Annotated in this window: 48 protein-coding genes (1 of these 48 cut by a window edge); 24 read left to right on the top strand and 24 right to left on the bottom strand. The window is 65.6% G+C overall.

Translation table 11 applies throughout. The features are described 5' to 3' along the window. Positions 1-1,198: the 3' portion of a ribosome biogenesis GTPase Der gene (gene der, locus ACM9LZ_RS16935; RefSeq protein WP_416620680.1), read on the top strand. It extends 227 nt beyond the left edge of the window; the window shows 1,198 of its 1,425 coding nt (coding positions 228-1,425); its start codon lies off the left edge, out of view; its stop codon occupies positions 1,196-1,198. Positions 1,199-1,283: 85 nt separating this feature from the next. After that, the gene (locus ACM9LZ_RS16930) at positions 1,284-2,489 is read left to right on the top strand and encodes a hypothetical protein (RefSeq protein ID WP_416620679.1); all 1,206 of its coding nucleotides are present in this window, start codon (positions 1,284-1,286) and stop codon (positions 2,487-2,489) included. A gap of 92 nt (positions 2,490-2,581) precedes the next feature. Here ACM9LZ_RS16930 and sciP read toward each other — a convergent pair whose 3' ends face one another. The 6 genes from sciP to ACM9LZ_RS16900 all read right to left on the bottom strand — a co-directional run bounded on the left by sciP (position 2,582) and on the right by ACM9LZ_RS16900 (position 8,008). Beyond that, positions 2,582-2,896 carry a CtrA inhibitor SciP gene (sciP, locus tag ACM9LZ_RS16925; RefSeq protein ID WP_416620678.1) on the bottom strand — a complete coding sequence of 105 codons (315 nt, stop codon included), beginning with the start codon at positions 2,894-2,896 and terminating at the stop codon, positions 2,582-2,584. A gap of 107 nt (positions 2,897-3,003) precedes the next feature. Next, entirely contained in the window at positions 3,004-3,669 is a 666-nt protein-coding gene (locus tag ACM9LZ_RS16920) for a flagellar hook assembly protein FlgD (protein ID WP_416620677.1), read from the bottom strand. Between the two features lie 28 nt (positions 3,670-3,697). Continuing rightward, positions 3,698-5,800, bottom strand: coding sequence for a flagellar hook-length control protein FliK (locus tag ACM9LZ_RS16915; protein ID WP_416620676.1), 2,103 nt, complete (start codon positions 5,798-5,800; stop codon positions 3,698-3,700). A 275-nt stretch (positions 5,801-6,075) separates the two neighbouring features. Further along, positions 6,076-6,519, bottom strand: coding sequence for a hypothetical protein (locus ACM9LZ_RS16910; protein WP_416620675.1), 444 nt, complete (start codon positions 6,517-6,519; stop codon positions 6,076-6,078). Beyond that, on the bottom strand, positions 6,516-6,866 hold the full coding sequence (locus ACM9LZ_RS16905; protein ID WP_416620674.1) for a rod-binding protein: 351 nt from the start codon (positions 6,864-6,866) through the stop codon (positions 6,516-6,518). Before ACM9LZ_RS16905 ends, ACM9LZ_RS16910 begins: the two co-directional genes overlap by 4 nt. Then, complete coding sequence (locus ACM9LZ_RS16900) at positions 6,866-8,008, bottom strand: flagellar basal body P-ring protein FlgI (RefSeq protein WP_416620673.1); 1,143 nt, start codon at positions 8,006-8,008, stop codon at positions 6,866-6,868. Before ACM9LZ_RS16900 ends, ACM9LZ_RS16905 begins: the two co-directional genes overlap by 1 nt. A gap of 287 nt (positions 8,009-8,295) precedes the next feature. Here ACM9LZ_RS16900 and ACM9LZ_RS16895 point away from each other — a divergent pair, with 287 nt between their 5' ends. Next, positions 8,296-8,715 (top strand): flagellar assembly protein FliX, encoded by a 420-nt coding sequence (locus tag ACM9LZ_RS16895; RefSeq protein ID WP_416620672.1) that lies wholly within the window; start codon positions 8,296-8,298, stop codon positions 8,713-8,715. A 211-nt stretch (positions 8,716-8,926) separates the two neighbouring features. Further along, positions 8,927-9,358: an RNA polymerase-binding protein DksA gene (gene dksA / locus ACM9LZ_RS16890; RefSeq protein WP_416620671.1), complete on the top strand. Its 432-nt coding sequence runs from the start codon at positions 8,927-8,929 to the stop codon at positions 9,356-9,358. Positions 9,359-9,476: 118 nt separating this feature from the next. On the opposite strand, the gene ACM9LZ_RS16885 is transcribed toward dksA, so the two are convergent. Beyond that, positions 9,477-10,928 carry a mannitol dehydrogenase family protein gene (locus ACM9LZ_RS16885; protein WP_416620670.1) on the bottom strand — a complete coding sequence of 484 codons (1,452 nt, stop codon included), beginning with the start codon at positions 10,926-10,928 and terminating at the stop codon, positions 9,477-9,479. Next, a complete protein-coding gene (locus tag ACM9LZ_RS16880; protein ID WP_416620669.1) occupies positions 10,929-12,461 on the bottom strand; it encodes a UxaA family hydrolase in 1,533 nt (510 codons plus the stop codon). Positions 12,462-12,656: 195 nt separating this feature from the next. On the opposite strand from ACM9LZ_RS16880, the gene ACM9LZ_RS16875 reads away from it, so the two are divergent. The 6 genes from ACM9LZ_RS16875 to ACM9LZ_RS16850 all read left to right on the top strand — a co-directional run bounded on the left by ACM9LZ_RS16875 (position 12,657) and on the right by ACM9LZ_RS16850 (position 18,755). Continuing rightward, positions 12,657-13,802, top strand: a complete 1,146-nt coding sequence (locus ACM9LZ_RS16875; RefSeq protein ID WP_416620668.1) for an ABC transporter ATP-binding protein — start codon at positions 12,657-12,659, stop codon at positions 13,800-13,802. Between the two features lie 78 nt (positions 13,803-13,880). Next, the gene (locus ACM9LZ_RS16870; RefSeq protein ID WP_416620667.1) at positions 13,881-14,774 is read left to right on the top strand and encodes a carbohydrate ABC transporter permease; all 894 of its coding nucleotides are present in this window, start codon (positions 13,881-13,883) and stop codon (positions 14,772-14,774) included. Continuing rightward, complete coding sequence (locus ACM9LZ_RS16865; RefSeq protein ID WP_416620666.1) at positions 14,771-15,655, top strand: carbohydrate ABC transporter permease; 885 nt, start codon at positions 14,771-14,773, stop codon at positions 15,653-15,655. The genes ACM9LZ_RS16870 and ACM9LZ_RS16865 overlap by 4 nt, the downstream gene beginning before the upstream one ends. Continuing rightward, positions 15,652-16,944, top strand: a complete 1,293-nt coding sequence (locus ACM9LZ_RS16860; protein WP_416620665.1) for an ABC transporter substrate-binding protein — start codon at positions 15,652-15,654, stop codon at positions 16,942-16,944. The genes ACM9LZ_RS16865 and ACM9LZ_RS16860 overlap by 4 nt, the downstream gene beginning before the upstream one ends. A gap of 87 nt (positions 16,945-17,031) precedes the next feature. Then, the gene (locus tag ACM9LZ_RS16855) at positions 17,032-18,123 is read left to right on the top strand and encodes a glycoside hydrolase family 88/105 protein (RefSeq protein ID WP_416620664.1); all 1,092 of its coding nucleotides are present in this window, start codon (positions 17,032-17,034) and stop codon (positions 18,121-18,123) included. Then, positions 18,120-18,755, top strand: coding sequence for a TetR/AcrR family transcriptional regulator (locus ACM9LZ_RS16850; protein ID WP_416620663.1), 636 nt, complete (start codon positions 18,120-18,122; stop codon positions 18,753-18,755). Before ACM9LZ_RS16855 ends, ACM9LZ_RS16850 begins: the two co-directional genes overlap by 4 nt. Positions 18,756-18,960: 205 nt before the next feature. Here the strand turns inward: ACM9LZ_RS16850 and ACM9LZ_RS16845 are convergent, their stop codons facing one another. The 8 genes from ACM9LZ_RS16845 to ACM9LZ_RS16810 all read right to left on the bottom strand — a co-directional run bounded on the left by ACM9LZ_RS16845 (position 18,961) and on the right by ACM9LZ_RS16810 (position 27,261). Beyond that, entirely contained in the window at positions 18,961-19,743 is a 783-nt protein-coding gene (locus ACM9LZ_RS16845) for an enoyl-CoA hydratase-related protein (protein WP_416620662.1), read from the bottom strand. A gap of 36 nt (positions 19,744-19,779) precedes the next feature. Beyond that, positions 19,780-20,574: a GntR family transcriptional regulator gene (locus ACM9LZ_RS16840; protein ID WP_416620661.1), complete on the bottom strand. Its 795-nt coding sequence runs from the start codon at positions 20,572-20,574 to the stop codon at positions 19,780-19,782. Positions 20,575-20,662: 88 nt separating this feature from the next. Next, positions 20,663-21,586 (bottom strand): polysaccharide deacetylase family protein, encoded by a 924-nt coding sequence (locus ACM9LZ_RS16835; protein WP_416620660.1) that lies wholly within the window; start codon positions 21,584-21,586, stop codon positions 20,663-20,665. Continuing rightward, positions 21,583-22,545, bottom strand: a complete 963-nt coding sequence (locus ACM9LZ_RS16830) for a polysaccharide deacetylase family protein (protein WP_416620659.1) — start codon at positions 22,543-22,545, stop codon at positions 21,583-21,585. Before ACM9LZ_RS16830 ends, ACM9LZ_RS16835 begins: the two co-directional genes overlap by 4 nt. Positions 22,546-22,597: 52 nt before the next feature. Next, entirely contained in the window at positions 22,598-23,287 is a 690-nt protein-coding gene (locus tag ACM9LZ_RS16825) for an isochorismatase family protein (protein WP_416620658.1), read from the bottom strand. A gap of 100 nt (positions 23,288-23,387) precedes the next feature. Continuing rightward, positions 23,388-24,659 carry an MFS transporter gene (locus ACM9LZ_RS16820; protein ID WP_416620657.1) on the bottom strand — a complete coding sequence of 424 codons (1,272 nt, stop codon included), beginning with the start codon at positions 24,657-24,659 and terminating at the stop codon, positions 23,388-23,390. After that, positions 24,659-25,576, bottom strand: coding sequence for a VOC family protein (locus tag ACM9LZ_RS16815; protein ID WP_416620656.1), 918 nt, complete (start codon positions 25,574-25,576; stop codon positions 24,659-24,661). Before ACM9LZ_RS16815 ends, ACM9LZ_RS16820 begins: the two co-directional genes overlap by 1 nt. A gap of 5 nt (positions 25,577-25,581) precedes the next feature. After that, the gene (locus ACM9LZ_RS16810; RefSeq protein WP_416620655.1) at positions 25,582-27,261 is read right to left on the bottom strand and encodes an alpha/beta fold hydrolase; all 1,680 of its coding nucleotides are present in this window, start codon (positions 27,259-27,261) and stop codon (positions 25,582-25,584) included. A 148-nt stretch (positions 27,262-27,409) separates the two neighbouring features. On the opposite strand from ACM9LZ_RS16810, the gene ACM9LZ_RS16805 reads away from it, so the two are divergent. Continuing rightward, entirely contained in the window at positions 27,410-29,041 is a 1,632-nt protein-coding gene (locus ACM9LZ_RS16805; RefSeq protein ID WP_416620654.1) for an FAD-binding oxidoreductase, read from the top strand. Positions 29,042-29,126: 85 nt separating this feature from the next. Here the strand turns inward: ACM9LZ_RS16805 and ACM9LZ_RS16800 are convergent, their stop codons facing one another. The 4 genes from ACM9LZ_RS16800 to ACM9LZ_RS16785 form a co-directional block, all read right to left on the bottom strand. Next, positions 29,127-29,786, bottom strand: a complete 660-nt coding sequence (locus ACM9LZ_RS16800; RefSeq protein ID WP_416620653.1) for a hypothetical protein — start codon at positions 29,784-29,786, stop codon at positions 29,127-29,129. An 89-nt stretch (positions 29,787-29,875) separates the two neighbouring features. Beyond that, positions 29,876-30,598, bottom strand: a complete 723-nt coding sequence (locus ACM9LZ_RS16795) for a DUF3108 domain-containing protein (protein ID WP_416620652.1) — start codon at positions 30,596-30,598, stop codon at positions 29,876-29,878. Positions 30,599-30,627: 29 nt separating this feature from the next. Next, a complete protein-coding gene (locus ACM9LZ_RS16790; protein ID WP_416620651.1) occupies positions 30,628-31,284 on the bottom strand; it encodes a hypothetical protein in 657 nt (218 codons plus the stop codon). 76 nt (positions 31,285-31,360) lie between these two features. After that, entirely contained in the window at positions 31,361-32,926 is a 1,566-nt protein-coding gene (locus tag ACM9LZ_RS16785) for an alpha/beta hydrolase (protein WP_416620650.1), read from the bottom strand. Positions 32,927-33,175: 249 nt separating this feature from the next. Here ACM9LZ_RS16785 and ACM9LZ_RS16780 point away from each other — a divergent pair, with 249 nt between their 5' ends. From ACM9LZ_RS16780 to ACM9LZ_RS16770, 3 genes are all read left to right on the top strand, one after another. Continuing rightward, positions 33,176-33,661: a VOC family protein gene (locus tag ACM9LZ_RS16780; protein WP_416620649.1), complete on the top strand. Its 486-nt coding sequence runs from the start codon at positions 33,176-33,178 to the stop codon at positions 33,659-33,661. Further along, positions 33,661-34,476: a cupin domain-containing protein gene (locus tag ACM9LZ_RS16775; protein WP_416620648.1), complete on the top strand. Its 816-nt coding sequence runs from the start codon at positions 33,661-33,663 to the stop codon at positions 34,474-34,476. The genes ACM9LZ_RS16780 and ACM9LZ_RS16775 overlap by 1 nt, the downstream gene beginning before the upstream one ends. 107 nt (positions 34,477-34,583) lie before the next feature. After that, a complete protein-coding gene (locus ACM9LZ_RS16770) occupies positions 34,584-36,920 on the top strand; it encodes a TonB-dependent receptor (protein WP_416620647.1) in 2,337 nt (778 codons plus the stop codon). A 290-nt stretch (positions 36,921-37,210) separates the two neighbouring features. On the opposite strand, the gene ACM9LZ_RS16765 is transcribed toward ACM9LZ_RS16770, so the two are convergent. Beyond that, positions 37,211-38,305, bottom strand: coding sequence for a DUF3089 domain-containing protein (locus ACM9LZ_RS16765; RefSeq protein WP_416620646.1), 1,095 nt, complete (start codon positions 38,303-38,305; stop codon positions 37,211-37,213). A 427-nt stretch (positions 38,306-38,732) separates the two neighbouring features. Between ACM9LZ_RS16765 and ACM9LZ_RS16760 the strand changes: the two genes are divergently transcribed. The 6 genes from ACM9LZ_RS16760 to ACM9LZ_RS16735 all read left to right on the top strand — a co-directional run bounded on the left by ACM9LZ_RS16760 (position 38,733) and on the right by ACM9LZ_RS16735 (position 49,309). Beyond that, complete coding sequence (locus ACM9LZ_RS16760) at positions 38,733-41,177, top strand: TonB-dependent receptor (RefSeq protein ID WP_416620645.1); 2,445 nt, start codon at positions 38,733-38,735, stop codon at positions 41,175-41,177. Positions 41,178-41,269: 92 nt separating this feature from the next. Continuing rightward, on the top strand, positions 41,270-42,739 hold the full coding sequence (locus ACM9LZ_RS16755) for a flavin monoamine oxidase family protein (protein ID WP_416620644.1): 1,470 nt from the start codon (positions 41,270-41,272) through the stop codon (positions 42,737-42,739). A gap of 49 nt (positions 42,740-42,788) precedes the next feature. Beyond that, the gene (locus ACM9LZ_RS16750; protein ID WP_416620643.1) at positions 42,789-44,087 is read left to right on the top strand and encodes a c-type cytochrome; all 1,299 of its coding nucleotides are present in this window, start codon (positions 42,789-42,791) and stop codon (positions 44,085-44,087) included. Between the two features lie 239 nt (positions 44,088-44,326). Then, positions 44,327-46,375 carry a hydantoinase/oxoprolinase family protein gene (locus tag ACM9LZ_RS16745; RefSeq protein WP_416620642.1) on the top strand — a complete coding sequence of 683 codons (2,049 nt, stop codon included), beginning with the start codon at positions 44,327-44,329 and terminating at the stop codon, positions 46,373-46,375. Positions 46,376-46,390: 15 nt separating this feature from the next. Further along, positions 46,391-48,262, top strand: coding sequence for a hydantoinase B/oxoprolinase family protein (locus tag ACM9LZ_RS16740; protein WP_416620641.1), 1,872 nt, complete (start codon positions 46,391-46,393; stop codon positions 48,260-48,262). 168 nt (positions 48,263-48,430) lie between these two features. Next, complete coding sequence (locus ACM9LZ_RS16735; protein ID WP_416620640.1) at positions 48,431-49,309, top strand: alpha/beta hydrolase family protein; 879 nt, start codon at positions 48,431-48,433, stop codon at positions 49,307-49,309. Here ACM9LZ_RS16735 and ACM9LZ_RS16730 read toward each other — a convergent pair. The 3 genes from ACM9LZ_RS16730 to ACM9LZ_RS16720 form a co-directional block, all read right to left on the bottom strand. Continuing rightward, positions 49,295-49,576 carry a GntR family transcriptional regulator gene (locus ACM9LZ_RS16730; protein WP_416620639.1) on the bottom strand — a complete coding sequence of 94 codons (282 nt, stop codon included), beginning with the start codon at positions 49,574-49,576 and terminating at the stop codon, positions 49,295-49,297. The genes ACM9LZ_RS16735 and ACM9LZ_RS16730 overlap by 15 nt on opposite strands. Before the next feature lie 149 nt (positions 49,577-49,725). Continuing rightward, on the bottom strand, positions 49,726-50,088 hold the full coding sequence (locus ACM9LZ_RS16725; protein ID WP_416620638.1) for a hypothetical protein: 363 nt from the start codon (positions 50,086-50,088) through the stop codon (positions 49,726-49,728). Then, positions 50,088-51,326, bottom strand: a complete 1,239-nt coding sequence (locus tag ACM9LZ_RS16720) for a class I SAM-dependent methyltransferase (RefSeq protein ID WP_416620637.1) — start codon at positions 51,324-51,326, stop codon at positions 50,088-50,090. Before ACM9LZ_RS16720 ends, ACM9LZ_RS16725 begins: the two co-directional genes overlap by 1 nt. Before the next feature lie 220 nt (positions 51,327-51,546). On the opposite strand from ACM9LZ_RS16720, the gene ACM9LZ_RS16715 reads away from it, so the two are divergent. From ACM9LZ_RS16715 to ACM9LZ_RS16700, 4 genes are all read left to right on the top strand, one after another. Beyond that, positions 51,547-52,569 (top strand): DUF1838 family protein, encoded by a 1,023-nt coding sequence (locus ACM9LZ_RS16715; protein ID WP_416620636.1) that lies wholly within the window; start codon positions 51,547-51,549, stop codon positions 52,567-52,569. A 96-nt stretch (positions 52,570-52,665) separates the two neighbouring features. Then, the gene (locus tag ACM9LZ_RS16710) at positions 52,666-54,018 is read left to right on the top strand and encodes an MFS transporter (protein ID WP_416620635.1); all 1,353 of its coding nucleotides are present in this window, start codon (positions 52,666-52,668) and stop codon (positions 54,016-54,018) included. 15 nt (positions 54,019-54,033) lie between these two features. Further along, entirely contained in the window at positions 54,034-55,257 is a 1,224-nt protein-coding gene (locus ACM9LZ_RS16705; RefSeq protein ID WP_416620634.1) for an MFS transporter, read from the top strand. 105 nt (positions 55,258-55,362) lie between these two features. Continuing rightward, positions 55,363-56,943 carry an FAD-binding oxidoreductase gene (locus tag ACM9LZ_RS16700; RefSeq protein ID WP_416620633.1) on the top strand — a complete coding sequence of 527 codons (1,581 nt, stop codon included), beginning with the start codon at positions 55,363-55,365 and terminating at the stop codon, positions 56,941-56,943. Positions 56,944-57,031 lie beyond the last annotated feature (88 nt).

Here is a 57,031-nt window from a genome sequence, read left to right as displayed (position 1 = left end):
GATGCGCCAGCAGACCGAACGCGCCATCGAAAGGGCCGACGTGGCCCTGTTCCTGGTCGATGCCCGCGCCGGCATCACGGCCATGGACCGGCATTTCGCGGCCTGGCTGCGCAAGGCCGGCAAGCCGACCATCCTGGTCGCCAACAAGTGCGAGGGTGTCGCCGGCCGCCCTGGCCTGCTCGAAGCCTTTGAACTTGGCCTGGGTGAGCCCGTTCCGCTTTCCGCCGAACATGGGGAAGGCATGGCCGATCTGGTCGAGGCGCTGGAACCCTTCATGCCGAAGGAGGACGAGGAGGAGCAGGACGCTGCCGATGCGGCCGAGGCCGACACCTTCTTCGCGGCCGATGACGAGGAGGCTGCGGAGGCCGCCGCCGCCGAGGAGGAGGCCAAGGCCCTCCAGCTTGCCATTGTCGGCCGCCCGAACGTGGGCAAGTCCACGCTGCTGAACGCGCTGGTGCGGGAGGAGCGGGTCCTGACCGGGCCCGAGGCCGGAATGACCCGTGACGCCATCGCGGTGGAATGGGAATGGAAGGGCCGTCCGATCCGTCTGGTCGACACGGCCGGCCTGCGCAAGCGTGCGAAGGTCGATGGCAAGCTGGAGAAGCTGGCCAACCAGGACACGCTGCGCGTCATCCGCATGGCCCATGTCGTGGTTCTGGTGCTGGATGCCGACGGCATCCTGGACAAGCAGGATCTGACCATCGCGCGCTTGGTGGTGGAAGAGGGGCGTGCCCTGGTCATCGCCCTGAACAAGTGGGACGCCGTGGCCGACAAGAATGCCGCGCTGCGCCGGCTTTCCGACCGGTTGCAGACCTCCCTGCCGCAGGTCAAGGGCATTCCCACGGTCACCATCTCCGCGCTGAAGGGACAGCGGCTGGAGGAGTTGCTGGACACGGTGGTGACGGCCTATGGCCTGTGGAACCGCCGCATCCCCACCTCTCAGCTGAACCGCTGGCTGATGGGCATGACGGAAAGCCATCCGCCGCCGCTGGTCGATGGCCGCCGTCTGAAGATCCGCTATATGACCCAGGTGAAAAGCCGGCCGCCGACGTTCGCCCTGTTCGTCAGCAAGCCGGTCGATCTGCCGGAGAATTACGCCCGTTATCTGGTCAACGGGCTGCGCGACAGCTTCGATCTGCCCGGTGTGCCGATCCGCATGCTGTTGCGCAAGGGCAGCAGCAGCAATCCCTTCGACTGAACATACCTTCGTGACCGTTGCGAGAAGTGTTGGCGAAAGGCCATTACCCCATTAGACTATGCCTGATTGGGTAGGGGTGTCGTCGATGCTTTTCGGGGTGAGCTTCTGGGACAGGAAGCGGACCTACGAGGTCTTCCTTCAGAAGGAAGGCCGGTGGCAGTTGCATGTCTTATGCGACGATGAAAAGGACGCCATCGACGAGGCGCGCCACCTGTTGATGACGGGCAAGACGCTGGGCGTGAAGGTGGTGCGCCATCGCACCCTGTCCAGCCTGGTCAGCTCGGAAACCGTGGTTTATGAGGCGACGGCCAATCCGCCGAAGGACAAGCCCCTGACCGTGCTGACCCCCTTCGGGGAGGTGGCGTTGTGCCGGACCGTGGATGATCTTTTCACGGCCGACGGGCGCCGCACCATCGGGCAGGTGCTGCGTGACTATCTGACACGGGTCAACCTGTCCCCGACGGAATTGCTGCATAGTTACAGCCATTTGCGCAAGTTGGGCGAGGTGCAGGGGCTGGTCAATGCCGGCCTGCACCGGGTGGCCGCGGCCCAGGCCGGCACCATGGGCGTACCCGCGAAGGAACGGCTGCAGGTGCTGGACGGGCTGGTCACGCAGGCCCAGCAGAAGGCCCGTGCCTTTGCCGCCGAACGCGCCGGCTATCCTGATTGCAAGGGTGGCGACCTGGGCCCGCTCAGCGGCTTCATCCTGGACAAGGTCGGGATGGACCATCACGATTATGTGCTGGCCGCCCTGATCAGCGTCTGGCTGTTCGAACAGCGGTCGCTGCTGGCAAAGGTGGAGGTGCTGGCCGCAGTGGCACAGCAGAATCTGGAAAACGGGCTGGTCCGGCAGGTGGATGCCATCCTGGCCGACATGCTGTCATTTGCCACTGTCGTGCAGGAATTGTTCGCACCAAACCCCAATCTGGGCACGGCCCTGATGCAGATGGGGGCCGTGATACTCTGCCGCAAGGCGGCGGTGGAGCGGCTGACGAACCCGTCCCTGCGAATGATCGCGGAATTGATCCGGCAGGGGCATCTGCCGCAAAGTCAGGGCGCGCTGGCGGAACGCCTGCTGCGCGAGATCGGCAGTGACCGCCCCCTGGACCAGCGGGCCCCGGATCAGGAAGGGGCATTGCTGGATCAACTCGTCGCGTCGCTGACGGGGGATGACGGAACCATCCTGGGCGGGGACAGCACCCATAAATCGGTCGAACGCCGCCGTCTGCGACAGCGCCAGGAACTGCTGCGCGCCCAGGGACTGCACAGCGTCGCCGATAATCTGCGCTGAACGCCCGCCGTATGGTGGGATGCCCCCGTCAACGGGGAGGGCGGCATCACGCGAACCAGAAAGAAGGTGCGCCGCGCCGCCCCGGAACCGCTTCAGAATGGCCGCCGGCGATAATCCTGCAGGCGGGTGACGCGCAGGGCCTGCACGCCATGCCGGTCGATGGTTTCCTGCCAGGAATTGAATTCCTCTTCCGACAGGCCGTAACGCTGGCAGGCGTCCGCGACGCTCAACAATCCCGCGCGCACGCCCGCGACCACCTCGGCCTTGCGCCGCATGACCCAGCGGCGGGTATCCGGGGGGGGCAGGTCGTCCAGGGTCAGGCGGTCGCTGCCCGCCTCAATCTTGGCCACCTCGCCGCCCGACTCTGCGCGCAGACGTGTCGTCGCGGCCTTGTTGAGGGGTTTCATGGTGGATCTTACCTCCGATCACTGGTGTTCAGTCATCGATAGGCCAACCACCTTTAAGAAACAGTGAAGGCAATGCGGAAAGCATACATTTGCGATCATTCTATCCATCAAGGGGCGACGGAAAGAACATTGTCAGTGGTGACATACATCTCACCCAGTGCCAGATAGGGCTTGCCCGCCGTCATATCGACACCCGTAACGCGACCGAAGGACATGACGACGGAATTGACGGCCTTGCCGTTGGCATCGGTGGCCTTCACCTCCACCTTGTAGGCACCATCCTTCATCTGCTCGCCACTTTCATTCTTGCCGTCCCAGACGACTTCCTGCGTGCCGGCTGTCTTGGTCAGGGTCAGGGTGCGAACCACCTTGCCGGTCTTGCCGTCGGAAATTTCCATGACGGAGGTGGCGGCCGGCACATCGGTGGAGACATTCATCTTCGCTGATCCATCCTGCAGAGGCACGCCGTTGGACTGCACCTCCACCATGCGCCCCATATAGCTCAATGACTGATTGATTTCGCTATTGTTGATGGCGCCCAGAATATTGTCCAGTTTCTGGTTGGACTGGATTTGCTGCTCGACCTGTGAATATTGGACAAGCTGCTTGGTGAATTCCGCCGTGTCGGTCGGCTGCAGCGGGTCCTGGTTCTTGAGCTGCGAGGTCAGCAGCGTCAGGAATGTTTCATAATTGGATGTGAGCGAACTGAATGCCGACTGTCCGGCATTGTTCGCCCCCGTATTGGTGTTGTTGTTGACGCCGGAGATCGACATGGCAGGGCCTTCCCGTCAAGGGTGCTGATCAAACCCTGACATCCAACCGCCCCAGTTCCAGAATCTGGGTCTGGGCGATTATTGCCGGGTCCTGTTCCTCTGCTTCAACAGAAGCAACTACCGTGCCAGCCGGACCGTCATTCTGGTCGCGCTGGCGTTCCTGGGCCTGTTCACCCTGATCGTGCAGGGAGAAGGACAGGCTGTCCTGGTCCGCCGTCAGGCCGGCTTCCTGCAGGGATTTCACAAGGTCTTTCACATCCTTTTGCAGCATTTCCAGGGTCTGCGGGCTTTCCGCGATCACCTTGGCCCGCAGGCGGCCTTCGGCGCCGATCTCAAGCTGGACATCGATGCGACCCAGATCGAGGGGGCGAAGCTGGATGGACAGCCGGTCTGTCCCGTCCTGGACGGCCCGCTGGACCTGGATGGCCATCTGCTGCGTGGGGGGCATATAGACGCCGGGGCGGTGCGGGGCGGTGGTGGCGCGCAGCGACTGGGCGAAGTCGGGGCCCTGCGCCTTGCCGGGGTCGGCAGCATGGAGGTTGGTGGGGGTGGCGTCTGCCGTATCGGCCATGCCCGAACCGCTATCCGGGTGGCCATCACTACCGGCAGTGCCGCTGTTTGCGCTGTCCGTCGCCGCACCCACCGCCCGGACCAGCAGATTGTCTGCCGTCCGGTCCGGGGCCGGGCCATTCTGGTCCGGTCGGGGCTGGACCTGATTTTGCCCGGCATTTTGTGCCGCGCCTGCCAGGCCGGCCTTGTCGGCCGCCTCCGCATCATCCTTGACATGCAGCGGGGCCAGCATGCGCTGGTTGGTCACCCCGTGGGTTTCAGCCTCATCGACGCTGGCCGCGGGCTCGATTTCCACCGTCGCGGGGGTCACATCCCCTTCGGCCTGGGCCGCTGCCGGTCTGGCGGTGACCGTCAGGGGCTGGCCCGCCTCATGGGAAGGGGCGTGCGCACCCTCCTTGCGAACGGGGGACGGGGCTTGCGTGCCTTCCGTCTCTCCCGCCATCACGGTGGTGCTGCCGGCCGGTTCGTCGGCCCTGTCATCGGAAGGCGTAGCGGTTGCGGGCGGGATCGCCATGCCGGCATCCGTGGTGCCCGGCACATGTTTGGCCGTGGCGGTGCCATGGCCAGCCGTGGCTGACAGGGCGGGGCCGGCCGATGTCGGCATATGGGTGCCGGGTGCCGGCGCACCGGTTTCCAGGGTCGTTCCGGCGATGGTTTGTGTGACCGGTACGCCGGGCGTCCCGTTCTCCGGCTGCATGGGGTCCCCAGTGGCCATGGTGGTGTCCGGACCCTCGCTGCCGGCGGCCATACCTTGCACACGGGGGATGACCGGTGCGGTGGTCTGGCCGTGGGGTGCGGGGGAAGATGGCGCCGCCCCGGCCTGAAGGCCCGGTGCGAGACCGGCGCCCTCGGCCGGCATGGGTGTGCCCAGCCGGCTTGGGATGCTGTCGGGCCGCAAGGTGGGGATCACCGGGGCCGGCCGGCCGTCAATGGCGGCAGGCGTGACATCCTTTCCGGGCCCAGGTTGCGTTGTCACATCCCCTTGCAGCAGGGCCAGCGCTGTGGCCGCGTCGCTTTGCGTCATCGCCCCGGTCATCACCAGCGCCGCCGCCGGGTCCGCCACGACCGGTGTCCCGGCCGATCCGTCACCCTCACCGTTGGCGGCGCCCGCGGCATCCGTGTCCTCGACCTCCTCGCCGGCTTCCGGTGTCTTGAAGGCCGTGGCCAGTTCATTGAGGAAGGCGGTGACCTCCTCGCTCATTTCCTGCCCGGCCAGCATGCCGCCATCCATCAGGAACAGGCCGGACTGGCCCCAGCGCTGCGATGCTTCGCCCAGGGGGCGGCCGTTCTGCAGGATGCCGCCGCCTGGAGAGCGCAAGGCTGTGCCGGCCATCAGCATCGGCGCGCCGCCGGCATTCTCCATCCCGTCGGTCCGTGCCGCGTCAAGAGACCCGCCGCCCGCGCTACCCGTCAGGTTCAGGAAATTGGCCAGCAACTGGTTGAAGCGGTCCGACGCCTCCTGCCCGTCCCCGCGCAGACCGTCAGCCGTCAGGCCGGCGCCGCCGATGGACAGGGCCGTGGGAGAGGCCGCCGACGATGCGGGAAGGGCAAAGATGTCCATGAATGGTGCTCCTGCGCTGGAAACCAAGGGGACCAAGCATCTATCGTGCCAACAGAAACCCCTTGGATTCTGCGGCATTCACGGGACCTTCCGGCAGTGTCGGCCGGCAGAAGCTGCCCGGTGGCGAGGGCAAGCCTTGCCGGGTCCGGCGGCCTTGTCGTTGATGGCGTTGCACGCACTCACCCCACCGCCCGTTGCGCGGGTAAGGGGGGACTGCACGGTCGGCCGATCCGGCCGCCGTCCGTTCAAGGAAATGACACCGCAGCGCGGGTAGATCAGAAGGAGCGGTTGTACGCCATCGACGGTGCGCCCTTGCGGGTATAGGCGGCCGGCATCACCGCACCGCCGCGGCGCGTATACATGCCATCGTCGGCACGGGCCTTGTTGATGGCGTTGACCAGGGTGTTGACGGTGGATTGCGTGACCTGCGTTGCCGCGCGGACCAGCCGGGCATGTTCCAGCGTGGCGTCCACGAACCGGTCGCTGGCCTCCTTCAGGGTGCGCTTGCACTCGTCGCTGAGCATGCGCAGGCTTTCCGCTTCGGCGCGGAAGGAACGGACGCAATCCTCATAGGTGCGCACGACCAGCGGCTTCCTGTCGGCCACGACGGTCAGGGCCGGGATGTCGCGGCGGCGGATGGCGTCATTCTCCTCCTGGAACAGCTCGGTCAGGCGGCTCATGGTCTGGACCAGGGTGGCCACGCGGGGATCGGTGGTCATGGCGTGTCCTTCTTGGTTGATTGTTCCTGCATGCGGATCATCTCCGCCATCACCTGATCGGCGAGGCCCAGGCCACCGGCCCGGGCGATCTGCTTGCCATATTCCTCGACCATCATGCCGCGCCAGGTGTTCTCTGCCTCGCCGCCGCCGAACGTGTCATCGGCTTCCACGCCCTGCCACATCTGCGACAGCATCTGCGACAGGAACACGGCCTCGAATTCCTGTGCCGCCTTGCCCACGTCCTGGACGCCGGGCTTGCCGCCCTGGCCGGTGGCCCTGTTCAGCCCTCCGCTTTGTGCCAGGGCCTGCATATCGAAACCGGGGGTGGACAGCTTCACTTCCGACATCACATCACCTCGATCTCAGCTTGCAGCGCACCGGCCGCCTTGATGGACTGAAGGATGGCGATCATATCACGCGGGCCGACGCCAAGCGCGTTCAGGTTATGCACCAGTTCCTGAAGCGACACCCCGGCCGGCATGACGGCCAGCTTGCGGTCGGCACCTTCGTCCACCTGGATGTCGGTGCGCGGCACGACCACGGTCTGTCCACCCTGGCTGAGGGGGGCCGGCTGGGACACCTGCGGCGTCTCGGTGATGCGGATGGTCAGGTTGCCCTGGGCGATGGCCACCGTGCTGATGCGCACATTCTCGCCCATCACGATCACACCCGATGCCTCGTCGATGACGACGCGGGCGATCTGGTCGGGCTGCACGCGCAACTGTTCGACATCGCGCAGGAAGCTGACAAGATCGGCCTTGCGTGGCATCGGCACGTCGATGAGGATGGAAGTCGGGTCGGTGGCGCGGGCCGTCTGTGGCCCGAAATTGGTGTTGATTGCCTCGGCGACGCGCACGGCGGTCGTGAAGTCCGGGTTGCGCAGGGACAGGCGCAGATAGGGCAGGTCGGTCAGCGCGAAGTCGATCTCGCGCTCCACGATGGCGCCGCCGGCGATACGGCCGCTGGTCGGCACCCCGCGGGTGATGGAGGCGCCGGCCCCCTGCGCCGCAAAGCCGGATATGGCGACGGCCCCCTGCGCCACGGCATAGACCTCGCCATCGGCGCCCAGCAGCGGCGTCACCAGCAGGGTGCCGCCCTGGAGGTTCTTGGCGTCCGCCATGGCGGCCACGCTGATATCGATGCGGGCCCCTTGCGAGGTGAAGGGGGGAAGGGTGGCTGTGACCATGACGGCCGCGACATTCTTGGTGCGGATCGTGTCGCCGCGGACATTGACACCCAACCGCTCCAGCATGCCGATCAGGCTCTGTTCGGTGAAGGGGGAATTGTTGATGGTGTCGCCCGTGCCGTTCAGGCCGACGACCAGGCCATAGCCGATCAGCATGTTGTCGCGCACGCCCTCGACATCGGCGATGTCCTTGATTCGGCTCTGCGCATGCGCCATGCCGGGGGTCATCAGGACCAGCGCCGTCAGCAGGGCGGCGGCCATCCGGCCGATACGGGTCCTGGCTTTGTTCGCGGGCGTCACCATGGTCGTCATTCCGATCTGTCGCTCGGGGCTTCGGTTCGGGGACAGTTCGTCCCTTCTCGGTCGGTCAAGCAGAATGCGAGAAACATGCCAATGGCGGCATTGCACGCCTTTCGGGCCGGTGGATCAATATCTGCCGGCCTGTACAAAGGGGCAGGCCATCCGTCGGGGCAAAAATTGCCCTAGGACGGGAAGGCGCTGGGGTGATACCTATATTCAACCGGCAGCCGCGTCCCCATATATGGGAATGGCGATGCCATCCGACCGCAGGAAAAGCCACCGTCCACGCCATGAAGATCGAGGGTCCCGCCTCCGCCCGTCCCGGCCAGGTCAAGAAAGCCACCCGTAGCGGCGGCGGCGATTTCCTGCGCCATATTCCGGGAGAGGACGGGGACGATGGCGTGTCCCGTTCATCGGGAACGCAATCGGCATCCGGCATCAACCCCCTTTTCGCCCTGCAGGAAGTGGACGATGCCCTGTCCGGCAAGAAGCGCCGGGCCCAGGCGCGGGGTGAGGATATCCTGGACCGGCTGGACGAGTTGCGCCTGGGCCTGTTGACCGGGCGCTTCCCCGTGGAAAAACTGCACGAGCTGGTGCGCATGGTCCAAAGCCGGCGTGAGGATCTGGATGATCCGCGCCTTGCGGAGATTCTGGACGAGATCGACCTCCGGGCTCAGGTGGAAATCGCCAAACTGACACAGCAGGCCTGACCACCCGCTGCGCCGTGGTCATGGAGGCCCGCAGGCCACTCCGCTTTCGCACCATGCTGCGGGCTGATATATGACCAGTGGGATAGGTGTTCCGGAAATTGTTTCGATTCAGCACATTAGAAGTTTGAGGCCATTATTCTCGGCTGTTGCGGGCCGCGCGCACTCTCCATATACTCCGCGCCGTTTCCAGGCCCAGGATCGGACCAGACAAATGTCGTCGACTACCTCGCCTTTGCTCCCCCCCGGTTACCGCCCGTCGGAAGACGAGGATTACATGAACCCCGTCATGCGGGAGTTCTTCCGGCAGAAGCTGCTGCAATGGCGTGCCGAGCTTTTGCGGGAATCATCAGAAACCCTGAATAGCCTGCACGAGGATGGCGGGTTGCAGGAACCGGACATCGCCGACCGTGCGACACTGGAAACGGACCGGGCGCTGGAACTGCGCACCCGTGATCGGGAGCGCAAGCTGATCTCCAAGATCGATGCGGCGCTTCAGCGAATCCATGATGGTGAGTACGGCTATTGCGAGGAGACGGGGGAGCCGATCGGCGTTCGCCGTCTGGAGGCGCGGCCCATCGCCACGCTGAGCCTGGAGGCGCAGGAGCGCCATGAACGCATGGAGCGCACCCATCGCGACGATTGAGCCGCCTGATGGCGCCCCGGTAATCGGGCAGATGTCCTCCCTCTGATGAAGCAAGGGCCGGCGGATCGCTCCGCCGGCCCTTCTTTTGTCCGATACCGGCGATAATGCGCCGGGCGGTTCAGATGCGGGTGATGGCCTCCTTCACCCCGCCATCCAGAAGCGCATAGGCGCGTTCCAGGGCGGCGCGAAAGGCGGTGTTGCCGGTCAGGGCCGGCGGAAACACCTGTTCCAGGGTGAAGAAGCAGGATATGTCCGCATGCGCGTTGCCGGTGCAGCCGCGTCCGATGGTCAACAGCATGTCGGCCAGCGGGTCGGTCAGCTTGTCCCCCGCGGCCGCCTTGGCCCGGATGAACCGCATCCAGGCGGCGACGGGCAGGGCCAGCTTGTCCACGGCCGCCCCGGCGGCCAGCCGGTCGGCGATGGTGCCGAACAGCCGGAAGGGCAGCTTGGCCGACCCGTCCCAGGCGATCTGGGACAGCAGATGGCGGATGCCGGGGTTGGCGAACCGTGACAGGATGGCATTGATATAGGCGTCGTAATCGATGCCGGCATCGGGCGACAGGGTGGGCTTGATATCTTCCAGCATCAGGCGGCGGACGAAGCCGGCGAGGTCCGGATCGGCCATGGCGTCGGCCACGCTTTCAAAACCCGCCAGGCTGCCCAGATAGGCCAGGGTGGAATGCGGGCCGTTCAGCAGGCGCAGCTTTGCCCGGTCATAGGCGCTGACATCACGGGTCAGCGTCACGCCGATGGCTTCGAAATCGGGCCGGATATTGCAGAAATGGTCTTCGATCACCCATTGGGTGAAGCGTTCCCGCTGGATGGGCCAGGCGTCCGACAGGCCCGTTTCGGCCGTCACGCGGGTGCGCAGCGCGTCGTCGGTCGCCGGGGTGATGCTGTCCACCATGGTGCGGGGAAAGGCCACCGCCGTCCGGATCCAGGCGGCCAGCGCTGCATCCTGGCGTTCGGCCAGGCCCGCCACGGCCCGGCCCAGCTTGTGTCCATTATCGACCAGGTTGTCGCAGGATACCACGGTGAAGGGGGCGGTGCCGGCCCCATGGCGGCGGCGCAGGCCTTCGACCAGATGGCCGACCAGGCTGGCGGGGTTGCGCGGGTCGGCCACATCATGGGCGATGTCGGGATGGTCGAAATCCAGCGAGCCGTCGCCCTTCAGGCAGTATCCCTTCTCTGTGACCGTCATGGTGACCATGACCGTGGCGGGATCGGCCAGCCGGTCCAGCAGGGCCGGCCGGTCGGCGGGGCCGGCCAGCGTCTCCTTGATGGCGCCGATGACGCGATAGCGCGTTTCGCGCTCCAGTTCCGCCAGGATATAGAGATTGTCCTGCGGGCGCAGCGCGTCGCGCACATCGGTGCTGCGCAGCGCGGCGGCGCAGATGGCCCAGTCGCCGCCCCGGCCCAGCGCCTCATCGAAATAAAAGGCCTGATGGGCGCGGAAGAAGGCGCCGGGGCCGAAATGCACGATGCCGATCCCGGCCTTGTCCCGGTCATAGGCGGGGCGGGCCACGTCGCTGCTCAGCAGGTCCAGGTTGGCGGCGGAAAGGGACGGCATTTACAGGGTCACTCCGTTCTTCCAGATGGCAATCTCGCGCTGGCCGTTCTTCTCGGCCCGTGTAGCCTGACCGGAAGCCGTGGCCAGGATCAAGGACCAAAGCGCATCGGCGGCATGGTCGGACCCGGTATCGGACAGGGCCGATCCCGCGTCGAAATCGATCCAGTTCGGCTTTTGCCGGGCAAGCGTGCCGTTGGAGGCGATCTTCAGCGTCGGGGCGGGAAAGCCCAGCGGCGTTCCGCGTCCCGTGGTGAACAGGATCACCGTCGCGCCCGCTGCCGTCAGGGCCGTGGCGGATACGCCGTCATTGCCCGGCGCCGCCAGCAGGGTCAGCCCCCGGTGGCGCAGGCGTCCGCCATAGGCGATCACGTCGGCCAGCGGCGCCCGGCCGCCCTTCTGCACGGCACCCAGCGACTTTTCCTCCAGCGTGGTGATGCCGCCCGCGATGTTGCCGGGGGACGGGTTCTCATAGACCGGCTGGTCATGGTCCAGGAAGTAGCGCTTGAAGCCGTTGACGACATCGACGACGCCCTCGAACACGGTTTCATCAACGGCCCGGCGCATCAGAAGTTCCTCCGCCCCGAAAATCTCCGGTATCTCGGTCAGGATGGCGCTGCCGCCGGCGGCCGTCACCCGGTCGGCCATGCGGCCCACCAGCGGGTTGGCCGTCAGGCCGCTGAACCCGTCCGATCCGCCGCATTTCAGGCCGATGGCGAGGTCCGACGCGGGGCAGGGGACACGCCGGTCCTGTGCGGCGATGGCCACCAGCTCGGCCACGGCCTGCAACCCGTCCTCCACCTCGTCGCTGCTCTGCTGCGCCGTGAAGGCGCGCAGGCGGCCGGCATCGATGCCCGGCGCATCGCGCAGCAGCCTGTCCAACTGGTTGGACTCGCAGCCCAGCCCCAGCAGCAGCACGCCACCGGCATTGGGATGCTGGGCCAGCGCGCTGATGATGGCCTTGGTATGGGCCAGGTCGTCGCCCAGCTGTGAACAGCCGAACGGATGGGGGAAGGCGACGACACCGTCCACCTGTCCCGCGAAACGGGTCGATGCCAGTGCTGCGATGCGTTCCGCGGTGCGGCCGACGCAGCCGACCGTACAAAGCACCCAGATCTCGTTGCGTGTGCCCACGCGCCCGTCGGCCCGGCGATAGCCCATGAAACTGCCGGCGTCACGCGACAGCGCCGACCAGGCGGCATCGGTGCCCGCCGGTTCGTGGCGATAGTCGAGCGTGCCCGTCAGCCCCGTCGACAGGTTGTGGCTGTGGACATGGTCGCCGGCGGCGATGCCAATGGTGGCACGGCCGATGGGCCAGCCATATTTGTGAACCGCTTGTCCGGATTGAAGCGCGCGCAGGGCGAACTTGTGCCCCCGCGGGATATCGGCGGCCAGTTCCACGACCTGTCCCCCCACCTGTACCCTTTCCCCCCTGCCCAGCGAACGGACTGCCACGGCCACGTCATCCGCCGGGTCGACCCGATGGGCCGGGGGCAGGTCATCCACCACCGGGGCGGGAGGTTGCGCGCAACTCATTTTCGCATCATCCTTCGGAAAACGGCCGGCGGGGGCTGGGTATCGGGATTTATTTGCCCGTCCGCGCGTCTCGGTCATTGCAATTGACACCGGTTACCAGATAAAATCAAGGGGTCAGGTGGCGTCCAAGACCACCATTGCCGCCCAGGTGCCGCTCCGCGCGGCCCGTAACGACTGAAAGGAAGGGGAGGGACCGTGGCCAAGGGACGGGTGCAACTTCGCGGCATCGTGAAAAGCTTCGGCGCCGTCGATGTGATCAAGGGCGTGGACCTGGATATCGCGCCCGGTGAACTCACAGTTTTCGTGGGCCCCTCGGGCTGTGGGAAATCCACCTTGCTGCGGCTGGTCTCCGGGCTGGAACTGCCGACCGGCGGCAGCATCACCATCGGCGACCGCGACGTGACGCTGGCCCATCCGGCCAAGCGCGGCATCGCCATGGTGTTCCAGTCCTACGCGCTCTACCCGCATATGAGCGTGGCGGACAATATGGGCTTCGGGCTGAAGATCGCCGGTGTGCCCAAGGCGGAGATCCGGGCCCGGGTGGCCCAGGCGGCGGATATTTTGCAGCTTTCCCACCTGCTGGACCGCAAGCCGCGGGCGCTTTCGGGCGGGCAGCGCCAGCGCGTCGCCATTGGCCGCTGCATCGTGCGGGAACCGGAAGTGTTCCTGTTCGACGAACCGCTATCCAACCTGGACGCGGCCCTGCGCGGCCAGATGCGGGTGGAGATCGCCCGCCTGCATGCCAACCTGGGCGCCACCATGATCTATGTGACGCATGATCAGGTGGAGGCGATGACGCTGGCCTCCCGGATCGTCGTGCTGAATGCCGGACGGATCGAACAGGTCGGCGCCCCGATCGAGCTTTACCGCAACCCCGCCAACCTGTTCGTGGCGGGGTTCATCGGATCGCCGCAGATGAACCTGATGCGCGGCACGGTGGAGGCGGCGGACATGGACGGGGTCACCGTGCGCCTGAATGGCGGTGCCCTGCGCATTCCCCGCCGCAATCCGGCCATCGCGCCGGGGGCAAAGGTGACGGTGGGCATCCGGCCGGAGCATTTCCGCGTGGGTGAGCCGCCAGCCGATCCCAAGCAGGAACAGGTTGCGGAATTCGATGCCGTCATCGATCTGGTGGAACGGCTGGGCAGCGAGACCCTGGCGCATTTGCGCATGCCGACCCTGTCTGAGGGGGTGCTGGTCGTGAAGCTGGGCGGTGACGTGCCGCTGCGCATCGGCGGGGCGTTGCGTGTGGGGCTGCGCCTGCCCCATTGCCACCTGTTCGATGCCGACGGCAGGGCCGTCGGGGCGCCCAGCGCCAAGATCGCGGCCGTCGCGGCGTGAAGGGGGGAGTGCGCATGACCTTGCCTGAACCCGGTCCTGAACTCGGCGTCTGGCCCGCCAGCATCCGGGGAACGTGCCATGTATGAGAACCGCGTCACGGGATATCTTTACATCGCGCCCTTCCTGCTGGGGCTTGCAACCTTCACGCTGTTCCCCTTCCTGGCATCGTTCCTGTTGTCCTTCTCGGATTATCAGCTACAGGACCCGGTTGCCCGCGCGCATTTCATCGGGATGGAGAATTACGTCCAGATGGCGGGGGATGGCACGTTCCACAATTCGCTGGGCGTGACATTCCTTTACGTTTTCGTCACGGTGCCGCTGAAGCTGGCCTTCGCGCTGTTCATCGCCTTCGTGCTGAATTTCAAGCTGCGCGGCATCTCCTTCTTCCGCACGGCCTATTACGTGCCGTCCATCCTGGGCGGGTCGGTGGCCATCGCGGTGCTGTGGCGCTACGTCTTCGCCGGCGACGGGCTGATCAACCAGGTCATGGCCGCCTTCGGCGGGGAGCCGCTGAACTGGCTGGGGGAGCCGGGATACGCCCTGTTCACCGTCGTCCTGCTGCGCCTGTGGCAGTTCGGATCGGCGATGGTGGTCTTCCTGGCCGGCCTGCAGAACATTCCGACCGACCTTTACGAGGCGGCGACCATCGACGGGGCCGGCAAGGGACGCATCTTCTTCACCATCACCCTGCCGCTGCTGACGCCCGTCATCTTCTTCAATTTCATCATGCAGATCGTGCAGGCGTTCCAGGAATTCAACGGTCCCTACATCATCACGGGCGGCGGTCCGTTGAAATCAACCTATCTGCTGCCGCTGATGATCTATGAGGAGGCGTTCAAGTATTTCAACGTGGGCTATGCCTCCGCCCTGTCCTGGGTGCTGTTCATCATCATCGCCGTCTTCACGCTGGTCGCCTTCGCCTCGGCCCGGTACTGGGTGTTCTACGGCAATGAACGGGGGGACAAGGAATGACCATGGCCGTTTCCACCCCTGCCGCCCCGCGCAGCGATGTCGCCTGGCTTGGACGGCTCAACGCCGCCGTCCGCTATGGCGTGCTGATCGTTGTCGGGCTCGTCATGCTCTATCCGCTGTTCTGGATGGTGGCCGCCAGTTTCAAGCCGAACCACGAGATTTTCGGTTCCATCGGGCTATGGCCGCGGGAACCGACGCTGGACGGCATCATCCAGGGCTGGCGTACCGGCACCGAATACAGCTTCGCCACATACCTGTTCAACAGCTTCGCCTTCATCATTCCCAAGGTGGTGCTGACGGTCGTCTCCTCCGTGCTGGTTGCCTATGGCTTCGCGCGGTTCAGGATGCCGGGCAAGCAATTCTGGTTCGCGCTGATGGTGGCGACCATCCTGTTGCCAAAGAGCGTGCTGCTGATCCCGCAATATCTGATGTTCCGGCAGTTCGGCTGGCTGGACACCTACCTGCCGCTCTATGTTCCCTGCGCCTTTGCGACGGAAGGATTCTTCGTCTTCATGGTGGTGCAGTTCCTGCGCTCCATCCCCCCCGACATGGAGGAGGCGGCCGTCATCGACGGCTGCAATTCCATCCAGGTGCTGTGGCACGTGGTGGTGCCCATCCTGATGCCGGCCATCATCTCCGTCGCGCTGTTCCAGTTCATGTGGAGCCTGAACGATTTCCTCTATCCGTTGATCTACCTGTCATCGGTGGAGAAATATCCCGTCGCGCTGGCCCTGAAGATGGCCATCGACGTGACGGAGGCTACGGCCTGGAACCAGGTGCTGGCCATGTCGACCATAGCATTGCTGCCGTCGCTGGTCGTGTTCTTCCTGGCCCAGCGCTATTTCGTGGAAGGCATCACGTCGGGGGCGGTGAAGGGATGAGAAGGCTGTCTTTCATACCGCTGCTGCTGGTGGTCCTGGCCGTACTGGTGGTGTCGGTCCGACCGGCCCCGGCGCAGGAGGTGGTGCATCTGCGCATGTCCTGGTGGGGCGGCAATGATGTCCACCGGGCGCAGTTGCGGGCGCTGGAAGCGTTCGAGCAGCGTCATCCCCACATCCGGGTGCGGGCCGAATATACGGGCTGGGTCGGTCATCTGGAACGGCTGACCACCCAGATCGCCGGCGGCACGGCACCCGACATCATGATGGTCAACTGGAACTGGCTGAAGCTGTTTTCCCGTGATGGCCAGGGTTTCTACGATCTCAACCGGGTGGCCGACATCATCGACCTGAAGCAGTTCGACGCCGATGCCATCGCCATGTCGTCCGTTCATGGCCATCTGAACGGGTTGCCACCCAACATGACCGCGCGCCTGTTCTGGTTCAACGAGACGACCTTCGCCAGGGCGGGCCTGCCCGTGCCCGACAGTTGGGATGCGCTGATGGCGGCGGGTCCGGTGTTCCGTGACCGTCTGGGGCCTGATTACTACCCGCTGGACATGAATTTCCAGGATACGGTCGCTCTGCTCTATACCTGGATCAGCCAGAAGCGCCAGGCGCCTTTCATCGATGAGGAGAACAAGCGCCTGCTGGCCGACCGGGAGACGCTGACGGCAGCGGCCCGGCTTTATCAGGAACTGGTGGATAACCATGTCGTCCCGTCGGCGCGGGAGCGGGCCAGCTTCGGCCATGTCCAGCTTCAGGAGACGCGGCCCTGGATCACGGGGCGCTATGCCGGCACCTACCAATGGACCAGCGCCGTCGGAAAATATGTGGAGACGCTGGAGCCCGGCCAGAAGATGGTGCTGGCTCCCTATCTGACCCTGCCGGGTGCCGCCGATCCCGGCCTGCTGTACAAGCCGGCCATGATGTATGCCATCAACAAGGATACGAACCATCCGCGGGAAGCGGCCCTGCTGCTGCAATTCCTGCTGAACGATCCCGAGGGTGTGCTGATCCTGGGCGCGCGTCGCGGCGTGCCGGCCAGCGCGGCGGCACGCGACATCCTGGAAGCGGACGGACAGTTGGAGGGGCTGGCCCTGCAGGGGCAGGACCAGATCGAAAGCCTGCCGCGGGGCATCCAGCTTTCCGGCTATTACGAGCATGCGCGCGTGCGCGACGGTTTCAACGACATCCTGGAAAAGTTGGGCTATGGCGTTCTCACCCCCGAAGAAGCGGGGGAGGCCATGGAGCAGGAGATCAACGGCATCCTGCGCCGGGTGATCCGGTGAGCCTGACATCTGCGTCCGGATGCCTTTCCCGCATCCATACCCGTTCCCGCTCGCGAACCCCGAGCGCCTGATCCGACTGGACCCATCATGAATGATTTCAACCGCTTCGGTTCCCATGTCCTGCCCTTCCTGCGCCATTACCTGGCGGAGTGGGACTTCTACAAGCCGGCCTGGAATTACGAGGATGGCTGTATCTTTGAGGGGTGCCTGGACCTGGGGGACGCTACCGGCCGGTCGGAATTCTCCGATTTCGTCCTGGACAAGGTTGGCCCGAGGGTGCTGGAGGACGGGACCATCACCGGGTTCGACATCGGCGAGTACAATATCGACAATGTAAAGTCGGGGAAGATCTTCTTCCCACTTTACGAACGCACGGGCGAGGAAAGGTTCCGCCGGGCCATCGCCACCCAGATGGCGCAGTTGCGGACCCATCCGCGCACGAAATCCGGCAATTACTGGCACAAGAACATCTATCCCTGGCAGGTCTGGCTGGATGGTCTCTACATGGCCCAGCCGCTGGTTACGGCGCAGGCCGTCGCCACGGGGGACCGCGCAGCGTGGGAGGATGTAGTCAACCAGTTCCTGTCGGTGCGCGATCATCTGCGCGATGCGCGCACAGGGCTCTATTATCACGGCTGGGACGAAAGCCGGCAGGAGAGATGGGCCGATCCGCGGACCGGCTGTTCCCCAAACTTCTGGGGCCGGGCCATGGGCTGGTTCATGATGGCCCTGGCCGACTGTATCGAACTGTCCGCCCCCTTCGACGGGCCGGCCCGGGCCGCCCTGATCGGCCTGTTCCAGGATACGGCACGGGCGCTGATGGCCGTGCGCAGCCCGCGCGGCCTGTGGTGGCAGGTGCTGGACCGCGGCGGCGATGCCGGCAATTACGAGGAGAGCTCGGCCAGCCTGATGATCGCCTATGCCCTGATGGCCGGGGTGCGGCTGGGTGTTCTGCCGGCCGACCAGGGACAGGCGGGCGAGGTGGCGTTGCGGACCGTGATCGACGGCTATCTCTCACACACTGAGCTGGGCGGCATTTGCGGTGTGGCGGGGCTGGGCAACACCCCTTATCGCGACGGTTCCTATGAATATTACCTGTCGGAGCGGCTCATCCCCAATGACCCGAAGGGGGTGGGGGCCTTGATGATGGCGCTGTCGGAAGGGGTGCGCCGCCCATGACCCTGATCGAACTGGCCCCGCTGGGAACTGTGCATGGTGTGCGCATGCCGCGTCAGCCGCGTGCGGAAACCACCATGCGCCGCATCGTGGGGGCGGTTCGCAAGCTTTTGCAATACAAGGACATGGATGCCATCCGGATCGAGGAGGTGGCCAGCCTGGCCGGCTGTTCCCCGCCATCCATCTATGCCCGGTTCAAGGACAAGGACACGTTCACGGGCGTGCTGTTCGAACTGCACGCGGCAGAGGTGGCGGATGGCATCGCCGCCTTTCTGGCGCCGGACCGCTGGCGGGGCCGGTCCCTGTCCGCCTTCGCACAGGCCCTGGCCGACTATCTGCTGCATCTCTACCGCGCCGACCGCAATCTCTATCGTGCCGTGCTGCAATGTCCCGACCCGGCGGTGCGGCGGCGCTTCACCCAAGCGACGGAACATCTGTCGGCGCAGGTGGCCGAGGCATTGCGCGTCATGGATGGTGGTGCGGGGCGGATCGCGCCGGACCGGGTGCGCTGGGCGCTGCTGCAACTGGTGGCGGCGCTGCAGGGCAATGCCGTGCTGGGCTGGATGGCGCCTGACGACGGGACGGCCATCACCCCGCATCTGGCGGAAATGTTCGTTCGCGCTGTCGGGCGCTGATGCTGCTGCCGTGCGAGTTCCCGGACAGGTCTGCTTACCGGGAACCTGTACGAGAGGGGATGTCATGCCAAGTTGCGGTGAGTTGGACTCATCGCGACTTGTTTGGCGCGTCGAGCGCCCGCGCGCCCATGTGCGCGTGAGCCGCCGGATGGCGGCGCCCGGCGTGTCGATCAGGACCGTCGGTCCTGATCGACGCAGATACGTATCAGCCGAAGGGAAAGGCCGGCTTGCGCTTGTCGCGGAAGGCGTCACGTCCTTCGATGAAGTCGGGCCCCTCGATGGCGTCCAGGAATTCGGCCACCGTCTCCGGCGTGTCGGTCCCCTGTCCGGCCAGGACACGGGCGATCATGCGCTTGGTGGCGCGGGCCGAATATTGGCTGGCGGCTGTCACCTGGGCGGCATAGTCCAGCACGGCCGCCTCCAGGGCGTCGGCCGCCTCCACGCGGTTGACCAGCCCCATGGACAGCGCCTCGGCCGCCCCCAGCAGGCGGCCGGTATATAGCAGGTCCTTGGCGTGGCTGGGGCCCACCGTCTGAACCAGCCGCCGGGTGTCGCCCAACGGATAGACCAGACCCAGCTTGCCCGGCGTGATGCCCATGCGGGCATTGTCGGCGGCGAAGCGCAGGTCGCAGGCCAGCGCCAGCCCCAGCCCGCCACCCACACAGGCCCCCTGGATCAGGGCGATGGTGGGCTTGATGAAGCCGGCCAGCCCGTCCATGGCCCCGGCGATGTCGCTTGCATAATCGGCCGTGCTTTCCCGCGTCTCATAGGCGGCCTCGAATTCCGAGATGTCGGCCCCGGCCGCGAACGTGCCGTTCGCCCCCTGGACAATCAGCACGCGGATGGCGGGATCGGCTGCCGCCTCGGCCAGCCGCACGGGCACCAGCCGCCACATCTCCTGCGAAAGGGCGTTGCGTTTGGCCGGCTGGTTCAGGATCAGGCGGCCGATGCCGCCCGCGTCACGGCGCAGGATCACTTTGTCGGACATGGAAAACGGTGCCTCCCGGCAGGAAAGGGGACGGCGTCAGCCGTCGGCGCGCCAGCTTCCGGCGCCCTTGCGGTTGGATCGCATATGGTACTTGAACCGGTCGGGCCGGTAATGGCCATGGATCAACTGCACGGCCCGGTCCTTCTTGTCGCGCATCACGCGCTCGATCTTCAGCACCGGCGAGCCGGTGGCCAGATCCAGGGCCGCCGCCACGGGCGGATCGGCGGCGACGGCCGTGATCCATTGCTCCGCCTCATGCACCAGCACGCCCTTCTGTTCCAGCAGCACCAGGGTGGGCACCGTCTCCATCTCCGCGCGCGTGATGCGCGTGGCGATGTCCAGCGGCATGTACTGGATCAGATAGCTGAACGGCTCGCCCGACAATTTGCGCAGGCGCAGCGCCCGCTGCACGGGCGTGCCCGGCTCCAGGTCCAGCAGGCTGGCGACGGCCGGCGGGGCTGGCAGTTCGACGACCTCCAGCACTTCCACCTGGGTTTCAAGGCCCAGCGTCTTCAGGCTGTCGATCAGGTTGTCGAAACTGCCATGGACCTGCGGCAGCGTGGCCGATGCCGTCACCACGGTGCCGCGACCGCGATGCCGGCTGACCAGGTCATGGGCCGCCAGTTCGTTCAGCGCCCGCTTCACCGTGATGCGGGACACATCGAACAGCTTCGCCAGTTCCTGTTCGCCCGGCATCACGGCGTTGGCGGGGAACTCCCCGCTGCGAATCTTCTCCCGCAGCACCAGGAATATCTGGTGGTAGAGCGGGGTCGGGGCCGTATGATCCAGTTGGTCCGGGCTCAAGCCTGCGGCGCTGATGGGCTGGTCCATGGATCTCCGTCCGGGTTGTGCGAAAAGGTCACTGCCACAGCTTTATCGGCATCTTGGGGCCTTTGCACAAGAACGCCGTTGCCGAAGATCAGGCCGATAGGGCGCGCAGCAGGTCCGACGGACCGATGGCGCGCGCGCCCGGACGGTCCAGCACACCCTTCAGGCTGTCACCCAGCGCCCGGACCCGATAAGGCAGGCCGCTGACATAGGGGCGCACCACCAGCGTCAGCACCCGCGGGCTTTTCAGCCTTTCCGCCTCTGCCGACAGCCAGTCGGCGGCATCGGAAACCTGGGTTGCCCATTCATGCTCCGGCCGGCCATAGGTGATCAGGATTTGCCAGTCGTCCAGTTCGTTCGACAGGGGCAGGGCCGCCAGATCGCCCCCGTCGGTGCGGAACCGGGTCGGCAGTTCGTCATGCGCCCAATCAGCGAACCAGCGGATGCCGGCCGCCGCCAGCCGGGCCGGGGTCTGGAAACCCTCGGCCCGGGCCGGGCTCAGCCAGCCGTCGGGGCGGGGGGCGCCGGCGGCCTGGATGGCGTCCAGCGTGCGGGTGATGTAACCCGTCTCCACATCCGCCGCCAGGCCGGAATGATGCAGGCTGTCGGTGTCCCAGCCATGGGCACAGATATCGTGCCCATCGGCCAGCACATCCTGCACCAGGCCCGGATAGCGTTCCGCCACCGCGCCCTGCACGGCGAAGGTGGCCCGCAGTCCCAGCCTGCCGAACAGCTTCAGCAGGCGATAGGCACCGACGCGGTTGCCATAATCGCGCGTGGTGTAATGGCGCAGGTCGGGATAGGGCGTCTGCATGGCGCCCGGCGCCTTGAAGGGCTGGCCCGACGGGTTGAGCGGGAAGAATTCCAGCGGCACCACGACCCACAGGCCCAGCCCCGCGCCGTCGGGCAGGGTGACGGGCGCGCGGTCGCGCACGGGCGATGCCGGATAATGGTCATGGTCCGGGCCGGCATGGCGCCGGGGATAGGTCAGGTAGCTGTCGGGCAGGCTGCTCATCGTGCGGTCCTCAGCAGGCCGGGATCGAAACCGGTGCCGGGCCGGGCATTGCCGCGGCGGGCGATGTCGGCCAGCGACTGGTCGTAATGGTTGTCGCGATAGAACGCGGCGATCTCCTTCGCCGTCGTCACCCAGACATCGTCGCGGTGCGAGGTGATGTAGCGCAAGGCCTCGCGGAACGGCCCGATGCGGTGCGGATGGCCGACCAGATAGGCGTGCAGCGGAATGCACATGACGGTGCCGGTCTCCGCCCCTTCCTCCAGCAGCTGGTCGAAATGGCGCATCAGCGCATCGGCATAGGCGCGCGGGCTCTGGTTGTAGACGCCATAGGTGATGACGTCGTTGACCTCCAGGCTGTAGGGCATGGAGATCAGGCGGTTCGGGCCCTTCACCTTCAGCGGCTGTGGCTGGTCGTCCTGGAACAGGTCGCAGCTATACCAGAACTCGTATTCCGCCAGCAGGTCCAGCGTGCGCTCGGTATGGGTCAGGGCCGGGGCCAGATAGCCGCGGATGCGCTGGCCCGTGGCGTCCATGACGGATTTGATGCTGTCTTCCAGCACGGCGCGTTCCTGCGCCTCCGTCATGTTGTAGGAATAGCGCGTGTTGTAGATGCCGTGGCTGAAGAACTCCCAGTCGCGGTCCACGCAGGCCTGGATGATTTCCGGATGGTGGTCCAGCATGGCGACCGACAGGCTGATGCTGCCGCGCACCTCGAACTCGTCCATCACCTCCATCAGCCGCCAATGCCCCACCCGGTTGCCCCAGTCGCGCGCCGAATAGGGCACGATGTCGGGGTGCGGCCGGCCCCAGGGCTTGCGCGACGGGTTGGGGGGCGGATCGAACTCATAGAACTCGATATTGGGGGCCACCCAGAAGGCCACCTTCTTGTCGCCCGGCCAGGCGATCTTCGGCCGGTCGCGATAGGGCCAGAAATCATACAGGTTGGGATCGCGATGCATGGGTTTGATCCTGGTTTGGAAGGGGGCTCTGGACTGGGATGGCGGGCCGGTCCTATGCCCCGAGCGACGCCAGATGCGCCTCGACCTCCGCCACGCTGACAACGTCGGCATATTTCAGCAGAAGGTCGGTCAGGTTGGCGTAATGGTAGCTCTCATGCTTGTCGGCCACGCATTCCTCGGGAACGATGGTGCGATAGCCATGGGACAGGCTGTCCACCGCCGTGGCGCGCACGCAGCCCGACGTGCTGCCGCCCGTCACGACCACCGTGTCCACCTTATGCCACACCAGATAGCTGGCCAGTGGGCTTTCGAAGAAGGCCGAGGGCATGCGCTTGCTATAGACCAGATCCACCGCCTCATCGATCACGCAACGCGGGTCGAAGGCGTGGCGGTCGCTGTCATACTTGATGTTCTGCAGGCTGTCGGGCGTGTTGGTGCGCGTCCCCCACACCCCCGCATCGCCGGCGTCCGGCTTGTACGCCACACGGGTCCAGATGACGGGCATGCCCAGGGCACGGGCCGCCGCACTGATCCTGTTCACATGCGCGATCTGATCGGGATCGGTGACATAGGAGGTCTTGGGAAACAGGTCCGGCCGCGTATAGGCCTGCTGGAAATCGACATTGACGATGGCCAGCCGGCTGCCGAAGCCGAACTTCGCGCGGGCCGGATTGGCCTTCACCTGCTCGTACAGTTCGCGGGCCGTCTTCTCTTCCCGGACCATGGTGGGCTCGAACCGCATCGGACCGTCTCTCTCGCTGTTGATTGATATAAGTTTATATCATTATTATGGGAAGCGGACCTGGCCGGCAACAGCGAAATCCGCCCCCCGACGGACCGGATCAGGCCTTGGCGGCCGCTTCCGGGAAGCTGGCGGGATAGCGGCCAAGCGCCAGCAGCAGCACCCCGCCCGCCACGAACATCACCGCCGCGGCGATCAGCACGGGTGAATAGCTGCCCGACGTTGCATAGACATAGCCGTAAAGCGGCGGGGAGAAGGAGGAACCGGCCGCGAAGGCGGCATAGAGCATGCCGTAGATGCGGCCGTAATAGGCCATGCCGAAATAGCGCCCGGACAGGTAGGCGATCAGGTCGGTTTCTGCACCCGCGGCACAGCCCAGCATGATGGCGGCCAGGATGATCAGGGCCAGCGGTGCTGCCTCGCTCATGAAGATCATGCAGGCGAAGGCGGGCAGGGTCAGCAGCGGCAGGGCCACCATGGGCGCCCAGAACCGGTCGACCAGGAAGCCCGTCCCGATGCGCCCGACAATGATGGAAAGCCCGACGCAGCCCGCGACCAGGGCGCCCGTCCCGTCGCTGAACCCCTTCAGGCGGATCATGTTCTGCAGGTTGGTGTGGAAGCCGCCATAGGCCAGCGATACCAGCAGGAAGGACAGGATCATGATCCAGAAGCGGCGGTCGCGCAGCACCTGGTTCAGCGGCAGGCCCGTGCGGGCCGCGGCCGCCGCGTGACCGGCGCTGCCGGCGGCCGGCTCGCGGATGAAGGCATAGACGGCGGGAAAGGCGATCAGCAGCGGCAGCAATGCGATGAAGCCATAGGCCAGACGCCAGCCGAACCGTTCGATCAGAAAGACCGTCAGGCTGGGCAGGATGAAGGCGGCGATGCCTGTGCCCACCAGCATGATCCCCAGCGCCAGCCCGCGATGGCGGACGAACGAAAGGTTGATGGCCCGCGACCAGGTGACGGGTGTCGACCCGATGCCCAGCAGCCCGATCAGGAAATACATGGTGTAGAACATGAACAGCGAACTGGTCAGGCCCGTGGCGGCAAAGGCCAGACCGAAGCCGGCCAGTGCCAGCAGGCCGACGCGCCGCGTGCCATACCGGTCGGCCAGCCCGCCGACGATGGGCGCCATGATGCAGCCCGTCAGGCCATACATCAGGATGCCGACCTGGATGTCGCCGACATTCCAGCCGAATTCCTCGGTCAGCGGCTTCAGGAACGAGCCGATCGTGTTGTAGGGCAGGGGTGACGCCCCACACATCGTGCCCAGCAAAGCTGCCAGAAGCACGGTCCAGTTGCGGGCGAACTCGCCCTTCTCCGGTTCCGGTGCCGTGGCGGGTGCGGGAGAACCCTTGGCGTTCACGCTCATCACTGGCCCTTTCCGGTTTCGATCAGTTCATAAAGCTCGCCGTCCGGCCCCTGCACCGTCGCGCTGCGGCGCCCGTCATAAAGCGGACCCGGCCGTGCCTGGGGCGGCGTCAGGAAAGGCAGGTCGATCCGATCCAGATCGTCGACATTGAAGGAGATCAGGGCATTGCCGGGCGGCAGACCGCCGGCGGGCCGGGGGCGGACAATGGTGCCGGCGGGATATTGATCGATCTCCGTCACGGGCAGCCTTTCCACCTTGGTCATGGAAATGGTGGTGCGGTTCTCGGCGGGCAGGCCGAACGCATTGTTGATGACGCTGTAGGGGATATTGTAGGTCCCGCCCTCCGCGAAGCCCAGCCTGCCTACCTGGAAATCGATGGACGCCTGCCGGTCGGCGGATGCCAGGATGGCGATGAAGATGACATCGACCACCGATTGTGCCATCGGCAGGTCCAGGTCGCTCATCGATTTCAGCACCTGGTTCAGATACAGGATTTCGCCGCTGCGCCCCACGACCTGCATGGGGATGAAATTCGTGAAGCCTTCCACATGCTTGGGCGGGCCGATGACCGTGAAGCTTTCGCCCGCCACCTTCTTGTGCAGGTCGAAGACGTCTTCGACTGTAATCTCGAAGGCCACCCAGCCGAAGCTGCGGGCCGGCTTGTAATCAGGGGTGGGCTCCACCTCCACCAGCCGGTAGTGGCAGCCGTTGCCGCTGGCCGGGCGCAGCAGGGCGGTACGGGCGCCGGCCACGGCGGGCGCCCCCCAGCCTGCCGCCAGGTCGGCCGGCACGGTGCCCTGCTCAAGCAGTTCCAGCCCCAGCAGGTCCCGGTAATCGGCCAGCGTGGCGTCGAAGGCGGGGGTGGCGACCGTGCCGCATTTGATCCGGCCGTGGCGATCGAAAACTTGGGTCGTCATCTGTTTCATCCGTCCAGGAAGCCAAGGAAGGCGGCGCCACGGGCCGCCGGGTCGGGGTCGCGGTCCATCCGGGTAGCCTGCGACAGCCGGCGGGCCGCCCCATCGACCGCACGGTAGAGCGGGTCACCGGTGACCGCCGGCAACAGCACGGGCACCGTCACGGCCGACAGCAGCGACCCGGCATCGTCGGCGAAGGCGGCGCGCAGCATATCGCCCTGGTGCCGGGGCTGCATCAGCATGTCCATCACGCGCCGGTAAAGCAATTGCGGTCGCAGGATTGCGCTGTCGCTGCGCACGGCCGGGATGGAGCCATCCTGCGCCGGGAAGGAAGCGGCGGCGTCGCGCAGCGCGTGGAACGCGCGGTGCAGATGGCCGCCGGCCCGGTCGGGCACCAGCGGGGCGGCCAGATAATCCAGCATGGCCTCACGTGCGGCGGCGTCCAGCAGCGGCATGCCGTCCAGCACGGCGCGGCGGATCGGCAGGCCGGTGGCCAGCATCTCCAGGCCCAGTGGCACGGACAGGCCCGTGGCCACCAGATCGAATTCCCCGTAACCCAGGGCGGCTACGGCCTCGGCCACCACCCGGCCCAACGTCTTGCGGCTGGCCGCGGGTAGCGGGTCGGACGCGCCACATCCGGGCAGGTCAGGGGCCAGCACCGGCCGGCCGCCGGCTGACAGGGCGCGGTGCAGGTCGGCTTCCGCTGTGGCGCCGCCAGGCAGGTCGTGCAGGCACAGGACCGGCCGGCCCCGGCCGGGCTGGACCAGTATGCGCATCTGCCCGTGGGCAAGATCGATATAACCGGCGCCCGACCGTTGCGGCGGCAACGGGGCCGGCCCCACGGCCATTGCGCCGCGATGCCGGTCGAACATGGTGCCGATATGGGCCTTCCACGCTGCGCGGTCGGCGGACAGGCGCGCCACCGACAGGCATTCGGGACCGGGATCGGGCAACAGGTCCAGGCAGCCGAACAGCACGTCGTCGGCCCGCGCCATCACCTGCGTCGGTACGGTCAGGCGCGACACATTGTCCAGCGGCTGATGCCACATGGCGGCGCGGTAGGCGCCCGCGTAATGTGGCCCGGCCAGGGCATAGTCCAGGAAGTAGTCATGGATGTCGCCGATATCGGGCTGGGCGATGGGCATACGGCTGCGTGGCACGGGTGCGAACCAGGGGAACCAGCGCATCGTGTCGCGCACCCGCGTCCATTCCCGTGCCAGCCAGGCGCCATCGGCATCGATGTCGAAGGGACGCATATAGGCGTCGATGAAGGCGCCGTCGGGCTTGCCTCCCGGTGCGATGGACAGCCCGTCCAGCAGGGCCACCGCCACCCGGTCCGGATGGCGGACGGTGAAGTCCAGCAGGATCTTGGAACTGGTGTGGAAGCCGTAGAAGCCCGCCTTCTCCAGTCCCAGGGCCGCCACCGTTTCGGCCAGGGCATCGGCGAAATCGGCGATCTCCAGTTCCCGTCCGCCGGTCGGAAGCGGCGTGGAAAGCCCATAGCCCGGCGTGTCCAGCGCATAGACGGTATAGCGGTCACACAGCGACGCCATCAGGTCCAGATGCAGCAGGGACGAACGTGGACTGTCATGCAGCAGCACGATTGGGGGCCCCGATCCGGCCCGGCGATAATGCACCTGGCCGTCGCCCACGGCGACATAGGCTTTACTTATGCGCGGGTCAGACACACTCTTCTCCCAGTCCCGTTCGCCCACCTGCCATCAAACCGGCGTTTGCCGCCGCATCATGTTCTTGCCCCTTGATGGTATATTGATATACGAATAGATCAATATAAAACGCACAAGCGAACGACTGCTTCGGCAAAGGACCGGGAACATGCAGACAAATTCCTCCCAAACCGGTGCCGCGACGGTGCCGGCCGACATTCCCGACGCGGATCTGGTGACGGCTTTGGCTGCCCGGCTGGCGGCCATCGTCGGTGACGGCCATGTCCATCGGGACGACAGCCATCGCGATCTGTTCTCGCAGGATATCTATGCTGCCGCCCCGGCCCCGGCCGCGCTGGTCGCCGCCCCGGCCACGACGCAGGAGCTGTCGGCCGTGGTCAAGGCGGCGCACGAGGCCGGCTTTGCCTGTGCGCCGCGCGGCGGCGGCATGAGCTACACGAAGGGCTATATCCCGGCATCGGCCCGCAGCGTCGTGCTGGACCTTTCGCGCATGGACAAGGTGCTGGATATCCGCGCCGACGATATGGTGGTGACGGTGCAGGCCGGCTGCACCTGGAACACACTGTACGAGGCGCTGGCGCCGCTGGGCCTGCGCACGCCGTTCTGGGGTGCGTTGTCGGGGCTGGTCTCCACCATCGGCGGCGGGTTGTCGCAGGGCAACGCCTTTTTCGGTGCCGGCCATCACGGCACCACGGGCGAAAGCGTCGTGGCGCTGTCGCTGGTGCTGGCTGATGGCCGCATCCTGCGTACCGGCGCCCGCGGGTCCGATGGTGACAGCCCCTTCTACCGGTTCTATGGCCCCGATGTGACGGGCCTGTTCGCGGGTGATTGCGGCGCGCTGGCCATCAAGGCAGAGGTGACGCTGCGGTTGATCCGTGCGCCCAAGCATGAGGCCTATGTCTCCTTCTCCTTCAAGGCCGATACCGATATGTTCGCGGCCATGACGGAGATGACGCGGGCCGGCATCGCATGTGAACTGTGCGGCTTCGATCCCCGTCTGACCCGTATCCGGCTGAAGCGCGCATCACTGTCGGCCGATCTGGGTGCGCTGAAGAATGTGGTGGGCAAGCAGGGCTCGTTCCTGAAGGGCATGAAGGAAGCGGCCAAGGTCGCCCTGGCCGGCCGCAACTTCATCGATGACGGTGACTTTGCCCTGCATATCGTGTGCGAGGGCCGTTCGGCGGCCGGTGTGGCCGATGATGTGGCAGAAGCCCGGCGCATCGCCGCCCGCTACCACGGGGAAGAGGTGGAGAACACCATCCCCAAGGTCATGCGCGCCCAGCCCTTCGTGGCGCTGAATTCCATGGTCGGTCCCAATGGCGAGCGGTGGGTGCCCATCCATTGCCTGGCGCCCCTGTCGCGCGCGCATGCCATTTTCAAGGCGATCGAGGCGGCGTTCGATGACATGCGCGCCGAACTGGATGCGCATGGGGTGGAGAACGCCTTCCTGTTCTCGTCGCTGTCGACCAACGCGCTGGTGATCGAACCGACCTTCTATTGGCCCGATGCAATGATGCCGATCCATCATGCCTATGTGGAAAAGCCGCACATGGCCAAGCTGCCCAGCTATCCGCCCAACGCCGCGGCCGCGGCCGTGGTGGAAAAGGCGCGCCAGCGCCTGCTGGCGCTGTTCCTGCGTGAAGGTGTGGGACACCTGCAGGTCGGCCGCACCTATCCCTATCTGGAAAGCCGGGATGCGGCGTCCGTCGACCTGCTGCGCGGGATCAAGCAGGTGCTGGACCCGGAACGCCGCGTCAATCCGGGTGTGCTGGGGCTTTAGCCCGGGAATCGGCCTGACGGACAGCATAAGGGGGGCCGGCGGTGACACCCGGTCCCCTTTATCGCATTTGATGGGTTTGCGACCGTCAGGGTTTCCAGACGCTGACCACGAAGATGGCGGCGATGAATACCCAGAGCAGGCCGACAACGGCCGTCCCGCGCCAGGCGGCCCGGCGGACGGCCTGTTCGCGTGCGGCGTTGCTGCCATCGGTCATCATGGTGCGCCAGGTGCCGAACAGGTCGATCAGGGCCAGCCGGATGCCCACGCCGCACATCACGACGCCGGCGAACAGCGCCATTTTCAGCCGCAGCCAGCCTGGCAGCGGCCAGCCCGACCCGATCAGCCCCAGCGCAACGGCCAGCAGCAGCACGATCAGCAGATAGCGCGAGCCGCGATCGATGGCGGCCAGCACCCGGCCGCCGCCGCCATGGCGGCGGCGGTGGACCAGTTCCACGAAGCCCAGCCACAGCGCGCCCATGGCCAGAAAGCCATAGGCCACCGCCGCGCCGCCGGGTGCATAACCGTAGAATATGGCGATAGCCGGCCCCAGGCTGGCCTGCAGGACCAGGGCATAGCGCACATGCTGGTCCACCGTCATCACATGGTCCATCAGCCTGTTGCGCTCCTGCATCGGAATGCCCGGCTGGGAGCAGACATAGCGGAAGGTGCTGTTGATGACGAGTTCGGCGCCGAGCCAGTAACCCAGCACGGCGATATGGATGGGCAGCAGCCAGTCGGTGGGCATGGATATTCCCCCTCCTCCTATGCACCGGGCGGAATTGAAAAAGGGGCCCGGTTATTCCCGGACCCCCATCTTCTTCCTGTCGCTTACGATCAGCGCTCCAGGCTGACCAACTCGTACCAGGTCATCATGTAACCGGCGACGCCGCCCTTGACGAAGATGCTGTCCTCGTCCTTGGTCACCCACACCTCATACACAGGGTGGGCGCCATGGGCCGTGACCATGCCGCCATCCTCGTCGGAAAAGCGGAAATGCCGGCATTCGAAGGTGCCTGCTTCCACCGTCACCGTCTCGTCCCCGACATATTCAAGGTAGAGCCGGCTTTCGGCGATCAGCGGCGGGGTGGCGCCGCGATGGTCCGGCGACGGCAGGAAGGCGCGGATCTCCCGCTTGTGCGGCCCGCGCGACAGGTCCATGCAGCGGGTCATGTAGGCATCGCCGATGATGGGATGCGTGCCGAACCCGTCATAGTGACCATCCACCTCGACCTTCTGCGACACGCGGCCGATGGTGGGGCCGAAGCTTTCGCATTCGATCAGGCCCGGGCTCATCCGGAACCAGCCGGTGCCCATGAACTTGTCGCCGATGGTCAGCCGCACATGGCAATCCATCGGCCGGTCATTCTCGTCCAGCGAATAGATCACGTCGCGCAGCACGGTGGGCGCCGGCTCCTCGATCTCGCACTGGGCGCGGATGGTCAGCTTGCCGTCGGTGTGGCGGGTCATGGTGAAATATTCACGGCCCCGTTCCTGGCCAACACGGTCCGGCTTGCGCGAGGTGTAGCGGATATGGCCGCGGATGGTGCGGTGCTGCATGCCTGTAAACTCCTGTTGGTTGGGAAAGGTCAGGTCGGGGTGCCAAGACCGAGCAGGGCCGCCATCAGCAGCAGCAGCCACAGCAGCATCACGACGGGGCGTGTGCGCGCCAGGACGCCCTTGATGGCGGCATCGGTCTCCGGCGTGGCACCGCCGGCCATCATCTGGCCGAACGGTGCCATCAGGGGCCGCAGCAGCAGCCGGATCAGCAGGCCCAGCGAAATCGCGGTGGCCAGGATCAGCAGCTTGGCGGCGATGAAATGCGGCAGGAACAACAGGCCGGCCATGCCGGCCAGGCCAAAGCCGGCACAGCCCAGCAGGGCGGCCCAGCGGATCACCAGATCCGCCTGGCGCTGCCAGGGCTGCTTGCCATGGTTCATGTGGACGGCCCAGGCCAGGGCGAGCCAGACCAGCCCCACGGCCCAGACGGCCAGCAGTGCCGGCAGGCCCAGGTCGGGCAGCCAGCCCTTGACCACACCCAGCGTCAAACCCGTGGGCAGGGCCAGGATCAGCGCCGTGCGCGGCGCCATGTCGACCGCCATCAGGATGCGCAGCGCCGTCGCCCGCTGGGGCGGTGTTGCCTTGGCATCGGTGAGGATGGAGGAGGAATAGAAGGCACCCAGATCGCCGCCCAGCCAATAGACCAGGATCAGCAGATGCAGCAGGGTGAACAGTGTCTCGGCCATGGAAGCTCCCTTATTATTGACCTAGAAATATATCATTAAGCTAAGTTGTGGAACCCCCAAATCTCAGCGCCTCCTCTCAGCGTAGTGCCAGAAGCCCGGGCAGCCAGCCGGGAACAGTGCCGCCGCCATCCAGCACGGCGTCGGCCAGATGCCGGTGCCGCTCCCCCACGCGCGATCGCAGGGCCATGACATCGGCCGCGGCTTCCAGCGCCACGGCCTGTGTCCAGTGCGGCCCGGCCTTCAGCAGGCAAAGCGCGCGGCGCTGGATGTCCGCCGGTTCCAGGTCGGCCGGGGGGCGGATGGCATGGGCCTGCCTGCCATCATGCCAGGGCCGGAACAGCCGTTCGCGCCGTGCGATGCGGAACGCCCGGACCAGATGCGCCCCATCCCATTCCGGGGCCAGTGAGGGGGCCGCCTGCGCGGGATCGGGCAGGGGATCGTCACCCAGGGTTACGGCCCTGTCTGCCACACCGTCCGCTGCCAGATGCAGGGCCAGAAGCCCGCCGATACCGCGCCCTGCCACCAGCGGCCGGTTGAACCCGGCCGCGCGGATGCCCTCGGCCAGCCGTGTGGCCAGCCCGGCCAGACTGTCCGGCATGGGGTGGCCCGTGCTTTCCCCGTGGCCGGGCAGGTCGAAGGCAATGACCGGTCCGCCCGCCTGCGCGATGGCCGCATCGAAATCGCCGCCATGGCCGCCGGCCCTGTGCAGCAGCACCAGGGGCCGGCCGCTCCCCGTCAGCCGGCCCCGCCAGGCCAGCGGGCCGCTGGTCGTGTCCAGGAACCCGCGGATGGTGGCCGGCGGTGCAGCGGGTGCGTTGTCTCCCGGCCGCTCTGCCAGCCAATCCACGGCGGCCAAGCGCAAGGCTGCGGCGTCGGGCACGGTGCGGGCCGGCACCCCGGCCAGTCCGGGCCGCGAAAGATGGTCCAGCAGCACATCCGATCGTGTCACCAGGATCAGATGATCCGCCGTGACCTGCGGCAGCCAATGGTCCGGCCGGAAGGTGAAGGCAGCGCGATAGGTGTTGCGATAGGCGTCCCCGGCTTCCAGCAGGTCCATGGCATTGGCGTGCAGATGGGCCGGTGTGGACAGGTCGGAATCCATGCGGGCAGAGGGCAGGGCCCGGTGCCAGGGGAAGAAGATCACCTGTTCTTCCATGCGCGACCAGACCCAGCACATATGCGTGCCGTCCCAGGCGGGCAGCAGCGGCGGCAGATAATGGGCCAGGCAATCTGCCCGTTCCTCTGCCGTCCAGCAGGGCAGCCCGTCGAACAGCACGCCGGAAACCCGGTCGGGGAACAGGGCGGCGAAGGCACAGGCGATGGTGGCGCCGGTGTGGAACCCGTAAAGCCCGATTCGGCCCAAGCCCAGCGCATCAGCGAAACCGGCCAGGGCGGCGGCATAGGCGGCACTGTCCGGCAATGGCGCGGACAGCGGTGTGGACAGCCCGTTGCCCGGCGTATCGGGCGCGATGACGCAGAAGCCACGGGCTGCCATTTCTTCTGCGAACGGCACCAGGGTACGCGACGCCTGCGGCGATCCGTGCAGCGCCAGGATGGCCGGCCCCTGGCCCCAGCGGCGGTAATGGACGACACGCCCGTCGATTTCCACAAAATGGCGGGTTTGCGCGATGGGTGCGGACAAGCGGAATACTCCGGCGGCAAGGGCGGGGGATCGGCGCGCGGGGGGGGCAGATTGCATGTTGCAAGCGGGCGCACTCTCTGAAATGATCTAAACACATATCAATGGACAGGGGAATAGCCTCATCGAAGCGACCGCTTGCCCACTTGCGGGGATCGCGGCGATATGCGATGGCTTGCATACGAAAATATGCAGGCGTGGCTTTGTCCTTCCCCGTTCCATGAGAAAAGGAGGGGTTCGGTGGCCCACCAATTGTCCGCGCTTATCCGTGCCGCCCTGTTCGTGCGCGACCTGGACCGGTCGGTCCGGTTCTATCGCGCCCTGGGCTTCGATGCCGTTTACTTCGAAGGGCCGCTGGATGGCCCGTCATCGGCCGTCGTCTTGGCCATTCCGCCGACCAGCAAGGTGCGTTGCTGCATCCTGAAGCGGGCCGGTGGCCCGAATTTCGGCATGGTGGGCCTGTTCGAGGTGACGGACCCCGTGCCCGAGGCGCTGCCCCTGTCCGATGGTCCGCCGCGCATCGGCGAGGTGGCGCTGGTGATCTATGCCAAGCCCATCACCCCGGCCATCGAGGCCTGCCGTGCCGCCGGTGCAAGCTGGGCGCCCGATGCCACCCTGTTCAATATGCCGCATCGCCAGCAGATGGAGGTTTGTCTGCGTGATCCTGACGGGTTCCTGATCAACCTGGTCGAACGCGACCCGGCCGAACAGGACCGCACGCAGCCGGTGGCGGTCTGATGGCCCGCCCGCACGTGGAATTCGTGCAGTCGCAGTCGGTCGAGTGGCAGGACGCGGGCGACGGCACGGCCGTGAAACGGCTGAATATCGATCCGGACAATGGCGACGGCACCGTCCTGCGCCGCTATCCGGCCGGTAGCGGCCGCGCGCCACAGCCCCGTGCCGGCCTGTCGCTGGAATTTTATGTTCTGGACGGGGAGATCGCCATCGACGGGCGTGTGTTAGGTGCGCATGCCTATGGCTACCGGCCCGCGGGCACCCCGGCCCTGACCTGGCAGACCAGCGCGGGCGCCCTTGTGCTGGAGATCGGCGAGGCGCGGCCGGTGCCCGCCGGCCAGGATGATCCCGCCATCCTGTTGGATTGCCTGGCTCTGCCCTGGGACGTATCGACTTACGATCCGCAACTGCGCCATATGCACAATGCCCGCAAGGTGCTGCGGCTGGGGCCGGGTGACAGCGGGCGCACCTTCCTGCTGGCAGGCCTGCCGCACGGGTTTCCTTCCACGCCCGACCTGCCGCTGGAACGCCACCCCCATGGGGAGGAGATGTTCCTGATCCAGGGCGAGATGAAATCACCGCAGGGTGTCATGCGTGACGGCGCCTATTTCTACCGTCCGCCGGGTATCTGGCATGGGCTGCACGTGTCGGAATTCGGCTTCCTTATGCTGATGCGCAGCCCCGGTGCCAACAAAATCAGCACACAATGGAGCGAGGCGCGGCATCCCGTCCAGTACCGCCCCGCCTTCGATCCGGTGTTGCCGGAAGGGGCGCCGGCAGCCTGGGGGCGGCCCCATGCCGCGCGGCCAACATATTGAAAATAAAGAATTAAGTCCGTATCCGAAAAAATATGTCCGGACTTAATCAAAAAAGCCCTTCCTTTTGGTATATTGTTATATCAATGTGTTCCAAAGAGACGGGCGGCATGAACCTCCCGCTGAAGGACCCCAAACAGGAGGCTGGCGACATGACCTTTACGAACCCGAATTCCGTGCGCAAGAAATCGGCGTTGAAGCTGGGGGCATCGCTGTCCCTGCTGGCGCTGGCCATTCCGTCCCTGGCCCAGGCCCAGAGCGACGGTTTGCAGCTTGAAGAGATCGTGGTGACGGCAACCCGCCGCGCCGCGAGCCTGCAGGACGTGCCGCTGGCGGTGTCGGCCTTCACGGCGGCCGACCTGGAGACCCGTCAGATCAGTTCCACGCTGGATCTCGTCCGCTCCGTGCCGAACCTTTATGGTTCCAACAATACCGGTGTGGCCAGCGCCAACACCTACTACATCCGCGGCCTCGGCTCCACCGAACAGATCGCCACCATCGATCCGGCCGTGTCCACCTATGTCGACGATGTCGTGCTGCCGCGTCAGAACGCGAATAATTACGGCTATTTCGACCTTGAACAGATGGAAGTGCTGCGTGGTCCGCAGGGCACCACCTTCGGCCGCAATTCCACGGGCGGCGCCATCTCGGTAAAGCTGAAGAAGCCCAGCGAGGAATTTGGCGGCTTCATGCAGGCCAGCTACGGTTCCTATGATCAGATCCTGCTGCGCGGCGACGTGAACGTTCCCGTCAGCGAGAAGGTGCTGACCAAGTTCACCGGCTTCTATACCGATGACAGGGGCTATGTGACCAATGTCGCCAATGGTGAGCGGCTCAACTCGCTGACCAACTGGGGTGCCCGTGGTGCCGTGCGCTTCCTGCCCAACGACGATGTGACCGTCGATGTGGCGCTGGAGCATATGGACGGCCAGGGCCTGTATCTGCGCACCTTCGCACGTGACAACCGCGAGACGATCCTGCGCGGCTCCACGAAGGGCGGCACGTCGGACGAGGTGGCGGATGCGCTGGCCAACCGCGGCGTGCGTGCCGATTACGACACGACGGCCGTGACCGCCAATATCGAATGGCGCCTGGATGATGTGTCGATCGAGTCCATCACGGGCTATCGCACCATCAATCAGAGCTTCGTGCTGGACTTCTCGCTGCCGGCGTCGCGCACCACGGTGCCGCTGCCCTTCTACCTGACCAATGCCGGCGGGTACGACATGTTCAGCCAGGAGTTCAAGGCCGCCGGCAATTTCGGCGACCGGCTGAGCTACGTGGCGGGCCTGTATTATTTCTATGAGAATAACAGCACGCTGGCCGGCCAGGTGTTCGGCACCTCCCTGTCCTGCTCGGCCGGTCTCTATGGCGACGGCAACATGACCTGCAATGGCGTGCCCGGCTATTCCAGCGTGCGCGACATCCGCAACAAGACCACGTCCTATGCCGCCTATGCCCAGTTCGATTATGCCCTGACGGATGCGCTGACGGCCATTGCCGGCGTGCGCTACACCAACGAGGTCAAGAAGCTGGACCTGCGCCCGACCTCCTATGGGGGGATGACGACGGCCGACATCGTGGCCGCCGGCATGGCCACGCGGCTGGAAACCAACAAGGTGACGCCGAAGTTCGGTGTGAACTACAAGGTCGATCCGGATATCATGCTGTTCGCCTCGGCGACCAACGGGTACAAGTCGGGCGGCTGGAACAGCCGTACCGCCTATCTGCCGGAAACCTTCCAGGACATGTCGCCGGAAACGGCCTGGTCCTATGAGGCGGGCATGAAGAGCGACCTGTTCGATCGCCGGGTCCGCTTCAATGTCACGGGCTTCATTGCCGAAACGGACAATCTCCAGCTTTCCTACACCACACCCGGCCCCATCCCCGGCACCACCCTGTCCACCCAGGACAATGCCGGCGACATCCGCGTGAAGGGCCTGGAGTTCGAGCTGTCGGTGCGTCCGGCGCGTGGTCTTGACGTCTTCGCCACGCTGGGCCTGCAGGATGGCAAATATACCTGGGTGAACCCGGCGGCGCAGTCCTTCGTCAGCCCGACGGGTGCCTATGTCAACGCCATCGACCCGACCGACGAGCTGTCGCGCCTGCCCAAGCGGTCGTTGGCCCTGGGTGCCACCTATACGGTGCCGGTGGAAGCGCTGCACGGTTCGCTGACCTTCTCCGGCGAGGCCAACCATACGGGTGGCTTCTGGACCACGGCGTCCAACAGCACCCCGTCGGCCCAGACCCCGACGGCGTTGGACACGTTCGCCCGGTCCTACACGCTCTACAACCTGTCCGTCAGCTATCTGTCCGATGACGAGGCATGGCGCCTGGGCGTGGAGTGCAAGAACTGCTCCGACAAGCTGTACCTGACGTCGGTGTTTAACGGGTACTATTATGGCGAGCCGCGCCGCATCCGCGGCACGCTGACCCGCAAGTTCTGATCGCAGGGGCCGGCGACGGTCCAAAGGAAAGCCCCGCCGGCAGTCGCTGGCGGGGCTTTTTCTGATCGCAACCGGTCACCGGGTTTCAGGCCCCGGCATCCACATCAGCAGGCACAACTGCGCGCCAACCGGCATTATACTATTTTGCGGTGACCAGAACCTATTGGTTCTGATCACTGCCCTCAATCGCCGGCGCCAACATTCGTTGGCTTGGCTACGCCGCACGAGCGGCGCGGCGGCGGTCGCCGCCGAACCAACTTGCGATGAGTTCTACTCATCGCAAGTTGGTATTACTGTCTGGCCGCCTTCAGGAAGGCATCGATCCGCAGCCGCGCATTGGTCCGGATGTCGGCATAGAACAGACCATAATCATGGTAATGCATGCTGCCGCCGGGCAGGGGTGTCAGATCCAGCCCCGCCGCCGGTTCCACCACCAGGAAGCCGTTCACGCAGCGGGCCGCCACCGCACCGGGCTGCGTCGCCTGCATCGCGCCCTCGCCCGGTGCGCCGGGGACGGCGCCCAGCGCCTGGTCGGCTGTCGTTTCCGGCTTGCCGCGGTCGAAGCTGACGGGGTTGATGCACAGGATGCGCTTGCCTGGATCGTCGCCGTACCACTCCACATAGCGCCGTTCGCCGGCGGCGGAAACCATGGGGATATCCGTTTGCGCCAGCGTGGCGTTCCAGCCGACGACACAACCGGTTTGCGCGGGTGTGTCGCAGGCGGTCAGGCTCTTGTATGTCTTGCCGAAATCGCCTTCGGACAGGTTCACGCCGACCACATAGGCCGCGACCATGCGCCGGGCCAGTTCCGTCCCGTCGATGCGGCGTTCCAGCAGCACCATCAGATGGCGCGCACCCTGGCTGTGGCCGGCCAGGATGAAGGGACGGCCCTTGTTGTCATGCTTCAGGTAGTGGTCGAAGGCGCGTTCAACGTCGGTATAGGCCAGATCGAACGCGCGGCCCCCGTCACCGTCCATGGCCATGAAGGACAGGGTTGAACCCTGGCGGTAGCGAGGGGCGTAGATGCGGCAGCAGCCGTTGAACACGCCAGCCTGCCGGGCGATGACGCTGGCGTCTGTCCAGGCGTTGGTCGCCGTGTCGGCGATGTCCTGGTTCCAGCTTCCCTTGCTGCGGTAAGTGGTGGGGTGGACATAGAAGACATCAACCGCTGCGTCCGACGGGGCAGCCTCCGCGCCCGGCGGGCGGATACTGCTTGCTCCGGGGGCACCGGCCCGCGCGGCCCATGCCTCCGGCCTGGCATAGTCCGGTGCCGGCGGTGGTGTCTGATCGGCGAAGGATGGTGGCGTGCCCCCGGTCGCCAATGCGACCGTGCTGGTACCGGACAGCAGGATGGCGGCCATCAGCAGAGATGCGATCTGTTTCATGCTTTCCCCAACGGATCGGTAAGCATCGACCATATCCCGCTACATGCCAAGTGCTGCCCGGCTCGTCGTGGCATTGTCCGCTTGATGGACAAAAGGATACAAGGTGGGGCAGGTGGCAACGGCCGTGTGGCTGTCGGCGACAAACCAGCGGAAATGCTTTTAATTCTGGCCCGCCTCCGGTCTTTCCGGGGGCGGGCCTTTCGTTATCCGTCTGGTGGACAGCGCAGGCGGGGAGGTTGAGGAAAGTTCGTCAAAGGAATTAGCTGACCGTGCTGGCAACATTCCGGCTAGCAGGCTGAGCGCGTCGAACCATGGGTTGCGTCCAAGTAACCCGACATGTCACCGAAATAATGCGCAGCCGCCAAAAACGGGAACTTGGCGCCGGACAGTAAGCCTATCGAATGATCGAAGAATGTAAGGGGGCTTCATGTATCGTTCCAAGTTTATCGCCTTGACCACGTCCGCGATGGTCGGTGCGTTCGCCGCTTCGGCTGTGGTTCCGGCTGCACTGGCTGCTGATGGCAATCTGGTGCTCGAAGAGATCATCGTCACCGCCCGTAAGCGCCGCGAGGATGTGCAGACCGTTCCCATTGCCATCCAGGCCTATTCCTCCGAGGATCTGGCCGAACGCAATATCACCAGTCTGACCGATCTCGGCAATTCCACGCCGGGCATCACGGTCAGCACGATCACGGGCGGCACCTTCACCAACATCTATGTGCGTGGCCTGGCGCCGGCGAACTCGTCCAACGATCTGAACGTCGAAGCCAATGTCGGCCTGTTCATTGATGGCATCTATCAGACCAGCCGTAACACGGCCGACATCCTCCAGGTGGTCGAGATCGGCCAGCTCGACGTCGTGAAGGGGCCGCAGAGCGCGCTTTACGGCCGTTCCACCTTCGCGGGTGCCGTCGGCATCACCACGGCCCGCCCGGCCCGCCAGGCGGAAGGCACGGCCTCCGTCACGATGGGCACGGATAAGGATTACCGGGGCCGCGTGTCGCTCTCCAAGCCGATCATCGAGGATAAGCTCTACGCCAGCATCGCGGCGGCCTATTCCACCTTCGACGGCACGTTCAAGAACCAGAACGATCCGTCGGACAATCTGGGTGGTTATGAGAAGCGCGGCGCGTCCATCGCGTTGGAATTCCTGCCGACCGACCGGCTGACGGCCACGCTGACCGGCTTTGCGACCAAGTCGACGATCGAAAATACAGGCATGTCGCTGAACCCGATCGAAAGCCATAATTGCGGTGCCTTCAACGCCCAGAGCCAAGCCTACATGCTCTATTGCGGGTCTGTGCCGGAAGGCATGCCCATTGACCTGACGAAGGGTATCCCGGAGGCCACCTCCCGTTCCCGTCAGGCGGCCCTGGAACTGGAGTACGAGTTCGATAGTTTCTCCATCGTCAGCGTCAGCGGCATTACCAGCTCTGCCGTGACCGCCACCAACGATTATGACGTGACCGGCAATGGCAGCCTGTTCGGGGTCTGCACCGTGGGTTCCACCTGCGGGGCGACGACGGGCACCTACACGCGCACCGTGCGCGCCAATTCCACCCTTCTGAACAACGAGCAGGTGGTGACGAAGAGCCAGGAACTGCGCATCCAGTCGCCCGACGGCGACCGGTTCCAGTGGCTGGCGGGTGCCTTCTTCTTCCAGTCCAACGTGGAGTCGCAATCACGTGCCGGCACCAGTGCCGCGGGTCTGAACAGCAACGAGCGGCTTGTGCAGATGCTGCCGGGTATGCCGGCCGGAACGGGTGCCATGGCAGGTTTGGCAAACCTGCAACTCGTTCCCGATAGCAACGCCACACAGCTCCTGTCCAGCCTGAACTATCGCCAGAATGTCACGAAGTCGCTGTTCGGTTCGCTCGGCTACGAGGTTGTTGACGGGCTGCGCGTGTCCGCGGAAGGCCGTTACAATATCGATCGCAAGAGCGACCATTGCCTCATCACCTTCTTCGGCGCCTACGGCCCCTGTCCGGGTGCGCAGCCGCTGACGGCAGAGTTCAAGAGCTTCACCCCGCGCTTTACGGTGGATTACAAGGCGACGGAGGATATCTTCCTGTTCGCGTCGGCCGCCAAGGGCGTGCGGTCGGGTGGCTTCAACGCCGTGGGCGGCCTCAGCGCGGCTGAGCTGACCTTCGACGAGGAGGAGAACTGGACCTACGAAGCGGGCGTCAAGTCCTGGCTGTTCGATCGCCGCCTCATGCTGAACGCCTCGGTGTTCCGCGTGGACTGGACGAATTTGCAGATCAGCACCTTCTCCAGCAACCCGGCGGTCGTGCAGGCCATCATCACCAATGTCGGTGAGATGAAGACCAACGGTTTCGAGGCGCAGACCCAGTTCCGGGCCACCGATATCCTGACGCTGGGCGGCGGCGTCACCTATTCGGACCCCAAGTTCGGCAAGGGTGCCTATGATCCGGCCTATTCGGCGCAGTGCGGCAACCCGTCCACGGCATGCGAGATGGTCACTATCCCCGGCCGCGGCATCCAGGCATCAATCGAGGGGCACCGCCCGGCACGCTCGGTCAAGCTTCAGTACAACCTGAATGCCACCGTGGACGTCCCGGTTTCGGCGGATTGGGATCTGAGCGGCCGTGTGGATCTGAATTACATGGGCAAGTCCTACACCAACAGCCTGAACGTCACCAGCTTTGGCGAGCGGACCCTGGCTAACCTGCGGCTGGCCCTGGAAAGCGACCAGTACAGCATCGCTGCCTGGGTGACCAACCTGACGGACGAAAAGTACAACGCCAACGTCATCCAGCAGCCGCGCCTGTACTCTGTCGGTACGCAGCGCGTCATGGAAGTCTATCATGGCGAAGGCCGTCGCCTTGGTCTGACCGCCACGGCGAAGTTCTGACGCATCGGAAGGCTTGCCCGTTCCCCCCGGCCCGCAAGGGTCGGGGGGAACCCGCTTCATCTGGTTTGATCTGGCTGGAAGAACCCTGATCCATGACAGTTACCCACCTTTTCCCCTCCCTGTCCCGTCGCGCCCTGGTCGGCTCGATGCTGGCGGCACCGCTTGTCATCTCGTCGCGCGGCTGGGCCGCAGGGCCGAAGAATGTCGATGTCGTCATTGTCGGCGCCGGCCTTGCCGGCCTGAACGCGGCATCGATGCTGGAGGAACAGGGCCTGACCGTGCAGGTCGTGGAGGCATCGGACCGTGTGGGCGGCCGCCTGCGGACGGCCCGTGTCGATGGTTATCAGTCCGAACTGGGCGGCAGCGAGGTGGGTGCCCTTTACGGCCGGGTGCGGGATGCCTGTGCCCGCCACAATATCGGCCTGACCACCGATGGCGCGAAGGGCACCGATTTCCTGCTGCATGTCGACGGCACCGCCGTCCTGCCGGCCGATTGGGCCGGCTCGTCCGTCAACCAGACCCGCGGCCGCGAGCGGGAATTCCTGCCCTACATCCTGCAAAACCGACTGATGTTCGACTGGCTGCCCTTCAAGCAGACCAATGCCTGGCTCGACCCGGCCAACCTGGCCTATGACGTGTCGGCGGCCGAGCTGATGCGCTCCAAGGGCGTGTCGGAAGCGGCGATCCGTCTGGCCGATATCGACCTGAACGGCGCCAGCCTGGAGGGTGTTTCCGCCCTGTCGATCTTCCGCGACATGGCCCGTGCCCGGGTGGAAGGGTTCAACGACCCCAACAAGCCGCAATATGGCGGGGCCGCCATGGCGGCGGAACGCTCCTATATCGTCGGTGGGTCGGACGTGCTGCCCACCGCCATGGCCGCGGCGCTGAAGAACCCGGTCCGCCTGAACAGCCCTGTCATCGCCATCGACCAGACGGCCGACCAGGCCAAGGTCTTCCTGGCCACAGGTGATGTGCTGACGGCCCGTTTCGTGGTGATGGCGGCCCCGTTCAGCGCCGTCCGCCGCATCCGTTTCACACCCGGCCTGCCGGATGTACAGGCCGATGCCGTGGTCGGCGCGCGCTATTCGGCGACGACACAATTCCATTTCAAGATCACCCGGCCCTATTGGGAGCAGGATGGCCTGCCGCCGTCGATCTGGAGCAACTATGCCTTTGAACGCGCCTTCGCACTGAAAAGCCCGACGACCGGCGCCATCGACACGATGATCGTCTGGGTCAATGGCGACGGCGCCACCCGCTGGGACGATCGCGACACCAACCGGCAGGTGGAACTGGTGCTGGCCGAACTGGCGCGCATCCGGCCATCCATGGCCGGTGCCCTGGAATACAAGGTCGGCTATAGCTGGGGCCGCAACCCGTTCGTGGGCGGCAACAAGCATTTCTATGCACCGGGCCAGGTGAAGCGCTTCGCCGCCGACATGGGTAAGCCCGCCGGCCGTATCCATTTCGCGGGCGAGCATCTGCGCCGCCTGGAACATGGCATGGAAAGCGCCATGGAAACGGGCGAGGCGGCCGCCATGGAGATCCTGGAAAGGATCTGACCGGCCGCTTCCGCCCGCCTCAACAACGATATCCAACAGGGAGCAGGTCATGGACCGGCAAGAAGGCAACAAGCCCAGTGATATCATCCTTGCTTATGCATTTCCCGTGCTGGTCCTGGCGCATGACCTGCTGACCACGTTCCTGTTGCGCGCCGACAAGCTGGCGCCCATCCGCGAACAGTTGCGCGGCTGGCATTATCTGCTGGGCACGGCCCTGTTCATCATCGTGTCGATCCGGCTGTGGCAATGGTTCAAGGGCTGCGCGCCCGGCCCCCAGGCCCCGCTGCCACCGCGTGCGCGAAGCTGGGTGATGGCGGTGGTGAACACCACCTACATCCTGTTCTTCATCGCGCCGCTGCTGGGCGTGCTGGTGGTGTGGAGCCATGGCATGTCCCTGCATTTCGGCCCGATCCCGGTTCCGGCCCTGATGGGGGAGAATAGGGACGTCTGGCTGTTCACGGGCTATTTCCACTCCGGTTCCTCCACCAGCCTGCTGCTGATCAAGCTGACGGCCCTGCTGACGGCCGTGTGGATGCTGTTCCGGCATGGGCGCGGGCTGTTCTCCGCCTTTCCACGGGGTTACGGGCTTTACGCGCTGTTGAGCTTCGCCAGTTCGGTCTTTGCGCTGTCGACCTTCAAATCCTATGACCGCGGGCCGGCGGCTGTCCTGATCTTCCTGGCCATCTGTGGGGCCGTCTGGGGACTGGCCTGGCTGATCCGGCGCGGCCGGACCACGCATGCCACGGGCAGCGAGCCCAAGCGGGGCCTTGTCCCGGCCGTCATCGGCGTCCTGGCCATCGTCACCCTGGGTCTTTACGGTCCCCACATGCTGTTCCGCGTGTCGCCCCTGTCCAAGGGCCATGTCGTGGAAGCGGAGGCGCATATCACCTCACACGAGGCGCCGGTGGTCATCGAGCAACTGCCCCCCGAAACGGATTTCGAGCGCAAGGTGCGGGCTGAGACGTTCAAATGGTGCGTGTTCTGCCATACGATGAAGAAGGATGGCGCGCATCTGGTCGGCCCGAACCTGTATGGCATCATGGGCCAGCGCATCGCGGCCGTGCCCAATTTCCCCTACAACAAGGCGCTGGCGGAACGCGGCCAGGCCGGGGAAATCTGGACCGACGAGGCGATGAGCAGCTTCCTTGCCAATCCGGATGCTTTTGCGCCCGGCACCTCGATGATCATCTCCTCCGGCAACATTACCGACCCGGCGACCCGCCAGGCGCTGATCACCATCCTGAAGCGGGAAACCGGTTCCGCCGCACCTGCACCGGCGCCCGAGGCCGCACCGGCAGAGGACGAGCCGGCCGCCGGGTCGGAGCCGGCGCCGCAACCTGAAGAGTAAGCCTTTACCGGCTGCGACAAGGCAAAAGCCGGGATTGGAGAGTGACTTGTGGCGCGGCCCGTAGCGATGCGGTGCCGCGCCTGGTCGTTCCGGCCTTTGGCAACCCGTGACTGGGTCTCCGGCCCCATCCGCACAGCGGTCAGCCACCTGCCGGCCAAGTGGTCACGCGGCCTTTATCCGCTATCAGCAGGATAGCGAATTGACCGCTTCCAGAAATGGGCCAAGGACGGGAGTTTACCATGGGTTACCGCTTGGGCGTCGATGTGGGGGGCACCTTCACCGACCTGCTGCTGTTCAATGACAAGACGGGGGCCTTCTGGCGGCACAAGACCCCGTCCACGCCGGCCGACAGTTCCGTTGGCATCCTGAACGGCGTCACGGCCATCTGCGAGAAGGCCGGCATCACCCCGGCGGACGTGGAATTCTTCCTGCACGGCACCACGGTTGCCACCAATGCCGTGCTGGAAGGCAAGGGCGCCAAGGTCGGCCTGATCGTCACCGAAGGCTATCGCCAGATCATGCAGATCGCGCGCTCCTTCGTGCCGGGTGGTCTGGCGGGCTGGATCGTCTGGCCGAAGCCGGAACCGCTGGCGAAGCTGGAAGACACGTTCGAGATCAAGGGCCGCATGACCGCCCATGGTGAGGAACTGCGCCCGATCGACGATGCCGATATCCGTGCCGCCCTGGAAAAGCTGAAGGCGCGCGGTGTTGAGGCCGTCACCGTATCCCTGATGAACGCCTATCTGAATGGTGCGCATGAGAAGCGCGTGGGTGAACTGGCGGCAGAAATCCTGCCCGGCGTGCCGGTGTCGCTTTCCCATGAAGTCCTGCCCGAGATGCAGGAATATGAGCGCACGCTGACCACGGTTGCCAATGCCTCGGTCCGCCCCATTGTGGGCCGTTATGTCCGCAACCTGCGGGAAAAGCTGCGCGGCGGCGGTTTTACCGGCAGCCTGTCGCTGCTGCGTTCCGATGGCGGGTTGATGTCGTCGGAAAAGTCGGAAGAACATCCCGTCTCCCTGCTGATGTCCGGCCCGGCCGGCGGCGTGACGGGTGCCCTGTGGGTCGGTGCCAATAGCGGCATCCGTAACATCCTGACCCTGGATGTGGGCGGCACCTCCACCGACGTGGCGCTGATCGAAAACCTGGACCCGCGCCGGGTGCGCACGACGGAGGTTGGCCATCTGGCCGTCCGCGCGTCGTCCCTGGATGTGAAGACGGTGGGTGCCGGTGGCGGCTCCATCGCCTATGTGCCGGAACTGACCAAGGCGCTGCGCGTCGGCCCGCAATCGGCCGGTGCCGTGCCGGGCCCGGTGGCCTATGGCAAGGGCGGCACCTTGCCGACCGTGACCGACGCCAATGTCGTGCTGGGCTACCTGCCCGAAGCGCTGCTGGGTGGCACCTTCAAGCTGGACCGCGAGGGTGCCAAGAAGGCGGTGCAGACCATCGCCGACACGCTGGGCATTGATCTCTATGCCGCCGCCCGCGGCATCATTGATATCGTGAACGAGAACATGTTCGGCGCGCTGCGCATGATCTCCGTTCAGCAGGGTTATGACCCGCGTGACTTTGCCCTGATGGGCTTTGGTGGCGCCGGCCCCTTGCATGTCAATGCCGTGGCGCGTCTGATGGGTTCCTGGCCGGCCGTGTCGCCCGTCTCCCCCGGCGTGCTGTGCGCCCTGGGTGATGCCACGACCCGCATGCGTACCGAGACCGCCCGCTCCTTCTCCCGCCGGTTTGATGAGACGGATGAGGCGGAAGTGCTGGCCGTGCTGGATGCCATGGCCAGGCAGACCCGCGATGAGTTGCGGGCCGAGGGCATCAAGGACGAGGATATCACCAGCCTGTTCGAGATTGATGTGCGCTATGAAGGCCAGGCCTTCGAGGTGCCGCTATCCATCGACCCGGAAACGCTGCATCGCGACGGGCTGGCCGGCGTCACCAAGCGCTTTGACGATGAGCATCACCGCCTGTTCACCTTCAACATGAAGTCCGCGCATGAGTTGGTGAACCTGCGCGCCGTGGCCCTGGGCCCCGTGCTTGACCTGCCGGCGGCCGAACTGCCCGAGGGCAATGGCGATCCGTCAGCGGCCAAGATCCGCGATCATGAATTGTGGATGGACGGCAAGATGGTGCCGGCCGTGATCTATGACCGGTCCAAGCTGAAGGCCGGCGATCTGATCCAGGGCCCCGCCATCGTCATCGAAATGGACAGCACGACGCTGATCGAAGCCGGCTGCGACGGCCTGGTCGACCGCGTTGGCAATATCCTGATCAACCCGCGCTGAAGGGGAGTGTGATCCATGCCCGCACAGATCATCCAGACCAATACCACCCCCTTCAACAAGGTCACCATCGACCCGGTGACGCTTGAGGTTATCGAGAACGCCCTGCGCAATGCCCGTATCGAGATGGATGCCACCCTGGTGCGCACCGCCATGTCGCCCGGCATCCGGGAGCAGGGTGACGCCTTCCCGCTAATCGCCGACCGCACCGGCCAGATGATCGTCGGCCAGTTCGGCTCCTATATCGGTCCCTTCCTGGACGGGTATGAGGGCACGGTGGAGGAGGGCGACATGATCATGTTGTCCGACCCTTACTCCGTCGGCGGCGCCATCAGCCATCTGAATGACTGGCTGGTCCTGCTGCCCGTGTTCAAGGATGGCCGTCTGGTCGCCTATACCTCGATGTTCGGTCACCAGTCCGATATTGGTGGCAAGGTCGTCGGCTCCATGCCCATCGACGCCACCTCCATCTTCGAGGAAGGCGTGCGCATCCCGCCGGTGAAGATCTATAAGAACGGCCTCTATAATGAGGACGTGATCAAGCTGATCATGGCCCAGACCCGCATGCCGGAATGGTGTACGGCCGACCTGAACGCCCTGATCGCGTCTTGCCGCGTCGCCGCGCGCCGCGTGGTGGAAATGTGCGAACGGTTTGGCGACGATGTGTTTGCTGCCGCCACGGACGAGTTGCTGGCCCGCAATTACCGCGCCATGAAGCATCTGATCGCCACCTCCATCAGCGAGGAAAAGGTCAGCTTCGAGGATTATCTCTGCGATGACGGCCTGGGCTTCGGCCCCTACAAGATCCGCTGCACCATGCACCGTGAGGGTGACATCGTGGTGCTGGATTTCGAGGGCACCGACCCGCAGAGCCAGGCCTCGATCAATTTTCTCCTGAATGAGAACATGCTGAAGATGTTCTTCGGCATCTACATGATCATGGTCTTCGATCCGCAGATCCTGTTCAATGACGGCTATTACGATCTGATCCGGGTGAAGATCCCCGAAGGCTCGCTGTTGAAGCCGAAATTCCCGTCGGCGCTTTCGGGCCGCACCCACGCGCTGGGCCGTCTGTTCGACATCATGGGCGGGCTGCTGGGCCAGAAGACGCCGGAATTCCTGAATGCCGCCGGCTTCTCCTCCTCCCCGCATTTGTTCTATTCCGGCTATGACGCCAAGGGCCGCTGGTTCCAACTGTTCCAGATCGGGTTCGGCGGCATCCCCGGACGCCCGCTGGGTGATGGGCCGGACGGGCACTCCCTGTTCCCCGGCTTCACCAATGTGCCCAACGAGTTCCTGGAGCGCTATTTCCCGCTGGTGATCGAGCGGTATGAGACGGTGGCCGACAGTGGCGGTGCCGGCCTGCATCGCGGCGGCAATGGCATCATCATGACCTACCGCTTCCTGGAGCCGGGCGTGATCGCCATCCATGACGACCGCTGGTTTACCTCCCCCTGGGGTGTGAATGGCGGCGAACCCGGTGCGCGGGCCCGCAAGATTCTGGAAAAGCCGGACGGCACCCGGACTGTCGTCGGCAACAAGCTGGAGAACCTGACGGTTGAAGCCGGCGACCAGTTGCACTTCATCACCTGGGGCGGTGGCGGCTGGGGTGACCCGCTGGCTCGCGATCCGAAGCTGCTGGAACTGGAACTGGAACGCGGTCTGGTAACCGTGGAAGGGGCCAAGCGCTACGGGGTGGTGCTGGTTGACGGCAAGGTCGATGTCGATGCCACGCAGACGTTGCGGGAGAAGATGCGGACCGAACGTGGCCCGATCACCGAAATCTTCAACTTCGGTCCCGATATCGAGACGCTGCGCGCCAATAGCCTGGCCGAGACCGGCCTGCCGGCGCCGAAGGCTCCGGTGAAGCCGCGTCACTGGGCGGCGTAAAGCTACCTCCTTTTATCGTCGTCCCCGCGAAAGCGGGGATCCAGCGAGAGCGGCGGTAGCCGCGACATGACTCATATCGGCGCTGATTGTGCCTTAAGCTGGATTCCCGCTTTCGCTGGAATGACGGTAGAGGGTATCCCGAACTCTATCCTCAAACGGAGCCTCTCCATGGCCTTGCTGTCTCGCCGCTTATTGCTGCTGTCCATGGCCGCCACGGCGGCGCTGCCGGCTTTGGCCCAGGGGATTGCTCCCCGTCCGGCCGACCTGACGGTTAAGACCGCCACCGGTCGCGCCGTCGCCATCACTGTCTGGAAAGCCCTGGGCGCGGAGAAGGGCCGTATCCTGTTCTCCCACGGGGCCTTGTCGGCGCCGTGGAAGTACCAGCCCCTGGTTGATGTCTGGACGACGGCCGGCTACAGCGTCCATGCGCCGCTGCATGTGGACAGCACGGACCATCCCGACCGCGACAAGTTCCAGGGCATGGCAAGCTGGCCGGCCCGGATTGAGGATGTGCGGGCGCTGGCCGACCATCTGGGTGGGGATTATATCGCCGCCGGCCATTCCTATGGCGCCCTTGTCGCGCTTTGCCTGGGCGGATCGGCCATCGCCGTGCCGCCGGAGGTGAAAACACCGTTGCGTGATCCGCGCGCCAGGGCGGTGCTGGCCTTCTCCCCGCCGGGGGCCGGCATGGGCTTCATCAATCCGGGGGATTATGCACCGCTCGCCGTGCCGGCCCTGATCCAGACCGGCGACAAGGATATTCCCCCCGGTCCCGGCGGTGACTGGCGCAGCCACCTGCTGCCCTATGAGGAAGCGGCCCCCGGCGGCTATCGCTACGCCCTGGTGCTGGATGGGGTGGACCATTATTTCGGCGGTGGCATCTGCCGGCCGGAACTGCCGGGGCCGGTGCAGGCCGACCAGTTGGCCATCGCGTCGGACCTGTCGGTGCTGTTCATGCGCGCTCATGCCGGCGCTGACAAGGCCGCCCTGCAGGCTTTGACAGGCCGGTTGTCGGAAACCGGCCCGGCCCGCCTAACGGTCAAGTAGGCGGGGACGGCCGCGACGGGCGGGCTTGATCAGCCCGTCCCGGTTCAACAGGGCCAAGGCTGCACTGGCCGTCCCACGGCAAACGCCGTAATGGGCGGCCAGACCCTTTTGCGTGGTCGGCACGCCGCGCCCGGTACTGCCCAGCAATTCCCCGCGCAGCAGCATGTAAAGCCGGTAATAGGCCGGGATCATCATCACGACCTCTGGCACCCCGGCCGGCTGGTCCAGGCTGCGGCGCAGCGTTTGGCTGTCGAGGGAGAGTTGCATGAGCCGTTGAACCTGGATAGGGCGGCCTGTCCCAAGCCATCAGACAAATCCGCCACCCCCTCGGGTAGATGGGGGTGGCGGCAAGGGAGGGAGTGACAGGACCCCGCCGCTCAAGGCCGGGTGGCCATGGCGGCACCACGCGCGGGGTGTCAGGCCCGCGCGATCTCTTCTATGGTGCTGTTGTAGCGTTCCTTCGTATCCGCCTCGGCCGCCTCGCGGGCTTCCTTGCGCATCAGATAGAACAGGCGTTCCAGGAAATCCTGGCGCCAGGCTTCGCGGGCCTCCAGCGCTTCCTGGTCCAGCACCAGCTTTTCGATCCCGTCGGCCAGATCGATGCCCTGGGCCTTGGCCACGCGCTCAATGCTGTCGACGCGGTCGTGCAGCACGGACATCTCGTTGGCCATGACCATGATCATCGAGATGGCCTGATCCAGACCGGGCGCATCATAGAATTGCGGGCGCTTGCCCTTGGCGTCCTTGACGACATGGGGGCGGTCGGCGGTCTTGGTCATCAGGCGGCATCCTTGGTGGCGATGGTCTGGGGCTTCTGGGCGATGAAGACTTCCCAGCCGCCGCCCGGCGCATACTCGCCGGCGGTGAATTCACGTTCGGCCACGGCACTGGCGGCGTCCTGGCTATAGCCGGCGGCTTCGCTGGCGGCGAATTCCATGACGGCCATGGGGGCAGTGTCGAACCTGGCATCGGCCCGGTCGAAACCGGCCTTTTCCGCCAGATCGAACTGGTCCATGTCGCGCATGGCACCCCAGAACGGCTCGTTATTGTACCAGGTCTCGTTATCCAGGATGAATTGGGTGAACGGGTCCATCAGGTCGAACGGCGGCAGATCGGCATGGATCATCAGCCCGCCCGGTGCCAGCAGCCGATGGCATTCCTTGAAGATGCGCGGCATGGCCTTGGCCGATGTCTCGTGCAACAGGATATGGCTGACCACCAGATCGAAATGCCCGTCGGGGAAGCGCGTCTCTTCCGCGTTCATCTGCGCGAAATTGACCTCCAGCCCCAACCCTGCCGCGCGGGCATGGGCATAGCGCACGCAAGGGCCCCCGACATCGATGCCCCAGACTTCGGCATCGGGGAACAATTCCTTATAGGGCAGGGTGGCATGGCCGACGGTGCAGCCCATGTCCAGGATGCGCTTGGGCTTGAAGTCCGGCATCCGGCGCTTCAGGTAATTACAGACCGACCGGCCCATATCGTCATTCAGCGGCCCCATGTAGCCCATGGCGTACAAATACACGCCCCGGTCATACAGGGCGCCGGCGCTGATGTCGTTCTCGGCAACCTCGGTGGCATAACCGCCGGGCATGCAATGGATATCCAGCGCCGTGATATAGCGCGGCACCTCGAAATTCTCCGGAATGTCGAGCTTGGCCTTGGTCTTGGCCGACAGTTCCGCCGCCTTCTCGATCAGTTCCGGCAATTCCCGGTCCACCGACAGGTTGGTGGCTTCCCACAGCAATTCCTGCGCGATACGGTTGGCGGCGGCGTAATGCTGGAAATAAAGATCGCGGACCATGCCGGCGCGGATATCGCGGCGGTCGGCCGGCGCGCGACCATGCTCGCGCTCAAAGGCCGGGGCCACCCGGTTCTTATAGATCGGGGTCAGGCCCGGCAGCAGTTTCTGCTGGATGAAGCCCTTGAAGCTCTTGGTGAACTCCTGGCGAGCCGCCTCGTCATGCGTCTGGCTTGGCAGTGCTGGATGGGGCTGTTGCTGGAACGTGTTCAACATGGGCCTTACCCGTTCGCGGTTGAGGTTGCCTTGGCCCTCATTGAAGGGCCGGAAGGGGGGTGGGGCAAAGGTGCCCGCACGCCTATGACCACCTAGTGGATGTAACCGGCCTTGACCATTTCCCGGCCGAACGCTTCCGCGTCACAGTCGCTCCCGCAAACAGACGAACGGGTGCCCGACCAGTGGTGCCCGGTGGACCGGAACCATGGGAGAACGGGATATGAGCGGACCAGAATTGACGCGGCGCCAGAGCTTTGGCCTCGCCGCTGCGGCAGCAACGGTGGGCGCCGTCGGCATTGGGGCCGGCGTGGCCCGGGCCGCGGTGCCGTCCTTCCAGACCAAGATCGACTTCAAGGACCCGAAATGGAACCGGGATGCCTATATCCGCCTGGACGCGGATATCGACCCGACCAAGGAGAAGATCGGCTGGTTCCGCGGCAATGTCTATGGCGTGCGTGACAACGAGCCCGTGCGCACCCTGTTCATTCTGGACGGGTTCAGCTTCGTGCGCACCAAGCGGCTGGAAGACGGTTCCTATCGCCGCATGCTGCGCGAGATCGGTTTCTACCGGGATGCCAAGACCGGGGAGATCATGAAGACCTGGCACAATCCTTATACCAACGAGGATGTGCGCGTCGTTCCCATCGCCAACGACCCCTACAATTACACGATCGGCGAGTTCCGCCCGCAGCCGCCTTCCTATGGCGGGCTGAACAAGGACAAGCCGCCGCCGGAGCCGTTCCTGCTGGACTGGCGCCATGGCCCGGATGACACGGTGATCCTGACCACCGACATCCACCTGTTCTATCCCAACGCCCTGCAGCCCGACAAATGGGTCCGCGAATCCGCCGGTGCCTTCAACCGGGTGTCGGAACTGTTCACCTATGTGGTCAAGCGCAAGGATCTGGAAAATCCGAAGGCAACCCATGTGAAATGCGTGGGGTCGTGGTCGCGCATCACGCCCTGGCTGCCCTGGATGCTGATGGGCCAGGCACCGGGCCATATCTCCTATTTCTGTAGCTTCGGCGCCTATGACAGCGTCGACGAAATTCCGGCGGACATGCGGGAGGCCGCCCGCGCCATGGATCCGAAATGGCTGGCCGCCCCGACGGAGGATTATGGCCCGTCCCTGTCCAGCATCGAGAACTATGCGCGCGAACAGACTCCGGCCCCGGTTCCGGCCGGCTGGACCCCGCCGCAGCCCCCGCCGCCGCGCACCCTGCCGCCGGCCGCGGCAAAGTAAGCGGATGAACGGGCGGGCGGGCGCGAGGGTGCCCGCCCGCCTTTTTTGTTGCCGATAAACAGTACCGTTTCCAAGGATCGCCCCGGGGGATCGCCGATGACCGCCACCGTTACCCAAGCGCCCCCGCCGACCGCCGGTCATCTCGGTCTCTTGTCCCAGGTCGGCTATGGCGCCGGGCAGGTGGCGGGGCAGGTGTTCCGCGACGTGCCGTCGCTGCTGTTGCTGTTCTTCATGACGACGGTGCTGGGGATCGAGCCGGCATTGGCCGGTGTGGCCATCTTCGTGCCCAAGCTGGTCTGGGGCGTGGGGTGCGACATGCTGGTCGGCATCCTGTCCGACCGCTGGAAGCATCGCATCAATCGCCGCTGGTGGCTGCTGGCGGGGGCGCTCTGTTCCCCGGTTGCCTTCCTGCTGCTGTTCCATGTGCCGGCCGATCTGTCCACGAATGGCCGCGTCATCTATGTGGCGGGTGCCTTCAGCCTCTATATGGCGGTTTTCGCCACCTTCTCCGTGCCTTATCTGGCCATCGCGGGGGAATTGTCGGACGACCCGCACCAGCGCACGGTTCTCATGGCCTGGCGGCTGGTCTTCACGGCGGCGGGCGTGCTGGTGGGGGGCGCGCTGGCGCCGGCCGTGGTGCAGTATCTGGGTGGTGGCCAGGCGGGGTACGAGGGGATGGCCCGCGTGCTGGCCGTGATCTGCCCCCTTTCCCTGCTGATCGCCTTTTTCGGCGCTGGCCGTGCCGCGCGGCAGGCGGGACGCGCCCCGGCCGCCCCGGCCCTGCACAGGCTGACGCCGCGCGCCGCCTTGCGTGTGCTGGCCGCACCGCGCTTTTCGGTGCTGCTGACCTCCAATCTGCTGCAACTGACGGGTTCGGGCATGGCCTATGCCGCCATGCTCTATTTCCTGACCTACAACATGGCGCAGGGGGCGGGGGCGCTTCAGCTTATCGGCGGCCTGATCATGGCGGCCTGCGCCGGCATCATCGTGGCCCAGCCGCTGTGGGTGGCCGTGGCCAGGCGGGTTGGCAAGAAGCCGGTCTATGTCCTGTCAGCCATCGGGTACGGCCTCAGCTATATCACCTGGTCGCTCAGCGCCGATGCCGGCATCCCGGTCGCCTATACGCTGTGCTTCATCGCGGCCATTTTCAATTCCGGCTGGGCACTGCTCAGCTTCTCCATGATGTCTGACATCGCGGGCGAGGACCGGGCCCATGCCGGGCTCTACTCCGCAGCCTGGATCGCGGTGGACAAGATCGGCTTTGCGCTGGGCGGCACCCTGCTGGTCGGCATCGTGCTGTCGCTGTTCGGCTTCGATGTGGGCCGGTCGATGGCGGGCCTGCCCCAGGCGCCGCAGGCGATGACAGGCGTGATGCTGGCATTCGGGGTGCTGCCGGGTCTATTCAATCTCACGGCCGCCGCCCTTTATGCGCGTTTCGGCCGGCATTGACGTGAAGGTGTGACGATGGGTCAGGTTGAGGAGTTCCGCCGCGGCTGGCGGCTGGTGCTGGCGGCGGCAACGGGGGTGGGGCTGGGGATCACGGGTCTGACCTTCTACACGCTGGGCATCTTCATCGGCCCGCTGACCCAGGAATTCGGCTGGTCGCGCACGTCGCTGGCCAGCGCCACCATCCTGACCACGCTGACCACCCTGCTGCTGGGGCCGCTGGTCGGGCGGCTGGCCGACCGGTTTGGCGGGCGCCGCGTGGGGCTGGCCGGTCTGGTGGGCCTGTCCGCCGGCCTGGCGGGGCTCAGCCTGATCGGCGCGCAGCTCTGGACTTTTTATCTGGCCTTCGGCATCGCCATGGTGCTGGGGGCGGGCACATTGCCCATCGTCTGGACCCGCGCTGTCAATGCCGGGTTCGACAAGGCGCGCGGTCTGGCCCTGGGTTTAACCCTGACGGGCACGGGCGTGTGCGCCATCCTGGCCCCACCCTATACCCAATGGCTGATCGCCGAGCATGGCTGGCGCACCGCCTATCTGGGGCAGGCGGTGCTGGTTCTGGCGCTGGGCGTGCCCGTTGTCTGGCTGCTGTTCCATGAAGGGGGCGGGAAGGGGGCCGCCGGACCGGCCGGTGCCGGTGCCCCCGCACAGCCCGGCTTCACGGCGCGTCAGGCCCGTGGCATGCGCCAGTTCTGGATGCTGGGCGTCGGCTTTCTTTTCGCATCCTTTGCCGTCTCCGCGCTGATCGTGCATCTGGTTTCAATCCTGTCGGGCCGTGGGCTGGACCGGGACACGGCAGTGTGGGTCACCAGCTTGCTGGGCTTTGCCATCATCGCCGGGCGGCTGGGCATCGGTGTCCTGGTCGACCGGTTCTATGGGCCGGCCGTGGCGTTCCTGGTGCTGCTGGTGGCGGGGCTGGCATGCGGCCTGCTGCTCGTGGGGGGCGGTGGGGTGGCGCTGGCCATCGTCGCTGTCGTCCTGATCGGACTGGCGGCCGGGGCGGAGGTCGATCTGGTCGCCTATCTGGCCAGCCGCTATTTCGGCCTGCGGGCCTATGGCGAGATCTATGGCTGGCAACTGGGCTTTTTCGCCCTGGGCGCCGGCCTGGGACCGATGGGTGTCGGCCGGCTCTATGACGCCACGGGCTCCTATACGGCCGGCCTGCTGGCCGCCGGGGTGGGCTTCCTGGTGGGGGCTGCACTGATCGGTCTGATGGGGCGCTATCCGGAACGGTTCCAGGATTGACGCTGTCCGCTGGCCGGACAGCCCGCATGTCCGTCCGCTTGCCCCATGGCCGATCCTGGCAATCTGGCGCCCGCGACGCCCTTTTTGCCAGGAAAGCCCCCAACCATGCCGGACACCAACGCCACCGCCGCCGACCTTCTGCCGCAACTGCGCGATGTGCTGGGTGACGATGCCGTCCTGACGGATGCCGATACGCTGGCCTTCCATGGCCAGGATGTCCACTCCGTCGGCGCGCCGCTGCGGGCCGTCATCCGTCCGGCCACGCGCGACGGGCTGCTGGCGGCGCTGCCGCTGCTGCACCGGGCCGGCGTGGCCGTTGTGCCCCGTGGCGGCGGCATGTCCTATTCCAACGGCTATCTGGCGGACCGGCCGGGTGCGGTGCTGGTGGATACCGGTGCGCTGGACCGGATCGTGGAGATCAACGCCACCGACATGTATGTCGTGGTGGAGGCCGGCATCACCTGGGCGGCGCTGGATGCGGCCTTGGCGCCACTGGGCCTGCGTACCCCCTTCTGGGGACCGTTTTCCGGCATCCGGGCGACCGTGGGCGGCACCATGTCGCAGAATGCGGTGACCTATGGCACGGGCGTGTTCGGCACGGCGGTGGACAGTCTGCTGGGGCTGGAAGTGGCGCTGGCCGACGGGTCCACGCTGCGCACCGGGTCGTGGGCGCAGGATAACGGTGTGCCCTTCTTCCGCCATTACGGGCCGGACCTGACGGGCCTGTTCGGCGGAGATGCCGGGGCCTTTGGCATCAAGATGGCTGTCGCCCTGCGCCTGGTCCGCCGCCGGCCCGTCACAACGGGCGTTTCCTTCGGTTTCCAGACCTTCGAGGAGATGCTGGGGGCCATGGCCGCCGTGGCGCGCGAAGGCGTGGCGTCGGAGGCGTTCGGCCTGGACCCGTTCCTGCAAAAGCAGCGCCTGGGCATGGGCGACCTGAAATCCGACCTGAAGATGCTGCTGGCCGTCGGCCGGGCCGGACGCGGGCCGCTGGAATCGCTGGTGCAGATGGCTCGCATCGTCATCGCCGGCCGCGGGTTCCTGGACAAGATCAACTATTCCGCCCATTACACGGTCGATGCCTTCGACAAGGACGAGGAACGGTCGATGCTGCGCCGCATCCGCAGCGCTGCCACCCCCTTCGGCAAGGAGATCGAGAATTCCATGCCGACCCTGGTCCGGGCCTATCCGTTCCCGCCGCTGAACCATATCCTGGGGCCGAAGGGGGAGCGCTGGGTACCTGTCCACGGCATCCTGCCCTTCAGCCGCGTCGCCGCCTTCCGGGCCGACCTGGAAGCGCTTTATGCCGGGCATGCGGCGGCGATGGAAAGGCATGGGATCAAGGCCGCGGCCATGTTCTCCACGATCGCCACCAACGGCTTTCTCTATGAGCTGGCTTTCTATTGGGAGGATGAGCGGGCGGCGTTCCATGACCGCATCCTGGAGCCCTCGGCCGCGGCAAGCCTGCCACGCTATCCCGCCAATCCGGAAGGGGCGGACCTGATGCGCCGTTTGAAGGCCGAATGCGTGGCGCTCTACAACCGCCATGGTGCCGCCCACCTGCAGGTGGGCCGGCTCTATCCCGTGACCGGGCGGATGAACCCGGCGGGCCGCGATCTGCTGGGCGGCATCAAGTCCCATCTGGACGGGCAGGGGACGATGAACCCGGGTGCGCTGGGGTTCTGACGCCGATGGGTGGGGCGGGTGACTGATACTGCTTTGCGGTGATCAGAACCTGTTGGCTCTGATCACCGGCCTCAAGCGCCAGCGCCGC

The sequence above is a fragment of the Niveispirillum fermenti genome (assembly GCF_048066175.1).
GTDB classification, from domain to species: Bacteria; Pseudomonadota; Alphaproteobacteria; order Azospirillales; family Azospirillaceae; genus Niveispirillum; species Niveispirillum fermenti.
The sequence above is the reverse complement of the archived record's forward strand: the minus strand, read 5'-3'. Positions and strand labels throughout refer to the sequence as shown.

Excerpts from the sequence above, each read along its gene's own strand:
- ACM9LZ_RS16930 (WP_416620679.1), top strand. The coding sequence starts at position 1,284 with ATGCTTTTCGGGGTGAGCTTCTGGGACAGGAAGCGGACCTACGAGGTC.
- sciP (WP_416620678.1), bottom strand. The coding sequence starts at position 2,896 with ATGAAACCCCTCAACAAGGCCGCGACGACACGTCTGCGCGCAGAGTCG.
- ACM9LZ_RS16920 (WP_416620677.1), bottom strand. The coding sequence starts at position 3,669 with ATGTCGATCTCCGGCGTCAACAACAACACCAATACGGGGGCGAACAAT.
- ACM9LZ_RS16915 (WP_416620676.1), bottom strand. The coding sequence starts at position 5,800 with ATGGACATCTTTGCCCTTCCCGCATCGTCGGCGGCCTCTCCCACGGCC.
- ACM9LZ_RS16910 (WP_416620675.1), bottom strand. The coding sequence starts at position 6,519 with ATGACCACCGATCCCCGCGTGGCCACCCTGGTCCAGACCATGAGCCGC.
- ACM9LZ_RS16905 (WP_416620674.1), bottom strand. The coding sequence starts at position 6,866 with ATGTCGGAAGTGAAGCTGTCCACCCCCGGTTTCGATATGCAGGCCCTG.
- ACM9LZ_RS16900 (WP_416620673.1), bottom strand. The coding sequence starts at position 8,008 with ATGGTGACGCCCGCGAACAAAGCCAGGACCCGTATCGGCCGGATGGCC.
- ACM9LZ_RS16895 (WP_416620672.1), top strand. The coding sequence starts at position 8,296 with ATGAAGATCGAGGGTCCCGCCTCCGCCCGTCCCGGCCAGGTCAAGAAA.
- dksA (WP_416620671.1), top strand. The coding sequence starts at position 8,927 with ATGTCGTCGACTACCTCGCCTTTGCTCCCCCCCGGTTACCGCCCGTCG.
- ACM9LZ_RS16885 (WP_416620670.1), bottom strand. The coding sequence starts at position 10,928 with ATGCCGTCCCTTTCCGCCGCCAACCTGGACCTGCTGAGCAGCGACGTG.
- ACM9LZ_RS16880 (WP_416620669.1), bottom strand. The coding sequence starts at position 12,461 with ATGAGTTGCGCGCAACCTCCCGCCCCGGTGGTGGATGACCTGCCCCCG.
- ACM9LZ_RS16870 (WP_416620667.1), top strand. The coding sequence starts at position 13,881 with ATGTATGAGAACCGCGTCACGGGATATCTTTACATCGCGCCCTTCCTG.
- ACM9LZ_RS16865 (WP_416620666.1), top strand. The coding sequence starts at position 14,771 with ATGACCATGGCCGTTTCCACCCCTGCCGCCCCGCGCAGCGATGTCGCC.
- ACM9LZ_RS16860 (WP_416620665.1), top strand. The coding sequence starts at position 15,652 with ATGAGAAGGCTGTCTTTCATACCGCTGCTGCTGGTGGTCCTGGCCGTA.
- ACM9LZ_RS16855 (WP_416620664.1), top strand. The coding sequence starts at position 17,032 with ATGAATGATTTCAACCGCTTCGGTTCCCATGTCCTGCCCTTCCTGCGC.
- ACM9LZ_RS16850 (WP_416620663.1), top strand. The coding sequence starts at position 18,120 with ATGACCCTGATCGAACTGGCCCCGCTGGGAACTGTGCATGGTGTGCGC.
- ACM9LZ_RS16845 (WP_416620662.1), bottom strand. The coding sequence starts at position 19,743 with ATGTCCGACAAAGTGATCCTGCGCCGTGACGCGGGCGGCATCGGCCGC.
- ACM9LZ_RS16840 (WP_416620661.1), bottom strand. The coding sequence starts at position 20,574 with ATGGACCAGCCCATCAGCGCCGCAGGCTTGAGCCCGGACCAACTGGAT.
- ACM9LZ_RS16835 (WP_416620660.1), bottom strand. The coding sequence starts at position 21,586 with ATGAGCAGCCTGCCCGACAGCTACCTGACCTATCCCCGGCGCCATGCC.
- ACM9LZ_RS16830 (WP_416620659.1), bottom strand. The coding sequence starts at position 22,545 with ATGCATCGCGATCCCAACCTGTATGATTTCTGGCCCTATCGCGACCGG.
- ACM9LZ_RS16825 (WP_416620658.1), bottom strand. The coding sequence starts at position 23,287 with ATGCGGTTCGAGCCCACCATGGTCCGGGAAGAGAAGACGGCCCGCGAA.
- ACM9LZ_RS16820 (WP_416620657.1), bottom strand. The coding sequence starts at position 24,659 with ATGAGCGTGAACGCCAAGGGTTCTCCCGCACCCGCCACGGCACCGGAA.
- ACM9LZ_RS16815 (WP_416620656.1), bottom strand. The coding sequence starts at position 25,576 with ATGACGACCCAAGTTTTCGATCGCCACGGCCGGATCAAATGCGGCACG.
- ACM9LZ_RS16805 (WP_416620654.1), top strand. The coding sequence starts at position 27,410 with ATGCAGACAAATTCCTCCCAAACCGGTGCCGCGACGGTGCCGGCCGAC.
- ACM9LZ_RS16800 (WP_416620653.1), bottom strand. The coding sequence starts at position 29,786 with ATGCCCACCGACTGGCTGCTGCCCATCCATATCGCCGTGCTGGGTTAC.
- ACM9LZ_RS16795 (WP_416620652.1), bottom strand. The coding sequence starts at position 30,598 with ATGCAGCACCGCACCATCCGCGGCCATATCCGCTACACCTCGCGCAAG.
- ACM9LZ_RS16790 (WP_416620651.1), bottom strand. The coding sequence starts at position 31,284 with ATGGCCGAGACACTGTTCACCCTGCTGCATCTGCTGATCCTGGTCTAT.
- ACM9LZ_RS16775 (WP_416620648.1), top strand. The coding sequence starts at position 33,661 with ATGGCCCGCCCGCACGTGGAATTCGTGCAGTCGCAGTCGGTCGAGTGG.
- ACM9LZ_RS16770 (WP_416620647.1), top strand. The coding sequence starts at position 34,584 with ATGAACCTCCCGCTGAAGGACCCCAAACAGGAGGCTGGCGACATGACC.
- ACM9LZ_RS16765 (WP_416620646.1), bottom strand. The coding sequence starts at position 38,305 with ATGAAACAGATCGCATCTCTGCTGATGGCCGCCATCCTGCTGTCCGGT.
- ACM9LZ_RS16760 (WP_416620645.1), top strand. The coding sequence starts at position 38,733 with ATGTATCGTTCCAAGTTTATCGCCTTGACCACGTCCGCGATGGTCGGT.
- ACM9LZ_RS16755 (WP_416620644.1), top strand. The coding sequence starts at position 41,270 with ATGACAGTTACCCACCTTTTCCCCTCCCTGTCCCGTCGCGCCCTGGTC.
- ACM9LZ_RS16750 (WP_416620643.1), top strand. The coding sequence starts at position 42,789 with ATGGACCGGCAAGAAGGCAACAAGCCCAGTGATATCATCCTTGCTTAT.
- ACM9LZ_RS16745 (WP_416620642.1), top strand. The coding sequence starts at position 44,327 with ATGGGTTACCGCTTGGGCGTCGATGTGGGGGGCACCTTCACCGACCTG.
- ACM9LZ_RS16740 (WP_416620641.1), top strand. The coding sequence starts at position 46,391 with ATGCCCGCACAGATCATCCAGACCAATACCACCCCCTTCAACAAGGTC.
- ACM9LZ_RS16735 (WP_416620640.1), top strand. The coding sequence starts at position 48,431 with ATGGCCTTGCTGTCTCGCCGCTTATTGCTGCTGTCCATGGCCGCCACG.
- ACM9LZ_RS16730 (WP_416620639.1), bottom strand. The coding sequence starts at position 49,576 with ATGCAACTCTCCCTCGACAGCCAAACGCTGCGCCGCAGCCTGGACCAG.
- ACM9LZ_RS16725 (WP_416620638.1), bottom strand. The coding sequence starts at position 50,088 with ATGACCAAGACCGCCGACCGCCCCCATGTCGTCAAGGACGCCAAGGGC.
- ACM9LZ_RS16720 (WP_416620637.1), bottom strand. The coding sequence starts at position 51,326 with ATGTTGAACACGTTCCAGCAACAGCCCCATCCAGCACTGCCAAGCCAG.
- ACM9LZ_RS16715 (WP_416620636.1), top strand. The coding sequence starts at position 51,547 with ATGAGCGGACCAGAATTGACGCGGCGCCAGAGCTTTGGCCTCGCCGCT.
- ACM9LZ_RS16710 (WP_416620635.1), top strand. The coding sequence starts at position 52,666 with ATGACCGCCACCGTTACCCAAGCGCCCCCGCCGACCGCCGGTCATCTC.
- ACM9LZ_RS16705 (WP_416620634.1), top strand. The coding sequence starts at position 54,034 with ATGGGTCAGGTTGAGGAGTTCCGCCGCGGCTGGCGGCTGGTGCTGGCG.
- ACM9LZ_RS16700 (WP_416620633.1), top strand. The coding sequence starts at position 55,363 with ATGCCGGACACCAACGCCACCGCCGCCGACCTTCTGCCGCAACTGCGC.